This window comes from Methylobacterium sp. Leaf100, from assembly GCF_001422845.1.
Taxonomy (GTDB): Bacteria; Pseudomonadota; Alphaproteobacteria; order Rhizobiales; family Beijerinckiaceae; genus Methylobacterium.
In genome coordinates this window covers 55,389-110,166 of record NZ_LMMW01000062.1, presented here as the reverse complement: position 1 = coordinate 110,166, position 54,778 = coordinate 55,389, and the positions used below count along the sequence as shown (strand labels likewise).

Below are 54,778 nucleotides of genomic sequence, written 5' to 3'. Positions count from 1 at the left end.
ACCGTGGCGCTCACCGAGTACCAGCAGGCCAAGACCGGCGCCCTGTTCGCCGCCGCCACCGTGACGGGCGCAGCGGCGGCCGGTGCACCGGCCCTGCCGTGGCGTCTGCTGGGGGAATGCCTCGGCGAGGCCTATCAGGTCGCCGACGACCTGCGCGACGTCGCCTGCCGCCAGGAGGAGGTCGGCAAGCCGGTGGGCCGCGACGCGACGCTGGGCCGGCCCAACGCCGCCGCCCTGCTGGGCATGGGCGGCGCCCTCGCCCGCCTCAAGCGCCTCGCCCGCGAGGCCGTCGAGGTGATCCCGGCCTGCCCGGGTGCCGATGCTCTCCGGGCCGAGATCGAAGCGCAGACCCGGCTGTTCCTGCCGGCCCATCTCGTGCGGGAACTGGCCTGACGGCGGGCGGCCACCATGGCCACCCCACCGGTGACGGCGTCGGCGGCGGGCATGGACAAGCTCCCCGGCGGTAGCGCGCCGCCGAAAGACTCTTGGCGGGCGCGGTGGCGCGCCTTCCGCACCCGCACGATCGCCAAGCCGGGCTTCCAGCGCTGGGCCGCCGGCTTTCCCCTCACGCGCAACATCGCCCGGGCGAACACGAAGGCCCTGTTCGATCTCTGCGCCGGCTTCGTCTACGCGCAGACCCTGTTCGCCTGCGTGCGCCTCGACCTGTTCCGCATCCTGTTCGACGGCCCCCTGGCGCCGGACGTCGTGGCGGCGCGCGTCGGCCTCGCACCGGACCGGGCCGAACGCCTCCTCAAGGCCGCGGCCGCCCTCGATCTCCTCGCCCGCCTGCCCGACGGCCGCTTCGCCCTCGCCGACCTCGGCGCGGCGCTCATCGGAAACCCCTCGGTTGCGGCGATGATCGAGCATCACGCGCTTCTCTACGCGGACCTCGCCGACCCCGTCGCCCTCCTGCGCGGGGAAGCCGGCCCCACCCACCTGTCGCGCTACTGGGCCTATGCGGACGCCGCCCGCGGCGATCCCGCGAGCGCTGAATCGGTCGCGGCCTACAGCACCCTGATGGGCGCGTCCCAGTCCCTGATCGCGCAAGACATCGTCGAGGCCTATCCACTCCGCGACCATCGGCGCATCCTCGATGTCGGCGGTGGCGAGGGCGCTTTCCTGCGGGAGGCCGCCCGCCACGCCCCCGGCCTCGGCCTGATGCTGTTCGACCTGCCGGCCGTGACGGCCCGGGCGGAGAGGGCCTTCGCCGAAGCGGGCCTGAGCGCGCGCGCAAAAACCTTCGGGGGCGCCTTCCCGGACGATCCCCTGCCGAGCGGGGCCGATCTCGTCTCGCTGGTACGGGTGGTCCACGACCACGACGACGGCAAGGTCCGCGCCCTCCTGCGTGCGGCTCACGCGGCTTTGCCCCCGGGCGGCACGCTTCTCATCGCCGAACCCATGGCGGGCACGCCCGGAGCCGAGGCGATGGCCGACGCCTATTTCGGCTTCTACCTCCTCGCCATGGGCACCGGCCGCTGCCGCACGGCCGCCGAGCTGACGCAGCTGCTCGCCGAGGCCGGTTTCGGTGGAGTCCGCGAGGTTCCGACCCGCCGCCCCCTCCTGACCCGACTGCTCGTGTCCAACCGATTAGACAGCACCAATCGTAAGTAATGCTTGACGAATAGAAGTGTCTATCTAGGATGACACATACGGGCCGCACGTCGATGGCCCCACGGACAAGGGGAGGGCCGGAACCATGCAAGCGCGTGCCATCGTCCTCCACGAACCGGAACGGATCGCCCTCGACACCCTCACGCTCGATACCCCCGGCCAGGCCGACGCCTTGGTCGCGGTCGCCTGGAGCGGCATCAGCACCGGCACGGAGCGTCTGCTCTGGTCCGGCCGGATGCCGGCGTTTCCCGGGATGGGCTACCCCCTGGTGCCCGGCTACGAATCCGTCGGCACCGTGATCGAAGCCGGCGCGGAATCCGGCATCGCGGTCGGGCAGACCGTGTTCGTACCGGGGGCACGCTGTTTCGGCCCGGTGCGCGGCCTGTTCGGTGGCGCCGCCTCCCATCTCGTCAGCGCCGGCGCACGCCTCGTCCCCCTCGACCCGTCCTTGGGCGAGCGCGGCATACTCTTCGCCCTGGCGGCCACCGCCCAGCACGCTCTGGGCGCGGCCCCGTCCGGTCCTTCGCTCATCGTCGGGCACGGCGTGCTCGGGCGCCTGCTGGCCCGCCTCACCGTGGCCGCCGGCGGCACGCCGGTGGTGTGGGAGACCAATCCCATCCGCGCCGAGGGGGCCGACGGCTACGCCGTGCTCCACCCCGATGCCGACGCCCGGCGCGACTACGCCACGATCACGGATGCCAGCGGCGATGCCGGCCTCCTCGACACCCTGATCGGACGCCTGGGGGCCGGCGGCGAGATCGTGCTGGCGGGGTTCTACGAGGCGCCGCTCGCCTTCACCTTCCCACCCGCCTTCCTGCGCGAGGCCCGCATCCGGGTCGCGGCGCAGTGGAAGCCGGAGGATCTCGCCACCGTCACGGCGCTGGTCGCGTCGGGGCACCTGTCGCTCGACGGTCTCGTCACCCATCGCCAGCCGGCCGCCAACGCGGCGCAAGCCTACCGCACGGCCTTCGGCGAGCCCGCCTGCCTCAAGATGATCCTCGATTGGAGTGCCGCATGAACATGCAGCTGAACGGCGCCGCCCTGAAGGCATCGGAAGCGCTTCGCGCCGAGGCCGGCATCGAGCCCGATCCCGTGCCGGTGAAGGCCACCAAGGAGACGCAGATCATCGCGATCTACGGCAAGGGCGGCATCGGCAAGTCGTTCACCCTGGCCAACCTCAGCTACATGATGGCCCAGCAGGGCAAGAAGGTCCTGCTCATCGGCTGCGACCCCAAGAGCGACACCACCTCGCTGCTGTTCGGCGGCCGCGCCTGCCCGACCATCATCGAGACGTCCACCAAGAAGAAACTCGCGGGCGAACAGGTCGCCATCGGCGACGTCTGCTTCAAGCGCGACGGCGTCTACGCCATGGAGCTCGGCGGGCCGGAGGTCGGGCGCGGCTGCGGCGGGCGCGGCATCATCCACGGCTTCGAACTCCTGGAGAAGCTCGGCTTCCACGAATGGGGCTTCGACTACGTGCTCCTCGACTTCCTCGGCGACGTGGTCTGCGGCGGCTTCGGCCTGCCGATCGCCCGTGACATGTGCCAGAAGGTCATCGTCGTCGGCTCGAACGACCTGCAGTCGCTCTACGTCGCCAACAACGTCTGCTCGGCGGTGGAATACTTCCGCAAGCTCGGCGGCAACGTCGGCGTCGGCGGCCTCGTCATCAACAAGGACGACGGCACCGGCGAGGCCCAGGCCTTCGCCGCCGCCGTCGGCATCCCGGTCCTGGCCTCGATCCCGGCCGACGACGACATCCGCAAGAAGAGCGCGAACTACGAGATCATCGGCCGGCCCGAGAGCCCGTGGGGCTCGCTGTTCGCCGATCTCGCCCAGAACGTCCACGACGCGGCGCCCAACCACCCGACGCCGCTCTCCCAGGACGGGCTGCTCGGCCTGTTCAAGGGCGAGGCGGTCGGCAGGGGCGTCACGCTCGTACCCGCCACCTTCGAGGACATGTGCGGCACGGCCCACGTGGTGAAGCCGTCCCTCGAAGTCGTCTACGACGAGGTCTGACGCGCATGGCCGTCACCCTCGACATCGCCGATCTGCGCGCCCGTAAGGAGCGCCCCGCTTCGAGCCTCGCGGCCCCGGCCGTCCCGGCCGAGGTGGTACTCGCCGCCACGAAGGACGACGGCCTCGGCTGCCATTCGGGCAAGGCGACGATGCGAGCGGCGGCCGAGGCCGCCGGGATGTCCGACACGCTGGAGCAACTCCGAAAGGATTATCCGCAGGGGCCGCACGACCAGCCCCAGAGCATGTGCCCGGCCTTCGGGAGCTTGCGCGTCGGCCTGCGCATGCGGCGCACGGCGACGATCCTCTCGGGCTCGGCCTGCTGCGTCTACGGGCTGACCTTCACGTCGCATTTCTACGGGGCGAAGCGGAGCGTGGGCTACGTGCCGTTCAACTCCGAGACCCTGGTCACCGGCAAGCTGTTCGAGGACATCCGCGAGGCGGTGTTCGACGTGGCGAAACCCGCCGATTACGACGCCGTGGTGGTGATCAACCTGTGCGTGCCGACCGCCTCGGGCGTGCCCCTGCGGCTGCTGCCGAAGCAGATCGACGGCGTCCGCATCATCGGCATCGACGTTCCGGGCTTCGGGGTGCCGACCCATGCCGAGGCCAAGGACGTTCTGGCCGGCGCCATGCTGAAATTCGCCCGCACCGAAGCCGAGCAGGGTCCGGTCCAGGCCCCGCGGGCGGGGCGGGCCGAGCGCCCGACCGTGGCGCTGCTCGGCGAGATGTTCCCCGCCGACCCGGTGGTGATCGGCGCTCTCCTCGAACCCCTGGGCCTCGCCGCCGGCCCCGTCGTGCCGACACGGGAATGGCGCGAACTCTACGCGGCGCTGGATTGCACGGCGGTGGCGGCGATCCACCCGTTCTATACCGCCTCCATCCGCGAGTTCCAGACCGCGGGCCGCCCCATCGTCGGCTCCGCTCCCGTGGGCCATGACGGCACCGCCGACTGGCTCGACCGGATCGGCGAGGCCTGCGCGGTGCCCCGTGCCACCGTGGACGCCGCCAAGAACCGGTTCCTGCCGATGATCAGGGGGGCGCTCGCCGCCAACCCGATCAAGGGCCGGATCACGCTCTCAGGGTACGAGGGCTCCGAACTCCTCGTCGGGCGCCTGCTCGTCGAGAGCGGCGCGGACCTGCGCTATGTGGGCACCGCCTGCCCGCGCACCCCCTATTCGGAAGCCGATCAGGCCTGGCTCGAGGCCCGCGGCGTCACAGTGCGCTACCGGGCGTCCCTCGAGCACGACCTCGCCGCCATGATGGATTTTCGGCCCGATCTCGCCATCGGGACCACGCCGGTGGTGCAGAAGGCGAAGGCGCACGGCATTCCCGCCCTCTACTTCACCAACCTCATCTCGGCCCGCCCGCTGATGGGCGTCGCGGGTGCCGGGTCGCTGGCGAAGGTGATCAACGCGGCCATCGGCAACCAGCACCGCTTCGACACCATGCGGGACTTCTTCGCCGGCGTTGGCGAGGGCCAAAGTGCCGGCATCTGGGAGGACGTGCCCAAGCTCCGCCAGAACGTCGCCGCCGCGCCCCGGGGTAAGGCCGCGCACGATCCGATCGGGGAGATGGCCTGATGCTCGTCCTCGATCACGACCGGGCCGGCGGCTACTGGGGTGCCGTCTACGTCTTCACCGCCATCAAGGGCCTGCAGGTCGTCATCGACGGGCCCGTGGGCTGCGAGAATCTCCCCGTCACCTCGGTGCTGCACTACACCGACGCCCTGCCGCCACATGAGTTGCCCATCGTGGTCACGGGGCTCGCCGAGGAGGAGCTCGGCCGCCACGGCACCGAAGCCGCGATGAAGCGGGCGCACGCCACCCTCGATCCGGGCCAGCCCAGCGTGGTCGTCACCGGTTCCATCGCCGAGATGATCGGCGGCGGCGTCACCCCGGAGGGCACCAACCTCCAGCGCTTCCTGCCGCGCACCATCGACGAGGACCAGTGGCAGACCGCCGACCGGGCCTTGTCCTGGCTCTGGCAGGAATACGGCGCACGGAAATTCGCCAAGAAGGGCATCCCGGTCCGGCCCGAGCGCAAGGCCGGCGAGCGCCCCCGCGTCAACCTCATCGGTCCGGCCTACGGCACCTTCAACATGCCCTCGGATCTCGCCGAGATCCGCCGGCTCGTCGAGGGCATCGGCGCCGAGGTGAACCTGGCGTTTCCCCTCGGCTCGCACCTCGCCGACGTTCCGAAGCTCGTCAACGCGGATGCCAACATCTGCCTCTACCGCGAGTTCGGGCGCCTGCTCTGCGAGGCCCTGGAGCGGCCCTACCTCCAGGCCCCCATCGGCATCCACTCGACCACCCAGTTCCTGCGCTCGCTCGGCGAGATCCTCGGCCTCGACCCCGAGCCGTTCATCGAGCGGGAGAAGCACACCACCATCAAGCCGGTCTGGGACCTGTGGCGCTCGGTGACCCAGGACTTCTTCGGCACGGCGAGCTTCGGCATCGTGGCGTCCGACACCTACGCGCGGGGCGTCCGGCACTTCCTCGAAGACGAGATGGGCCTGCCCTGCCACTTCGCTGTGTCCCGCAAGGCCGGCGCCAAGACCGACAACGCCACGATCCGCGACCTCATCGCGAAAAATCCGCCCCTGGTGCTGTTCGGGTCGTTCAACGAGCGGATGTACGCGGCGGAAGCCGGCGCCCGGGCGATCTTCGTCCCGGCCTCGTTTCCCGGCGCCATCATCCGGCGCCACACCGGCACGCCGTTCATGGGGTTCTCGGGCGCGACCTACCTCGTGCAGGAGGTCTGCAACGCCCTGTTCGACATGCTCTTCCACATCCTGCCGCTCGCCCGCGACATAGATGCCGTCGAGGCGACGCCGGCGCGGTTCCACCGCGAGCTGCCGTGGGACGAGGCGGCCCGCGCCGACCTCGACGCCCTCGTCGAATCCCATCCCGTCCTGGTGCGGATCTCGGCGGCGAAACGCTTGCGCGACGCCGCCGAGCGGGCCGCGCGCCGCGAGGATGCGCCCCGCGTCACCCCCGATCACGTGGCGCGCGCGCGCGCCGACACCGCCCTCGGAGCGGCCGCATGAGCGCGCGCACCCCATCCCTTTCCGGCTGGAGCGGCGCGGCGCCGTCCGGCCGGCCCCTGCCGAGCCTAAGCGCCGCAACGATCCGCCCACAGGAGACGTGCCCCATGCAACGCTCGCTGAACCCGGTCTCCCGCCTGCATCAGGACGCGGTCCAGTTCCGCCTCATCCTGGCGGCGACCTACCCGTTCTTCCTCGCCGCCGCCTGCGCCCAGCGCCTGATGCCGACGCATCCGGTCGGGATCGTGCCGCAGCGGCGCTCGGTCTTCGCCGAGGCGCGCAGCATGGCCGTCTCGGCCATCCCCTTCGTGTTCATGGGATGATTTGCCTCTCCGGGCGCGGCCCCTCGAGCCCGCCCGCCACCGACCTCCCATCCGCACTGGAGGGAAGGACCGCCGGAGTCCGTCGAGGCCCCGGTGACAGCCGCCGCGCTCCCGCGCGGCCAGACCCACGGAGGTTCAACCGATGGCCAACGGCATAGTCGAGAAACCCAGCAGCCTGTCCGGGCTGACGGAACCCGAAGCCAAGGAGTTCCACGCGATCTTCCTGACGAGCTTCATCATCTTCACGGCCATCGCCGTGGTCGCCCACATCCTCGTGTGGATGTGGCGCCCGTGGCTGCCGGGACCCAAGGGCTACGCGGCCCTGGAGACGGCGGCCCAGACCGTCGCCTCGCTCATCTCCTGAGGAGGACGCACCATGCACAAGGTCTGGCTTCTGTTCGATCCGCGCCGCACCCTGGTGGCGCTGTTCACCTTCCTGTTCATCCTGGCCCTGCTGATCCACTTCATTCTACTCAGCACCGACCGGTTCAACTGGCTGGAAGGCCCCAAGGCCCCGCGCGCCGCCGATGCGCAGAGCCTCGTCCTGCCGACGATGCCCGCCTGACGGGCACACCCGAGCCAAGGTCAGCGGGCGGGTGGCCGATCCCCGGCCCCCGCCCGCACCACCCATAAGAACCCGACACGAACCGTGACGCTGGCGCCGGGAGGGTTTCGCGATGGCGATGCTGAGTTTTGAACGAAAATATCGCGTCCGCGGCGGCACGCTGGTGGGCGGAGACCTGTTCGATTTCTGGGTGGGGCCGTTCTACGTCGGCTTCTTCGGCGTGACGACGCTGTTCTTCTCCGTGCTCGGCACGGCGCTGATCATCTACGGCGCCGCCCTCGGTCCGACCTGGAACATCTGGCAGATCAACATCGCGCCGCCGGACCTGAAATACGGCCTGGCGCTCGCCCCCCTCAAGGAGGGCGGCCTCTGGCAGATCATCACCTTCTGCGCCGTCGGGGCGTTCTCGTCCTGGGCGCTGCGCGAAGTCGAGATCTGCCGCAAGCTCGGCATCGGCTACCACGTGCCCTTCGCCTTCTCGGTGGCGATCCTGGCCTACGTGTCCCTGGTGGTGGTCCGTCCGTTCCTCATGGGCGCCTGGGGCCACGGCTTCCCCTACGGCATCCTCTCCCACCTCGATTGGGTGTCGAACACCGGCTACCAGTATCTGCACTTCCACTACAATCCGGCGCACATGCTCGCGGTGTCGTTCTTCTTCACGACGACGCTGGCGCTTTCGCTCCACGGCGCGCTGATCCTGTCCTCGACCAATCCGGGCAAGGGCGAAGTGGTGAAGACGCCCGAGCACGAGGACACCTTCTTCCGCGACACCATCGGGTATTCCATCGGAACGCTCGGCATCCACCGCCTCGGCCTGTTCCTCGCCCTGTCGGCGGGCTTCTGGAGCGCCGTCTGCATCGTCATCAGCGGCCCGTTCTGGACCCGTGGCTGGCCGGAATGGTGGGGCTGGTGGCTCAATCTCCCGGTCTGGCGCTGAGAGGGGGGACCGAACAATGGCCTACTATCAGAACATCTTCACGGAAGTGCAGGTCCGGCCCGTCATTCCGGAACTCGGAATCCCCGTCGATTCCGACAAGCGCTGGGGCAAGCCGTTCAACTCCTACCTGTTCGGTCTCATCGGCAATTCGCAGGTCGGCCCGATCTACATCGGGTACCTCGGCGCCCTGTCCTTCGCCTGCGGGCTCATCGCCTTCGAGATCATCGGCCTCAACATGTGGGCGAGCGTGAACTGGGACCCGGTCCAGTTCGTGCGCCAGCTGCCCTGGCTCGCCCTGGAGCCGCCGCGCCCGCAATACGGCCTCAAGGTCCTGCCGCCGCTGGCCGAGGGCGGCTGGTGGCTCATCGCCGGCTTCTTCCTCACGGCCTCGGTGCTGCTGTGGTGGCTGCGCCTGTTCCGCCGGGCCAAGGCCCTGGGGCTCGGCTACCACGTGCCCTGGGCGTTCGCCTCCGCCATCTGGCTGTTCCTCGTGCTGGGCTTCATCCGCCCGGTGATGATGGGTTCGTGGAGCGAGGCGGTGCCGTTCGGCATCTTCCCGCACCTCGATTGGACCGCCGCCTTCTCGCTCCGCTACGGCAACCTGTTCTACAACCCGTTCCACATGCTCTCGATCGTGTTCCTGTACGGATCGACGCTGCTGTTCGCCATGCATGGCGGCACCATCCTGGCGGTCAGCCGCTTCGGCGGCGAGCGTGAGATCGACCAGATCGTCGATCGCGGCACGGCGACGGAACGCGCCGCCCTGTTCTGGCGCTGGACCATGGGCTTCAACGCCACGATGGAATCCGTGCACCGCTGGGCCTGGTGGTTCGCCGTGCTCACCACGCTGACGGGCGGCATCGGCATCCTGCTCACCGGCACCGTGGTCGACAACTGGTACCTCTGGGCGGTCAAGCACGGCGTCGCCCCGGCCTACCCGCAGGTCTATGCGCCCATCGTCGATCCCCTGAGCCAGCCCGGAGGGACCCCATGAAGACCTTCTTCGTCGTCCTCGGGGCCTCCATCGCCTTCTTCCTCACGGTGGCGATGTTCGGAACCTCCGGCTGGGAGCGGCCGCCGCTCACCACCACCCAGAACGGCTTTCGCGGCACGGGCATGGACCAAGTCCATACCCGCGCGGAGGTCGCCGAGAAGAAGGACGCCAACGTGGCGCCCGCGCCGGCCGATCCGGCGGAGGAGGGGGGCGAGCTCGCCGGCCAGACCTACGAGAACGTCAAGGTTCTCAGCGGCCTCACGACCAACGAATTCAACCGCCTCATGGTCTCGATGACGGAGTGGGTCTCGCCCGAACAGGGCTGCACCTACTGCCACAACACCGAGAACATGGCCGACGACAGCCTCTATCAGAAGCGCGTCGCCCGCCGGATGCTGCAGATGACCCAGCACATCAACAGCGACTGGAAGGCGAACCACGTCGGGGGGGCCGGCGTCACCTGCTACACCTGCCACCGCGGCCAGCCCGTGCCGGCCAACATCTGGTTCACCAACCCCGGCCCGAACCGTCCGGGCGGGTTCGTCTCCCGCAACAACGGGCAGAACATGGCCGCCCCCTCCGTCGGCCTCGCCTCGCTGCCCTACGACACCCTGACCGAGTATCTCGCCGACAAGTCCATCGACAACAACGCCATCCGGGTGAACGCCACCACGGCGCTGCCGACCACCAAGGGCAAGCCGATCCAGGATGCGGAGAAGACCTACGGCCTGATGATCCACATGTCGGAAGGGCTCGGGGTCAACTGCACCTTCTGCCACAACACCCGGGCCATCTCGAACTGGCAGCAGAGCACGCCCCAGCGCACCACCGCCTGGCACGGCATCCGCATGGTGCGGGACCTCAACGGAAACTTCATGGAGCCCCTGACCTCCACCTTCCCGAGGAACCGCCTCGGGGTGCTCGGCGACGTGCCCAAGGTGAATTGCACCACCTGCCACAACGGCCAGAGCAAGCCGCTCAACGGCGCCCACGTGGTCGACGCCTATCCGGAACTGACCAAGGTGACCGTGGCCGATGTGGTCAAGACGCCGGCCCCGGCCCCCGACGCCCCCCCGGCGGAAACGCCGGCCGTGCCCGCGACGCCGCCCACGGCCCCGGCCGCGCCCCAACCCTGAGACGAGAGCGGGGCCGCCGCCCCGCTGTCCGTACCGAGCCACGGCCGCCGGCACCCGCCCGGCGGCCGTTCCGTTTCAAGGGCGGCGGCCCAAGCAGGCTCGCGTTGGCACGCCAACGCTTCACTCTGCTTGGGTCCTTGGTCTGTCGCAGGTCTTCGACGCAAAACCGGAGACCACTTTTGCGAAACCTGCTTGGCGATCCGTGCTATGGACCACGGTCGCCCGCTGCGGCCACCAACCACCACGCGGTGGGATTCGCGTCGCGTACGCCTTGCCTTGGCGTCACGAATCCTGATAAGGCAACCGCCTTTCCGCGATGCGTCCACACACATCGCCGAGGCCGCCGTTCGGGGTGCCTCGTTCCCGAGACCCTATGGACAGGCGGCGGACTTAGATGTCCGGCCGACGTGAGACCGATGAAGATTCGCAACTCCCTCAAGTCCCTCCGTGGCCGTCACCGCGACAACCAGATCGTGCGTCGCAAGGGCCGCGTCTACATCATCAACAAGACCCAGAAGCGCTTCAAGGCGCGCCAGGGCTGAGGCCCGTTCGCCCGCTCCTCTCGGGGCGCGGCAAGCCGGCGGGTTGACGGCATCGGGCGGGGCGAGGAAGCTCACCTCATGCCGTGCCAGATTCCACCCCAGATCCAGCCTCGGACGTCTCTCAAAGCCGCGCTCGTCGCGGCTTTTTGCGTGGGCTTTGTCCCCGTCGCCCACGCGCTGCCGCCTTCCAAGGCAACCAACAGCAAAGCGACCGAGAAGCCGGTCGACAAGCCCCGGACCGCCGTCAGCCTCGACGACCTCTATGCCCGCCTCAAGGCGGCGGAGGACGATGCCGAGGCCAAGGGCGTGGCCCGCCTCATCGAGCAGCGCCTCGGGCGCTCGGGCAGCGCCACGGCCGACCTTCTGACGGAGCGCGCCCGCCAGGCCATGAGCGGCCAGGATTTCCCCCTAGCCGTCGAGCTGCTCGACCGGGCCACCGCCCTGGAGCCGGGTTGGTCCGAGGGCTGGAACCGCCGGGCCACGGTGTTCTGGCTGCTCAAGGATCAGGACGGCGCCATCACCGACCTCAAGCGCACCCTGGTGATCGAGCCCCGGCACTACGAGGCCTGGGCGGCTCTGGGGCGGATCTACCTCTCCATGGACGAGAAAGTCCGGGCGCTGGAAGCCTTCCGCCGGGCCGCCGCCCTGTATCCGCGCATGGACAAGCTGCAGGGCGCCATCGACCGCCTCGCCCCCGACGTCGACGGGCGGGACCTATAAGACTCCATGCTGCTTCTGAAGGTCTTCGCGGGGCTGCTCGGCCTCGTCGCGATGGTCTTGGGTGCCGGTGCCCTGGCGACCCTCGTCATCACCTGGCGGGTCGAGGCACGGCACCCGCCGCAGGGGCCTTTCGTGCCGGTACCGGGCGGGCGCCTCGCCAGCATCGAAGCAGGCCCGAACCCGTCGACGCGCGGAACCGTAGTCCTTCTGCACGGTGCTTCCGCCAACGCCTCCGACCCCATGGAGGGCATCGGCCGGCGCCTCGCGGCGGACGGGTTTCGGGTGATCGCCTTCGACCGGCCGGGCTCGGGCTGGAGCGACCGGCTGGGGGGCGCCGACATGGCCGAACCGGCCGCGCAGGCGCACGCCATCGCGGCGGCCCTGGCCCGTCTCGGGATCGGCCCGGCCATCGTGCTCGGCCATTCCTGGTCGGGGGCGCTGGCCACGGCACTCGCCCTCGACCACCCCGAGCGGGTGGCGGGCCTCGTCCTCGCGGCACCCGTGGCGATGCCGTATCCGCGCATGGGAACGGTGCCGTGGTATTACCGCCTCGCCCTGTGGCCACCGGTGACCTGGCTCCTCGGCCATACCGTGGCGACGCCCGTGGCGCTGTATTACCTGCCGCGCGCCGGCGGCGCCGTGTTCCGCCCCCAGGAGGCGCCCCCGGGTTATCTCGACCGCAGCCGTGCGACACTCGTCGTACGGCCCGGATCGATCGTGGCCAACCTCCAGGACCTCGCCGGCCTGCCGGCAGCCCTGGAGGCCCAGGCACCGCGCTACGCCGGCCTCACCGTCCCGACGCTGGTGATCTCGGGCGACGCCGATGCGGCCGTACCCGTGGACAGGCAGGCGGTGCCCCTCGCGGCCGCGATCCGAGACGCCCGCCTCGTGCTCCTGCCCGGCATCGGCCACATGCTCCAGTACGTCGCCGTGGACGCCCTGGTGCATGAGGTGGAGCGCTTTGCCGACGGAATCACCGCGCGCGAGCCGGTCGCGCCGTAGGCCTCCGGACCGGACGCCGACGCGGGCCGCCCGTCCACCGGACCCCACGGATCCCAACCACAGGCTGGAAATCCGTGGGAGCGGGCGTCACGCCTTGGCGGCGTGCTCGCGGGTGACGAAGGCGATGCGCACGAGGTTCGTGGCGCCCGGCGTCCCGAACGGCACGCCGGCCACCACGATCACCCGGTCGCCGATATCGGCGAAGCGCTCGCGCACGGCGAACTTCGCCGCCCGGAACGCCATGTCGTCGACGTCGCTGGCATCGTTGGTGACGATGGGGTGCGTGCCCCAGCACAGGGCCAGGCGCCGCGCCGTCTCGCGCTTCGGGGTCAGCGCGATGATCGTGGCGTTGGGCCGCGAACGGGCGAGCCGCAGGGCCGTGGAGCCCGAATGGGTCCATGCCATGATCGCCGTGAGGTTCAGGGCGTCCACCATCTGGTGGGCGGCCGCCGCGATGGCATCGGAGGCGGTGGCGTCGGGCTCGGAGCGCTGGGCCGTCAGGATGGTCCAGTACAGGGCATCGCGCTCCACCTGCTCGGCGATGCGGCTCATCATGGTGATGGCCTCGATGGGGAAGGCACCCGACGCACTCTCGGCCGAGAGCATCACGGCATCCGCCCCCTCGTAGACGGCGGTGGCGACGTCCGAGACCTCGGCGCGGGTCGGCACCGGGGCGGTGATCATCGATTCGAGCATCTGGGTCGCCACCACGACGGGCTTGCCCATGCGGCGCGAAGAGCGGGTGATGCGCTTCTGCACGCCCGGCACCTGCTCCAGGGGCATCTCGACGCCGAGATCGCCGCGCGCCACCATGATGCCGTCGGAGATCTCGATGATCTCGTCGAGGCGGGTCAGGGCCTGCGGCTTCTCGATCTTGGCCATGACCAGGGCGCGGCCGGCCGCGACCTTCTTCACCTCGGCGACATCCTCGGGCCGCTGCACGAAGGAGACGGCGATCCAGTCGGCGCCGGCGTTGAGGCCGGCTTCGAGGTCGCCCCGGTCCTTCTCCGTCATGGCGGCGACGGGGATCACCGTGTCGGGGAGCGAGACGCCCTTGCGGTTGGAGATGCGGCCGCCGATGACCACCCGGGTCACCGCGCGCCCCTCGGACACCTCCGTCACGACGAGGCGCAGCTTGCCGTCGTCGACGATGACGACGTGGCCGGGCTCGAGGGCCGAGAGGATCTCGGGATGGGGCAGGAACACGCGGGTGACGTCGCCCGGCGTCGGGTCGCTGTCGAGGACGAACGACGCACCGTTCTCCAGCATCGCGGCACCCTCGGCGAAGGCGGCGACCCGGAGCTTCGGCCCCTGGAGATCGACCAGCACGGCGATGGGCCGGCGCAGCTCGCGCTCGATGGTGCGGATCACCTCGATCTTCTCGGGCAGCTTTTCGCGGGGAAGGTGGCTCATGTTGAGCCGGAAGACGTCGGCGCCGGCGCGAAACAGCTTCTCGATCATCTCCGGCGTGTCGGAGGCCGGGCCCAACGTGGCGATGATCTTCGTGCGGCGTGAACGTTTCAAAGCAGTCTCCTCCGAGAGCGGCCCCGCCGGTTTCGAACGACCGGGCGTTGAGCGAACGGCCACAAGCACCCATGGGGCCAGCGCGTCAAGAACACGGTGTGCAGACGACGTTCCGTCCGCGGCGGTGCGATGCGGCCAAGACATGGGCCCGAGCACGGACCCGCGCGCGGGCGAACGACTCGGCGCCCGTTCCAACGCGGGGAATCCTCGGTGATGCAGGACGCAACGAGATGGCGTCTCGCCCTCGACCCGGTCCCTCTCCAGGCTTTCGCCTTCGCGGTACCCGTGAGCCGGCGCGGGCCGCCCGCAATGCCTTTGCGCGGGCGTCCTCCACCTCCAGCGTCCCGTTTCCACCGCAAGGGCACGCAGCGGAACAGACTTCTGATGAGAATCATTCGCATTCAGGTTGTTATTTTCGCGAAACTTCAGTGAGTCTTAACCGGAATGCCGCGATTGTGATCACCGGTCGGACAAGCAACCGTGAGTACGTTCATTGTCTTCGCTATCGAACGCCGCGGGCATGCATCGAAAACAAGTATAGCTCTGAAGGCAGGACGACGCATGATCTTCGAGAAGTTTCACCGCGGCAGGTCCGAGACGTCCGCGAAGATGTCGGCCCTCGATCGATCCCAGGGCATCATAGAGTTCGCCCTCGACGGAACCGTGCTGCGCGCCAACGAGAACTTTCTCGCCGTCGTCGGCTATCGCCTGGACGAGATCGTGGGCAAGCCGCACAGCCTCTTCGTCGAACCCGCCATGCGGGAGAGCCCGGCCTACGCGGACTTCTGGGCGGCCCTTCGGAGCGGCACGTTCCAGGCGGCGCAGTTCAAGCGCATCGGCAAGGACGGCCGCGAGATCTGGATCGAGGCTTCCTACAATCCCGTCTTCGACCGGAGCGGCAAGCCCTACGGGATCGTCAAGTTCGCGACCGACATCACGCGCCAGAAAGCCCAGGACGCGGATCGCCAGGGTCAGATCGATGCGATCCACAAGTCCCAGGCCGTCATCGCCTTCGGTCTCGACGGCACCATCCTCGACGCCAATGCGAACTTCCTCGCCGTCGTCGGCTACACGCTGCCCGAGCTCGTCGGACAGCATCACCGCCTCCTCGTCGAACCGGCCCTGCGCGACACGCCCGCCTACGCCGCGTTCTGGAGCGCGTTGCGGCAAGGCGCGTACCAGAAGGGTCAGTTCAAGCGCATCGGCAAGGGCGGTCGCGGGATCTGGATCGAGGCTTCCTACAACCCGATCCTCGATGCCGCCGGCCGGCCCTACAAGGTGGTGAAGTTCGCAACCGACGTCACCGCGCAGGTGGCCCTGCTGGGTGATCTGAATCGTCTCATCGATCGGAATTTCGGGGAGATCGAGGGCGCCGTCCTGCGCTCGTCGGAAGCCTCGAACGCCGCGACCCGGTCGGCGGGCAGCACCGCCCACAACGTGCAGACCATGGCGGCCGCCGCCGAGGAACTCGCCGCCTCCGTGAACGAGATCGCCCACGGCATGTCGAAGGCCCGTACGGCGACGGATGCCGCGCACGGGCAGGTGGAGGCGGCCGGCGCGGTCACCCGCAAGCTCACGGGTACCGCCACCGCCATGACGGGCATCGTGGCGCTGATCCAGAACATCGCGAGCCAGATCAACCTGCTCGCCCTCAACGCGACCATCGAGGCCGCAAGGGCCGGGGAGGCGGGCCGGGGCTTCGCCGTCGTCGCCCAGGAGGTGAAGAACCTCGCCGCCCAGGCGGCCCACGCCACGAACCAGATCGCGAGCGAGATCGACAGCGTCCAGAACGCGTCCGAACAGGTCGCGGGCTCCCTCGATACGATCCAGGTCTCCGTCGGGACCATGCGCGACTACGTGGTCAGCACGGCCGCCGCCATCGAGGAACAGAGCGTGGTGACGCGCGAGATGTCGTCGAGCATGCAGGAGGCGGCCGAGGCCGTGCAGGCCATCGCCCAGAACGCCCTCGCAATCACCGGATCCATCGACGCGGTCTCCCGGGCCGTCGACACGACGAAAGATGCGGCCCGCGTCCTGGCGCGCTGACGACGGTCGACCATCGATCTCGTGGCCTTGCCCGACGGGCGAGCGGCCGCGTCTGTAGGATGGGAATCCCTGCCTCATGGAGCCGGCGAACGATGCGATCCACAAACTCTCGGACGTGGCGCGGATCCGGCAGAGTCTCCGGGCGAGCGTTGCGAAACTCATGGATGCTGCCGAGCACCTGGCGCAGCAGATCGCGGCCCTGGATGCGGCGGAGCGGCAGGTGAGGGCCCTGGCCCTGCGCGAGACGAGCCGGGTGCTCGATGGACATCCCGACCCGGACGAGCGCGGCCGCCTCGGTACGCTTCAGGGGGAAACGAACGCGAACTTCCGGCAGATGCGGGCGGCCTATGCCGAACTGAGTTCCCGGATCGACGCCCTGCTGGGGCAGCACCAGGAACTCTACGACGCCACCTTCACCCCGGACACGACCGACCGATCCTGACGACACCCGTCCCTGCGGTGGACGTCGTGTCCCGGACACGTCAAACCGACCCGGGGGACCGCGGATCGAACCCGGTCCGGTTCCGGTTCGATCGACGCGACGGGATGAGCCTCAGACAATGCCGACCCTGACCCTGGCCGCCGCCCACGACCTCGCCGTGCGCACGCTCCTGCGCTGTGGTGCCGGCCACGACCAGGCCGAGAGCACCGCCGTCGCCCTGGTCGGCGCCGAGGCCGACGGCCTCGCGACCCATGGGCTCATGCGCCTGCTGGCCTACGGGGCGCAGGTTCGCGCCGGCAAGGTCGTGGGCGATGCGACCCTGGCCGTGACGCGGCCCCGGCCCGGGCTGCTCGCCATCGACGCCGGCCACGGCTTCGCCTATCCGGCCCTCGACCGGGCGGTCGCCGAACTCCCGGAGATCGCCCGGAGCCAGGGTGTGGCGGCCGCGGCCATCCGGCGCTCGCACCATTGCGGTGCCGCCGGGCGGCCGGCCGAAGCCCTGGCGGCGCAGGGGCTGGTGGCTCTGCTGTTCGCCAATGCGCCGGCCGCCATGGCGCCCTGGGGTGGCAACCGGGCGGTGTTCGGCACCAACCCCATCGCCTTCGCCTGCCCGTTGCCGGGGCGGCCCCCCATCGTGGTCGATCTTTCGCTCTCGAAGGTGGCGCGGGGCAACATCATCGCCGCCAAGCAGCGTGGAGAGACGATCCCCGAGGGCTGGGCGGTGGATGCGGACGGCCACCCCACCACCGACGCGGCGGCGGCTCTCGCCGGCACCATGATCCCGCTGGGCGACGCCAAGGGCACGGCTCTGGCCCTCATGGTCGAGCTGCTCGCGGCCGGCCTCGTCGGCGCACGCTTTGCCGGCGAGGCGACCTCGTTCCTCGACGCCGTGGGCGGCCCGCCCGGCACCGGCCAGCTCATTCTCGTCCTCGACGCCACCGCCTTCGCGGCGGATGCGTGCGAGCGCTTCGCCGTGCTGGCAGAAATGATCGAGGATCAGGACGGTGCCCGGCTGCCCGGCACCAAACGGCTCGCCGCCCGCGCCCGCGCGGCGCAGGCGGGCATCAGCCTCTCCGACGCGCTGCTCGCCGAGATCGAGGCGCTCTGAGGCCCGCTCAGGGCGCGGGATTCGCCGGCTGGTTCGGATCGGTGAGCTGGATCGTCCAGCTCTTCTGTTCGCCGGTGTCGACCTCGTAGAAGCCGTTGCGATCGTAGCCGCGCGCCAGGCAGTCCTCGACGCCCCGGATGGTGAATTCGCGGTCCCGGGTGCACATGAGCGAACGCCCGCTCCACTCGCCGCCCCGCGTGTAGTCCACGGCGTAGACGTAGTAGAACCGGGCCGCCAGGGTCCCCTTGAGCAGGGTCTCGCAGCCCTTGGGCGCCACGTCCCACCACCCCTCCGTCACCCAGCCCTGCGTGTCGCGGTAGCCCAGCGCGATGCCGACCTTGCTGGTCGTGAGGTTGCACATGCGCAGGTCGGCCCGGGCCGGGGCGGCGGTCATGAGGAGAGCGGCGAGCACGCCCGCCCGGACGCTCCACCCCTTGCGGGAAGGAAGGGTCGGGTGACGGCGCCGGCCCATGCCCTGACGGCTCATCCCCTGTCGACCCATGCCCTGTCGACCCATGCCCTTACCCGACAAGGATGACCCGGCAATCGTTGACGTTGGTGCGGGTGGGACCCGGCTGGACGAGGTCGCCGATGGTGTCGAAGAACCGGGTCGAATCGTTGTCCGCCAGCATGGCGGCGGGGTCGAGGCCGGCGGCGCGGGCACGCGCCAGGGTGGTGGGGTCGACGAGGCCGCCGGCCGGGTCGGTCGCCTCGCCGCGTCCGCCGTCGGTGCCGTCGGTGTCGGCGGCGATGCCGAGGATGCCGGGTGCGCCGTCGAGCGCGATGGCCAGCGCCAGGGCGTATTCCTGGTTCGGGCCGCCATGGCCTTCGCCCACGATGGTGACGGTGAGTTCGCCCCCTGAGATGATCGCGACCTTGGCGCCGCGAGCGTGGTGGTCGAGGGCGAGCCGGGCGTGCTCGGCCGCGACCTCACGGGCCTCGCCCTCGACATCGGGGCCGAGCATCACCGGCTCGTAGCCGGCGCGGCGCGCGGCCTCGGCCGCCGCCTCCAGGGCGTCGATGGGCCGGGCGATGATGCGGTACTCGGCCCGGGCGAAGGACGGGTCGCCCGCCTTCGGGGTCTCGTTGACGGGATCGTTCAGCAGCGCTTTCGCCGTCTCCGGCAGGGGGATGCCGCGCCGCTCGCAGATGGCACGGGCCTCCGCCAGGGTCGAGGGGTCCGGGACGGTCGGGCCCGAAGCGATCACCGCCGGGTCGTCGAAGGGCACGTCGGAGATCGCGAGGGTCAGGATCGAGCGGGCGTTGCGGGCCATCATGGCGAGGCGCCCGCCCTTGATCCGCGACAGGTGCTTGCGCACGCAGTTGATCTCGTTGATGGGCGCGCCCGAGCGCAGGAGCGCCTTGGTGATGGCCTGCTTCTCGGTGAGGGTCAGGTCGCCGGCCGGCGCGATCCAATTGGCCGAACCGCCGCCCGAGAGCAGCACCAGCACGTCGTCGTCCGGCCCGGCATCGGCGGCGATCTTGAGGGCGTCGACGGTCGCGTCGATACCGGCCTGGTCGGGCACCGGGTGCCCGGCCTCGACCATGCGGATCATCGGCGCCTCCTCGCCGTAGCCGTGGCGGGCGACCGCGAGGCCGACGATGCGGCTCGCGTCGACGCCGTGCTGCTCCCGGTAGAACCGGCTCGCCACCGCCGCCATGGAGCCGCCGGCCTTGCCCGCGCCCAGGATGATGAGCCGGCCGGGGCCGGGGGCGGGGAGGTGCGGCACGAGGCAGCGCGCGGGATGAGCGGCGGCGATGGCCTCGTCGAGGATGCCGAGGAGGAGGGTGCGGGCGGCGGCGTGGTCGGCGGGGGAGGGCGCGGTCATGGCGTGTCCGTGTATCGCGGAAAGACGGTCGTGGAAGGCCGCCCGGCGTTGCGTCGCCGGATCGTGATTGTTTCGCGGGACGAATTCCCTCGGGCCGGATTGTTGCCGTGCCCGCGCTTGTCCGCGATACGTGCTGTGCCCGACACCCGCCGCCGCGGCAAGGTCGCGGCAAGCATGCGATGACGCGGGACACCCCGCGATGGCGCGGCCGGATGCTTGCACGGCTCCGTCCGCGTTCCGCCCGCCCAAGCCCCGAACGGATCCACGGACCCCGCCGCCCATGCAGCCTCCACATCCCGTCGAGACCATCCCGGGCGATCCGGCCCGGGGCCTGCTGATCCTCTGCGATCACGCCTCCAACCATGTGCCCGACGACCTCGACCGGCTCGGGGTACCGGACCACGAATACGCACGCCACATCGCCTACGACATCGGCGCGGCCGCCGTGACCCGGCACCTCGCCGTGCAATTGGGCGCGCCCGCGATCCTGACCCGGTTCTCACGCCTCATCATCGACCCCAACCGGGGCCGGGCCGACCCGACCCTGGTGATGCGCCTGTCCGACGGCGCCATCGTGCCGGGCAACGCCCGCATCGACGAGGCCGGCAAGGCCGAGCGCATCCGCCGGTTCTACGAGCCCTTCGACGCGGCCATCGACGCCCACGTGGCGGCGGCCGAGGCGACGGGCGTGCCGCCGGCGATCCTCACCATGCACAGCTTCACGCCGTACTGGCGCACCGTACCGCGTCCCTGGCACGTCGGCATCCTGTGGGACCGGGACGACCGCCTGAGCGCGCCCCTCATCGCGGGTCTGCGCGCCGACCCGGCCGATCTCACGGTCGGCGACAACGAACCCTACGGGGGAGGGCTTCCCGGAGACACCATCGACCGGCACGCCCTCGCGCGCGGCCTGCGCAACGCCCTGGTGGAGATCCGCCAGGACCTCATCGCCGAAGAACCCGGCCAGATCGAATGGGCGACGCGGTTCGCCAAGCTTCTGCGTCCGCTGCTGCCCTGATTGGCCTGCGGCGCGCACACGAAAACGGCGGGGCTCTCGCCCCGCCGTCCAATTCATCCCGAGATCGGGCTTACCGGGTGCCGCCCGAGGTCCGACCGTACTGCCAGACCGGGAAGCTGTTCTGCTCGGCGTTGCCTTCCTTCGCGGAGGCGTCGTCCCGGCGCGGGGCGATGGAACCGGTGGTGAGTTCATCGTCGAGGGCGCGGCCGGCGGTGTAGCCGGGCGCCGCATGGGCCGAGACACCGGCGGGTGCCGTGTAGCTCTGCGCGAGAACCGGCGAAGCAACGGCACTCAGGCTCAAGACGACGGCGGCGGCGACAGAAGCAAGACGGATGTTCATGACGTTGGACCTTTCAGTATCGCGGTCTCCGTCGAAAAGGCGGTGGGCCGTGAGTTCTTGTGTAGCGCTGATGTAGGCCCGCCTCGAACCGAACGTCGTGCGGTTTGGCACCAGACTGGAAGCGGCGGCGCCGAATCCGAATCGGCCGTCCGTCCTTGACGGCGCGGGCCTGGACACGACCTTTCCTGAACGAGCAGCCCGTCACACCGAGGACATCCCATGACCGAGACCAGCACGCCCGGGACCAGCACGACCGGGATCGACGCCGCCACCCGGACGGAGCTCGAAGCCGCCGTGTTCCGGCGCCTCGTCGCCCACCTGCAGGGACGCACGGACGTGCAGAACATCGACCTGATGAACATGGCCGGATTCTGCCGCAACTGCCTGTCGAACTGGCTCAAGGACGCCGCCGACGAAAAGGGCGTGCCGCTGACCAAGGACGCGAGCCGCGAGGCCGTCTACGGCATGCCCTACGATGCCTGGAAGCGCCTGCACCAAGCCGAGGCGACGCCGGAGCAGCAGGCGGCCTTCACCGGGGCGGCGGCTGAACCGCACTGAAGCCGGCCCCGACGATTCGGCGAAAGCGCGTTCAGGAACAAAAGCTTACGCGACCACGACGGTCTGCGGTCCGGGGCCGTAAGGTCCCGGTAAGCTTGAACGCTTAGTGAAGCGGTTCCGGCGCATTCTCGTGAACGATGCGCCTCGCCAGTCAGGGATTGAGACGAAAATGGCCGCTTCCGCCGCACCCGCCGTCGATGCTTCGTCCGTCGCCGCCGACCAGCTCAAGAGCTTCATCGAGCGCATCGAGCGCCTCGAGGAGGAGAAGGCCGGTCTCGCCTCGGACATCAAGGACGTCTACGCGGAGGCCAAGGGCACCGGCTTCGACGTGAAGGCCCTGCGCAAGATCATCTCCCTGCGCAAGAAGGATCACGCCGAGCGCCAGGAGGAGGAGGCCATCCTCGAACTCTACATGCAGGCGCTGGGCATGGTGTAAGGCGGACGCCGGCCCATGGCACACAACGACGAGGGCCGCGGCATTCCTGCCGCGGCCCTCGTCGTTTCGGGGATCGCCCGAGCGGGGATCAGCGCGCGCCCGGCACCGGGCGGGTGGCAGAACCCGAGAAACGTCCTGCATTGAGGTCATCGCCGGGCGCGCGCGCCGAGAAGCGGGTGGCGACGGCCGCCGGCTGGGTCAGGCTGCCGGCGGGTGCGCCGTCGAGCTTGGTCCGGGTCACGGCGAGGCGCACGGGCGCGGCGCGGCTCGCCGGCTCGGAGGCGCCCTGCGCGGCGGCGGCGAACAGGGCGCGCAACTGCAGCTTCGGGTCGGCGGTGGCGGCAACGAGGCGGGCAGGCGAGGGCGCCTGCGTGGATATCTGGGCTTGGGCGGGGGCGAGGTTGGCCATGCCGGCGGTCCCGAGGCCCGCGACCTGAACCGGCGGACGCTGCGGAGGCAGGGGCATCGTGAGCGCGGCGGCCACGGCGGCGAACTCGGCCGGGCGACGCGGCGGGAGCGGAACCTCGGCCGTCGCTCTGGCCGCATCGCCGGTGTTGCCGTCGGGCGCCCTGGTCTCCGTGGACTTCTCGGCGGTCAGGAGGGTCTGGGCATCGCGCCCATCGCGGCGCAGGAGGGCCGACTTGAGGGTGTCGTCGGCGGCGGGCGCCGCGTAGGCCAGGGCCGCGCGGGTGCCGGTCTGGTCGTCCGGGTCGGCGCTCGCCACGACCACGCTCGGCTTGGCGCGGGCCCGCGTCGCGGGGGCGGGGGCCGGTGCGGGCGGCTCGCTGCTCGATCCGCCGCCGAACAGACTCGCGAAGAAGCCCCGGATGCTCGGGCCGTCCTCCTCGTCGACCTGCTGGGCCACCTGGGTGATGCCCAGCACGGTACCGCCGCGGGCCAGGACCTCGGCGCGGGCGAGTTCGTAGCCGGGCAGGGGGCGGTTGTCGGCGGGGAGATGGACGGTCTTGCCGTCGGGGAACAGGCGGCTGAGCTGGTCGTGGGTCATGCGCGGCCAGGAGCGCACGGAGCCGACATCGAGATGGACGAAGGGCGAACCCGCGCGCGGGTACCAGCCGACGCCGCCGCGCTGCATCCGCATGCCCACGGCGCGGATCTGGTCGATGGAGACGTCGGGCAGGTAGAAATCCATCGCCTTGCCGAGCATGTGCTGGCTGTACTCGGCGACGGCGCGGGACCGGCGACGCAGCATGGCGTTGGTGCCGGGCGAGCGGTAGGCCGACACCACCGTGATGGGCTCCTGCGAACCGACGGAGCGGTAGGCCTCCCACACGGTGTCGAACAGGCGCGGGTCCATCTTGATGGATTCTTCGGCGCGCCAGTCGCGCAGGAGCCAGTTCAACTGCTCGAGGGCGGCCCGGTCGTAGCGCCCGTCGCGCTTGAACGTGACGGTGAGGCTTTCCTTGGTGTGGCTGTGAAAGATCGAGAGGGCGCGGGTGTCGCCGTTGGCCACCGCGTCCTGGGTGCCGCGCGTGCCGGCCACGAGGGCCAGGGCGATACCCGAGGCGGCGATGGCGGCACGGCGCAGGCGCGCGGGGCGCGGGCCGGACCGGGGGCCGTGTCGCAGGAACTGACGCACGTTCGTCCTCACCTCTGCCGGATCCCGCGCGCCGGGCGGATCATGGTGAACGCAAGGTTGCCGAAAACCATGAACGCGCGGTTATCGGATCCTCGACTGTCCGCCGGTCGATGCCGTTTATGGCTAAGATCCAACCGTGGCGAAATCGTGCTCCGACGTGCGGCGGCACACGTCGGACGGCTGTCCCGGGGTTTTCCGGTTCGCGGCCGCGCCGCGCCGGGCCGAAACCCTGCCTACCACCAGCCGGAGGACGGCCGCGACGGGGTCGGGGTCCACAGGCCGGGCTCGCCGAAATCCGCCGGCGGTCGCGCGGCGGTGCGGGCGGGCTGCACCGCCCGGACCTCGCGCACGGGCTTGCGCCGCACCTCCGGCGACGGCGCAGCGTTCGACGCCGGCGCGGGGGATCTGGATCCCGCGAGCTTCGGCGTCGCCTTGCCGGCCGGGGCCTTGGCCACGAGCAGACTGCCGGGGGCAAGACCCAGCGCGATCTTCATGCGGGAATCGTAGCCGTAGAGATCCGGCAGGGTCCGGTAGCCGCCGAGATCGTCGACGTAAGCGGTGAAGTAGGCGAGGTGCACGGGCAGCTTCTCGGCGAGGCGGATGGTGCGCTCGCCCTTGCCGATGAACTTCTTCAGACGCTCCCCCGACCAGGCCGCGGGCAGCACCGAATCGGCGAAGCGGAAGGGATCCTCCACCCGCACGCAGCCGTGGCTCAGCGCCCGGCGCGAGCCGGAGAACAGGGACCGGTTCGGCGTGTCGTGCAGGTAGACCGCATGGTTGTTGGGGAACATGAACTTGATGAAGCCCAGCGCGTTGCGCTCGCCCGGCGGCTGGCGGACCGAGACGTTGCCGTTGCGGTAGACCACCTCGTAGCCGCGCCGCGCCGCGTAGTTCGGGTCGCGGGCGAGGCCGGGCAGGAACTCGTTCTTCAGGATCGAGGGCGGCACGTTCCAGGATGGATTGACGACGGCGTATTCCATGAGGCCGGAGAAGATCGGCGTCGGGCTCTCGGTCTTGCCGACGATGACCCGGGCCTCGTCGCGCTTGACGCCGTCCTTGAACACCCGGACCTGGAACTCGGGAATGTTGACCATCACGTAGTCGCGCCCGAGGTCGGCCGGCAGCCAGCGCCAGCGCTCCATGTTGACGAGGAGCGCGGCCTCGTTGTCGTCGGACACGGGCGCGGCGTCGGGACGCCCCAGGGCCGCCACGGTCTGCTGGGTCAGGGTGCCGGTGACGGGCAGCCCCCGGCGGCGCTGGAACCCGGCGACGGCGGCCGAAACGGCGGAATCGTACGCATCGGATTCGCCCGGTGCCGTGTCGAGGGTCCCCGCCGTGCGGGTCGCGAGGGCGAAGCGGGTGCGCAGGGCCGGCACCCGCGGATCGCGCATGCCGAGCTTCAGGACGGGGCCGGTGGGCAGATGCACGGTGGGCTCGCCCGCCGGGGCCTGCCCGCCCCGGGCGGCGGCGAGGCGGCCTTTCAGGGCGAGATAGCCCTGCTGGCTCGGGTTGTAGGCCTGGAGGAGGACGCCGGCCTGGACGCCGGCCGGGGCGATCCGGCCCAGAACCGCGTCGGCGGCGGGCAGGTCGAGGGTCGGCGTGATGAGGCGCGACACGCTCGACAGGTGAACGCGTCCGCCGCGTGCGTCGCGGGCGTAGAGGGCGACGGCCGCCGAGAGCTTCAGCTCGGCGTCGGCCACCTGGGCCTCGGTGAGCGGCTGGGTGCCGAGCACCGGCACCGGGTAGGCGGCGGCCTTAAGGCCGTCCTCGCCGGCGGCGGCGAGACGCGCGGCGGCGGCCTTGGCGGCGGCCGTGTAGGCGCCGTCGACGATCCACACGGGCTTGAAAGCGCCGAGCGCGTAGAACGCCTGGATCGCCTCGCGGTCCTTCGTGGTCAGGCGCGGCAGCAGAGGGGCGGGGTCGGCGAGACGCGCCGCCACGGCGGCGCCCAGGGGATCGCTCGGCACCGGCGGGGGCGCCTCGGCGACGGGCGCGGGGGACGCGTCGGCCGGCGGAGCGGCGGCTTCAGGGGAGGCGGGTACGGCCACGGGGCTCGCCGTCTCCGGGAGCGCCGGATCGACGGAGGCCTTCTGCACGACGGGGGTGTCCGGCCGGTCCGGCGCGGCGACCTCGGCGTGGGCGCCGTAGCCGAGGCAGCCCGCGACGAGGGCCGACAGGGCGACGGAGGCGGAGCGCGTGACGCCCATGGGTGCAACTCCTGCGGACCGGACGGCCGGTCGCTTCAGTTAAAGATATCGACCGGCGCGTACGGGTGCGCAACGGCACGCTCTCACGAGAGGGCGCACCTGTGCCATTTTGGTTCAGGCGGCCTCTTCGGCCTTGTCGTCACCGTCGAGCCCGAGGTCCTTGAGCTTGCGGTAGAGAGTGGATCGGCCGATTCCGAGGCGGCGCGAGACCTCCGACATCCGGCCGCGGTAGAATTGCAGGGCGAAGCGGATGATCTCGGCCTCAAGGCCGTCCATGGTCTTCATCTCGCCGGTCTCTTCGGCCACCAGGCTCATGGCATGGGGATCGCGGACCTCGACCCGGACGATCTCGCGCACGGGCTCGGGCGCCCCGGCCTGGACCATGGGCTGCACGGGGGCGGCCGGGATGCGCACGTCGAAGCCCTCGACCTGGGCGGCGATCTGCGGAAACTCCGCCACGGTGAGTTCATCGCCATCAGCCAGCACCACGGCGCGGAACAGGGCGTTCTCGAGCTGGCGCACGTTGCCGGGCCAGCCGTAGCGGGTCAGCAGCGCCATGGCCTCGGGGGTGACGGCGCGAACCTTCTTGCCCTCTTCCGCCGCGAACCGGGCGCAGAACGAGCGCACGAGATCGGGGATGTCCTCGCGGCGCGCCCGGAGGGGCGGCAGGGTCATGGGGAAGACGTTGAGGCGGTAGTACAGGTCCTCGCGGAAGCGGCCCTGCTTGACCAGATCGAGGAGGGAGCGGTTCGTCGCCGAGATGAGGCGGATATCCACCCGCACGCTGCGCTTGGCGCCCACGGGATCGACCTCGCCCTCCTGCAGGGCGCGCAGGAGCTTCACCTGGGCGTCGAGGGGCAGCTCGCCGATCTCGTCGAGGAACAGGGTGCCGCCGGACGCCTCGACGAACTTGCCCATGTGGCGCTCGGTGGCGCCGGTGAACGCCCCCTTCTCGTGGCCGAACAGGGTCGATTCCACGAGGTTGTCGGGGATCGCGCCGCAATTGACCGTGACGAAGGCCTTGCCGCGCCGGTCGCCCGAGCCCTGGATGGCGCGGGCGAGGACCTCCTTGCCGACCCCCGATTCGCCCTCGATGAGCACGGGAATGTTGGATTTGGCCGACCGCTCGGCGAGCCGCGTGACCCGCTCCATGTCGGGACTCTTCGAGGTGAGATCCTTGAACGAGAGGGAACCGGAGGCGCGCCGGCGCATGCGGCGGACCTCCTCCTCGAGCTGATCGACCTTCAGGGCGTTCTTGATGGAGACCTGCAGACGCTCGGCGCCGGCGGGCTTCACCACGAAATCGACGGCCCCGGCCCGCATGGCGGTGACGACGGCATCGATGGAGCCGTTGGAGGTCTGGACGATGACCGGCACGTCGAGGCCGGATTTGCGCATCTCGGCCATCACGCCGAGGCCGTCGAGACCGCCGGGCATCACGAGATCCAGGAGAACCACGTCGATGGGCTCGCCCGAGCGCAGGGCGGCGAGCCCGTCGGCGCCGGTCTCTGCGACCTTCGCGTCGAAGCCGAGCCGGCGCACCATCGCCTCGGCGAGGCGGCGCTGCACGGGATCGTCGTCGACGATGAGGACCGTTGTCGACATGGGGGGCGCCTTGGTCTCGCGGGGAGGTGGCCGCACCGCGAGACGGGCTCGGTGATGCGGCGCCGGACTGTTTCGTTTCGATCCGCAGGGTGCCCCAAGAGCGTAAAGCCGCGCTTAACGACGATCCGACTTTTCCGGGGATTGTCGGTCGGCGACGCCGCACCCCTGCTTTTCCCGCGCCGGGACGTCGGCTTTCGCCCACAAGGCGGTTGATCGCGGGGCCGGCCCGCTCGATATCACCGGGCAGCGGCGCTTCAGTGCCCAGCCCCAGGAAGCCTCCCATCATGCCGAGTCGAGCCGTCGCCCAAGCCAGCCGCGCGGGCATCGTCGCCATTGCCGAAGGGGCCAGCGCCGCACGGGCGGCCGCACTCGCCGCCGACCTCGGCGCCTTGCCCGAATGGGACCTCGGCGACCTCTATTCCGGCATCGACGCCCCCGATTTCCGCGCCGACCTCGCCCGCGCCGAGACGGCCTGCCGCGAGGTCTCCGAGCGTTATGCCGGCCGGCTGGCGGACCTCGCCGCCGGCCCGGACGCCTCCGCACGCCTCGCCGAGGCGGTCCGGGCCTACGAGGCCATCGAGGATCTGCTCGGCCGCCTGATGTCGTTCGCCGGCCTCGTCTACTCGGGCGACACCACCGACGAGACGCGCGAAAAATTCTACGGCGACACCCAGGAGCGCCTGACGACGGCGTCCAGCCACCTTCTGTTCTTCGCCCTCGAGCTCAACCGCATCGACGACGACGCCATGGACGCGGCCATGGCGGACGGGCCGCTTTCCACCTACGCCCCCTGGATCGAGGATCTTCGTCGCGAGAAGCCGTTCCAGCTCGACGACCGCACGGAGAAGCTGTTCCTGGAGAAGTCGGTCACCGGCCGCTCGGCGTGGAACCGCCTGTTCGACGGCACCATCGCGTCCCTGCGGTTTCCCGTGCAGGGCGAGCAGCTCACCCTGGAGCCGACCCTCAACCGCCTGCAGGACCCGGACGGGGCCGTGCGCAAGGAGGCGGCCGGTGCGCTCAGCGAGGTGTTCCGGGCGAACCTGCGCACGTTCACGCTGATCACCAACACCCTCGCCAAGGACAAGGAGATCAATGACCGCTGGCGCGGGTTCACGGACGTGGCCGAATCCCGCCACCTGTCGAACCGCGTCGAGCCCGAAGTGGTGGATGCCCTGGTCGAGGCCGTGCAGGCGGCCTATCCGCGCCTGTCGCACCGCTACTACGCCCTGAAGGCGAAGTGGTTCGGGGTCGAGGCCCTGCCGTACTGGGACCGCAACGCGCCGCTGCCGAAGGTCGAGCAGCGCACGATTCCCTGGGCGGAGGCCCGCGACACGGTGCTCGACGCCTACGGTGCGTTCTCGCCGCGCATGGCGAGCATCGCGAAGACGTTCTTCGACCGAAACTGGATCGACGCGCCGACCCGGCCCGGCAAGGCGCCCGGCGCCTTCGCCCACCCGACCGTGCCCTCGGCCCACCCCTACGTGCTGGTGAATTACCAGGGCAAGCCGCGCGACGTGATGACCCTGGCGCACGAGCTCGGCCACGGGGTGCATCAGGTGCTCGCCGGCCCCAACGGCGCCCTGATGGCCCCCACCCCCCTGACGCTCGCCGAAACCGCGAGCGTGTTCGGCGAGATGCTGACCTTCCGCCGGCTGCTGGCCGCCACCACCAACGCGACCCAGCGCCGGGCCATGCTCGCCGCCAAGGTCGAGGACATGATCAACACCGTGGTCCGGCAAGTCGCGTTCTACGCTTTCGAGCGCAAGGTGCACCTCGCCCGTGCCGAGGGCGAGCTCACGGCGGAAGCGATCAACGCCCTGTGGATGTCGGTGCAGCGCGACAGCCTCGGTCCGGCCATCACCCTGGATACGGGCTACGAGCCGTTCTGGGCCTACATCCCGCACTTCATCCACTCGCCGTTCTACGTCTACGCCTACGCCTTCGGCGATTGCCTCGTGAACTCCCTCTACGGGGTCTACGCCAAGGCCGAGGACGGGTTCGTGGAGCGCTATTTCGCCCTGCTCTCGGCCGGCGGCGCCAAGCCCTACGGCGAACTCCTGGCTCCCTTCGGCCTCGACGCCCGCGACCCGGGCTTCTGGCAGATCGGGCTCACCATGATCGAGGGGATGATCGCGGAGTTGGAGGCGATGGAGGGCTGAGCGCCGCTTGGTATGCCCCGCCTTTCGTTGTACATTCCGTACAACGAAAGGCGAAGCGTCATGAAACTCGAAGTCAAGAAAATCGGCAATTCCACCGGGCTGATCCTGCCCAAGGAACTCCTGAGCCGGCTCAACCTCGCGCAGGGCGACTGGCTCTCGTTGACGGAGGGCGGCGACGGTTCCGTTCGGCTGTCGCCCCTCGACCCGACCTTCGAGAAGGGCATGGAAATCGCCGAGAAGGCGATGAAGACCTACCGCAACGCCCTGTCCGAGCTGGCCAAATGACGACGTTTGTCTGGCTGACGAGCGACCTCGTCCAGGCCATCCACGCCCGCCAGCTCAAGTTGTTCGGCGGCCCCAGCGGCTTGCGCGACGAGGGTGCCCTCGAATCGGCCCTCGGCCGCCCGGTGAACCGGGTCGCCTATGGCGAGGCCGATCTCGCCGAGCTCGCAGCCGCCTACGCGTTCGGGATCGCGAAAAACCATCCGTTCATCGATGGAAACAAGCGCGCGGCCCTGCTCGCCCTCGTCGTCTTTCTCGGCCTCAACGATATCGACTTCGTCACCGACGAGGCCGAGGCGGTGGTCATGATCCGTGGCCTAGCCGCTGGCGAGATCACCGAAGCGGGCCTCGCCCGCTGGATCCGCGACAGCTGGCCGGCCGCCTGACCCCTCTCCCGCGCCGCAACGGCGCAGCGCCCTGGCGCGGGACGCCGGCGGACTTATCTCAAGGGAGTGGCCGGATTGCCGGACGCGTCCTTATCCGAGATCCGAAGAACCCGATGGCCGATCACGACAGCGAAGCCAACCGCTTCTCCGCGCGCGCCAGCCGCTACGCCCGCGTCGGTGCCAATGTCGGCGGGGTCGCCGCCCGCATGGCCGGCGCCCGCCTGTTCGGCGGCAAGGAGGCGCCCAGCAACGCCGCCGCCCTGGCCCAGGCGCTGGGCGGCCTCAAGGGGCCGATCATGAAGGTCGCCCAGTTGCTGGCCACGGTGCCCGACCTTCTGCCACCCGAATACGCGACGGAACTGCAGAAGCTCCAGGCCGACGCGCCGCCCATGGGCGCAGCCTTCGTCAAGCGCCGGATGATGGCCGAACTCGGCGCCGACTGGCAGAAGCGGTTCACGAACTTCGACCTCAAGCCGGCGGCGGCCGCGTCCCTCGGACAGGTCCACCGGGCGACCGGCCTCGACGGCACGGCGCTCGCCTGCAAGCTCCAGTATCCCGACATGCAATCGGCCGTGGAGGCCGATCTGAAGCAGCTGGAGGTCGCCTTCGCCCTGCACCGGCGCATGAGCTCCTGGCTCGATACCCGTGAGATCGCGAAGGAAATCGGCGCCCGGGTGCGCGAGGAACTCGACTACGCGCGCGAGGCCAAGCACGCCGTGCTCTATGGCAACGTCCTGCGCGACGTGCCCGAGGTCCGCGTGCCGGCCATTCACACCGATCTCTCCACGAAGCGCCTCCTAACCCTCGGCTGGCTCGAGGGCGAGGGCATCCTGAACTTCTCTCAAAGTCCCATCGAGATCCGCAACCGCCTCGCCCGGGCGATGTTCAAGGCGTGGTGGCACCCGTTCAGCCGCGCCGCCGTCATCCACGGCGACCCGCATCTCGGCAACTACACGGTGTTTTCCGAGGGTGGCGAGGCGCAGGGCATCAACCTCCTCGATTACGGCTGCGTGCGCATCTTCCATCCGCGCTTCGTCGGCGGCGTGGTCGATCTCTATCGGGGGCTCCTGGAGAACGACGGCGCGCGCATCGTCCACGCCTACGAGGTCTGGGGCTTCAAGAACCTCAACAAGGAGCTCATCGAGATCCTCAACATCTGGGCGCGCTTCATCTACGGGCCGATCCTGGAGGACCGCACCCGCACGGTGGCCGACGGGGTCAAGCCCGGCGAGTACGGCCGGCGCCAGGCCTTCGAGGTGCATCAGGCCCTGAAAGCCCGGGGACCCGTGACCGTGCCGCAGGAATTCGTGTTCATGGACCGCGCCGCCGTCGGCCTCGGCGCCGTGTTCCTGCACCTGCGCTCGGAACTGAACTACCACCGGTTGTTCGAGGCCGAGATCGAGCGCTTCTCGCTCTCCGAACTCGAGACCCGGCAGGGCGAGGCTCTCACGCGGGCGGGACTCGCCCTGCCGGCGTGACCCTATCGGTGTGGCGTCACGCGGCTGGCCCTGCGAAACTTGGCCGGCGCGACAAAAACCGGTTCGTGGCCATTGCGTGGCATGCATGCTGATTGCGAGCCGCCGAGGCTTGCGCTAAATCCCCTTGGAACAAATCAAGACAGATCCATGGGGACGACCACACGATGGCCGATATGAAGACCGTGTCCGGCGTGCATTACAGCCCCGCCATGGACGAGAAGACCCACGAGCAGACCTATCGCGGCTTCGTTCGTTTCGTCGAAATCGGCACCTCCGTGGTGATCTGTTGGGTGCTGGCCCTCGCCATCGGCGGCATTCATGAAGCGTGGCTGACCGCGATCCTCGCCGTCGTGGTGTCCGGCGCCGCCGGTGCCGTGGGCGCCCTCGCGCCGGCCGTGGGCTGGAAGGCCCCCGTCGTGGTCGCGGTCTTGCTTCTGCTCTACCTCTTCTTCGCGTGACGTAGCCCGGGCGCACTGGTATACCAGTCGTCGGGCTCTATATTCCTGCCGAGTTACGGTGGTCCGGACGGATCGCCGAGGGGGCTTCCTGAATGCGCATCGCTGTCCTGACAGAGTCTGATCCCGCGGAGCCGCGGGTCGCGGCGGTGCCCGAAACGGTCAAGAAATTCATCGCCCTCGGGGCCGACGTGACCGTCCAGTCCGGTGCCGGCCTGACCGCCGGTGTCCCGGATGCCGATTACGAGGCGGCGGGTGCCACCGTCGCCTCCTCGGCCCAGGACGCGGCCAACGAGGCCGACCTCGTCCTCAAGGTCCGCCGCCCCAACGGCGACGAGATCGGGCTGCTGAAGCGTGGCGCCACCGTGGTGGCGATCATGGATCCCTACGGCAACGAAGCCGCCCTGGGTGAAATGGCGCAAGCCGGCCTCGACACCTTCGCCATGGAACTGATGCCCCGCATCACCCGCGCGCAGGTGATGGACGTGCTGTCCTCGCAGGCCAACCTCGCCGGATACCGCGCGGTGGTCGACGGTGCCTCCGAGTATGGCCGCGCCATGCCGATGATGATGACGGCGGCCGGCACCGTGCCCGCCGCCCGCGTCTTCGTGATGGGCGTCGGCGTCGCCGGGCTCCAGGCCATCGCCACCGCCCGCCGCATGGGCGCGGTGGTCACCGCCACGGACGTGCGGCCCGCCACCAAGGAGCAGGTCGAGTCCCTGGGCGCCAAGTTCGTCGCCGTCGAGGACGACGAGTTCAAGCAGGCCGAAACCTCGGGCGGCTACGCCAAGGAGATGTCGGCGGAGTACAAGAAGAAGCAGGCCGACCTCGTGGCGACCCACATCGCCAAGCAGGACATCGTCATCACCACCGCCCTGATTCCGGGCCGGCCGGCCCCGCAGCTCGTCTCCGCCGCCATGGTCTCCACCATGAAGCCCGGCTCCGTGCTCATCGATCTCGCGGTCGAGCGTGGCGGCAACGTCGAGGGCGCCAAGGCCGGCGAGATCGTCACCACGGATCACGGCGTGAAGATCGTCGGCCACCTCAACGTGCCCGGCCGCCTCGCCGCCACGGCGTCGAGCCTCTATGCGCGCAACCTCTACGCCTTCGTCGAGACCCTCATCGACAAGGAGGCGAAGTCCCTGGCGGTGAAGCGGGACGACGAACTCGTCCGGGCGACGAACCTGACCCATGACGGTCAGGTCGTGCATCCCGCCTTCCAGACCAAATCCTGATCCCGCCGGAGGATACGATGGCCACGCTCCCCCCCGATCAGGCCGCCGAGCAGGCGCGCGCCGCTGCCACCGCAGCCCGAACCGCTGCGGATATCGCGCAGCAGCACGCCGCCAAGGCGCAGAGTTACGCCGATGGCATCGGTCACGGCCTCAGCGCCGTGACGCATGGTGCCGTCGACCCGACGGTGTTCCAGCTCGCGATCTTCGTTCTGGCGATCTTCGTCGGCTACTACGTGGTCTGGTCGGTGACGCCGGCCCTCCACACGCCCCTCATGTCGGTGACCAACGCCATCTCCTCGGTGATCATCGTCGGCGCCATCCTGGCGGCCGGCGTGCCGCTCCTCGAGCACGGCACCGGCTGGGCCCGCTTCTTCGGCTTCCTCGGCATCGTTCTCGCCAGCGTGAACATCTTCGGCGGCTTCCTCGTCACCCAGCGCATGCTCGGCATGTACAAGAAGAAGGCCTGAGACGATGTCCCAGAACGTCTCGGCACTCCTCTACATCGTTTCCGGCGTCCTGTTCATCATGGCGCTGCGGGGGCTCTCGCACCCGACCACCTCCCGGCAGGGCAACCTGTACGGCATGGTCGGCATGGGGCTCGCCGTCCTCACCACCCTCGTCGGCCATCCGCCAGCGGGATTCGGCGCCTGGATCCTCGTGCTCCTGGGCCTCGGCATCGGCGGCGGCGCCGGTGCCGTCATTGCCAAGCGCGTGCCAATGACGGCCATGCCGCAACTCGTGGCGGCCTTCCACTCCCTCGTCGGCCTCGCGGCCGTGGCGGGTGCGGCCGGCACCCTCTACGCACCGCAGGCGGTGGGCATCCTCGAGAACGGCCACATCCACAAGGAGTCGCTGTTCGAGATGGCGCTCGGTGTCGCCATCGGCGCCATCACCTTCACGGGCTCCGTCATCGCCTTCGCCAAGCTCGACGGGCGCATGTCCGGCAAGCCGATCATGCTGCCCCAGCGCCATGCCCTCAACATCGCCCTGGCCATCGCCCTCGTCGGCCTCATCGCGGTGTTCATCGGCACCGAGAGCAAGCTGGTGTTCTGGGTCATCGTGCTGCTGTCGTTCGCTCTCGGCGGCCTGCTGATCATCCCCATCGGCGGCGCCGACATGCCCGTCGTCGTGTCGATGCTGAACTCCTACTCGGGCTGGGCGGCGGCCGGCATCGGCTTCACCCTGGGCAACCTCGCGCTCATCATGACCGGCGCCCTCGTCGGCTCCTCGGGCGCGATCCTGTCCTACATCATGTGCAAGGCGATGAACCGGTCGTTCATCTCCGTGATCCTCGGCGGCTTCGGCGGTGATGCCGCGGCAGGCGCGGCCGGAGGAGCCGTGGAGACCCGTCCGGTCAAGCAGGGCTCGGCGGACGACGCGGCCTACATCCTGAAGAACGCCGAGCGCGTCATCATCGTGCCGGGCTACGGCATGGCGGTGGCCCAGGCCCAGCATTCGCTCCGCGAGATGGTCGACATGCTCAAGAAGGAGGGCGTCGACGTGAAGTACGCCATCCACCCCGTCGCCGGCCGCATGCCGGGCCACATGAACGTGCTGCTCGCCGAAGCCAACGTGCCCTATGACGAGGTCCACGAGCTCGAGGACATCAACGGCGACTTCCCGCAGGCCGACGTCGCCTTCGTCATCGGCGCCAACGACGTCACCAACCCGGCGGCGAAGACGGACAAGGCCTCGCCGATCTACGGCATGCCGATCCTCGACGTCGAGAAAGCCAAGACCGTGTTGTTCATCAAGCGCGGCATGGGCTCCGGTTACGCCGGCGTCGAGAACGAGGTGTTCTTCCGCGACAACACCATGATGCTGTTCGGCGACGCCAAGAAGGTCGTCGACTCCATCGTCAAGAACCTCTGAACCCCTGGCGCGGGCCTCGCCCGCGCCGCCAGGACAGCGTACGGGGTCGGCGTCCATCGCCGGCCCCGTCGTCGTTTTCGTGCAGTTCGGGCCGGCCGGGCTGGAGTAGGGTCGCCCCGTGTCAGCCGAGATCCCCCGCGCCTTCCTCGACGTCACCCGCTCAGTCCTCGGACGGCCGTGGCACGACCGCTGCGCCGATCCGGTGCTCCAGGCCTACGCCGCCACCATGACCCAGGCCCACGGCCTGCCGGACCTCCTCGCCCGGGTGCTGTCGGGGCGCGGCATCCGCCCGGCGGAGTCGGACGCGCATCTCAACCCGCGCCTGCGCGACCTGATGCCGGATCCGGACTGCCTCGTGGACATGGCGGCCGCGACGGACCGCCTCGCCCAAGCCGTCTCGACCCGCGAGACCGTGGCGATCTTCGGCGATTACGACGTCGATGGCGCCGCCAGCGCCGCGCTCCTGGCCGCCTATCTGCGCGGCTTCGGCCTCGAGGTCCGCATCCACATCCCCGACCGCATCACCGAGGGCTACGGGCCGAACGCCGCCGCCGTCACCGCCCTGTGGGAGGCCGGCGCCACCCTCCTCGTCTGCGTCGATTGCGGCACCAGCGGCCACGCCCCCCTGGAGGCGGCCGAAGCCCTCGGCCTCGACGTCATCGTCCTCGACCATCACGGCGCCCCCGAGACCCTGCCGCCCGCCCGCGCCGTGGTGAACCCCAACCGCCTCGACGACCTGTCGGGTCTCGGCCACCTCTGCGCGGCGGGCGTGGTGTTCCTCGCCCTGGTGGCCCTGAACCGGCGCCTGCGCCGGGACGGCGTGGCGGACCTCCCCGACCTCGCCGCCGCCCTCGATCTCGTGGCGCTGGCCACGGTCGCCGACGTGGTGCCCCTGACGGGCCTCAACCGCGCCTTCGTGGTGCAGGGCTTGAAGGTGATGCGCGGACGCGGACGCATCGGCCTCGCCGCCCTTCTGGACGCCGCCGCGTTGAGCGAAGCGCCGGAAGCCTGGCACCTCGGCTACCTTGTCGGTCCGCGCATCAACGCCGGCGGCCGCATTGGAGATGCGGGCCTCGGCGCCCGCCTGCTCACCACCCACGACGCGGCGGAAGCCGCCGGTATCGCCGCCGAACTCGACCGTCTCAACCGCGAGCGCCAGGCCATCGAGGCCCAGGCCGTGGCGGCGGCCGAAGCCGACATGGACCACGCGCTCACGGGCGACCCTGAGCGCCCGGTCCTGGTGGCGGCCTCGGCAGAATGGCATCCGGGCGTCGTCGGCCTCATCGCCGCACGCCTCAAGGAACGCTTCGGCCGCCCGGCCTTCGCCTTCGCGCTCCGGCCCGACGGCACCGCCACGGGCTCGGGCCGCTCCATCCCCGGTGCCGACCTCGGCCGGGCCGTGCGCGCGGCGGTGGATGCGGGCCTCGCCCTCAAGGGCGGCGGCCATGCCATGGCGGCCGGCGTCACCCTGGCGGGGCCGGACACGGCGGCGTTCGCGGCCTACCTCGGGTCGGATCTGGCGCAAGCCGTCGGCGCGGCCCGTGCCGTCGAGGCGCTCCTCCTCGATGGCACCGTGAGCGCGGGCGGAGCCACGGCCGAAATGGTCCGCCTGCTCCAGCGCGCCGGCCCGTTCGGTTCGGGCGCACCCGAACCGATCTTCGCCCTGCCGCGCCACCGCATCGTCGACGCCGGCATCGTCGGCAACGGCCACGTCCGGGCGCGCCTGCGCAGCCGCGACGGTCAGGCCGTGGGCGCCATCTGCTTCCGCGCGGCACAGGGCCCCCTCGGTCAGGCCATCCTCGCCGGTATCGGTCGTGAATTCCACGTCGCCGGAACCCTGGCGGTGGACACCTGGCGTGGGGCCGACCGTGCCCAGGTCCGGATTTGCGACCTCGCGCCGATCGATTGAGCGATCCCCGTTGACACCCGCGCGGGGCCTCATCATAAGGACCCGCGCGCTGCCCACGGGCAGCGGTTTGGGGGAATGTCCCGAGCGGCAAAGGGGGCGGACTGTAAATCCGCTGCGTAAGCTTCGTAGGTTCGAGTCCTACTTCCCCCACCAAACGTCTGACGAGATCGCGAGCGACGTTTCCGGCTCCCTGTCTCGACCTTCGGTGATCGTGTCGGACGATCGTCGATGCGGGTGTAGCTCAATGGTAGAGCAGCAGCCTTCCAAGCTGAATACCCGGGTTCGATTCCCGGTACCCGCTCCACTCCCCCCTTCCCGAAAAGACTAGCAACCTCAGCCCGATAGGGCAGGGGCGCGGTATCCAGTGGCTGTTTGCCTGGGCGGTGGATACCGCATGGATACCGCAGACGAATCGGTATCGGGCGCAAGTTTCCTTGTCGAACTCGGACCCGCTCGCACGAATGATGGTGATCGAAAGAGATCGCCATGCCCCGCTGCACCCACACCCCGGCCCGCCTCTACGACCGCCACCCTGATCCGGTTCACGACCTCATCGCCGTTGGCAGCCTTTCCCGGTTCGTGCGCTGCACGGATTGTGGTGCCAGGGGCATCGTCCGGCGCGGCCGCGTGGGATGGACGCCCCGTAGCGCCGGTGATCCGGTCCGCCCGGAGGTCGAGCGGTGGAACGCCCTGGTGGCCGAGGCTCGTGCAGCGCTCCTGCCTTGATCGAAGAACCCGGGCCCTTTCGCTTTGGGCCGCCCCGAACGTGTAAAACGATTCCACAAACGCGATTTGGGAATCGTTTTACACGTTCGGGGCGGGCCATCAGTTCAGGGTCCCGATCTCGCCGTCGTACCCATCAAGCACCCGGACCTCGCCCCCGGCCGGGTGGAGCGAGACGGCATCGCATCGCGGGCAGTGCAGGCCGCCCGCCGCCATCCGGACCTCCCCCCACCGGAACTTCGCGGAGCACGTGAGGCAGCACCAGGTCTGCTGCATGACTTCGTCAGACTCGGTCATCCCAGCCTCCGCGAATAGCTGCCATCGGGATGGAAGGTGACCTCCTCGGTGTAGGTGGTCACCTCCACGTCATGGCTGCCAGAGATGGAAACTTTCGCGACTGGCTCGCCAAGGTTCACGCCCCAGTCGTCATCGAGGTCCATCTCCTCGCCCAGGGTGAGGTGAACCCTGATGCCGCCGGCGAGCGTGAAGGTGCCTCCCTCGCGGATGGCGCGCTGCCAGTCCTCCTCGGTCGCGAAGTGCTTGCGGGTGAGGGTGATGGTCGGGTTCATCATGCGCTCGATCATGCCCTGTCTCCTTCCGGCGGCCGCCCGTGCCGAGTGGTGCCGTCCGGCCAGTCCCAGCGATGTTCGCAATCAGGTTCGAACTCGATACCGACGATGGTGGCCTTGAGGCGGTAGAGTTTGTCCCGGAGTTCGTTGACGCCGTTCCGTTCCAGACCGATGCACCCGGCCAGGTGGCCGGTGATGGCGTAGATCTGGCGCGCCGCCTCCTTCAGACGGTCGGCCTCGGACATGGTCGTCGGGTCCGGCTCGGGCGAGTGGACCTCCTCAAGCTTCGCCAGCCGGACTATCAGGGCGCTCATGGCGAACCCGACCGATCCCTCCTTGCCCGTGACCTTCCAGTGCCCGGCGGTCTCCCGACCGGCATCTTCCCCAACGCCCTCGGTATAGATCGTGATGACGTCGCCGACGGCGTGGCGGTCGAAAGGTGCCCTGATCAGGACGACGGTCCCCTGTCCGGGCATGCGGCGCCAGTCGGTTGCCTTGACCCGGTAGCTCTGCATGCCCCGACCGTTCACTGCGGCCTCCTCAGGCAATCGGGGCGCCCGTCCGGTCCCACGAGCGGCTGCATGCCAGTCTCGGCTTGGGTGTACCGGCACCCGGTCGCCGGGTCCGTCCAGACCCGGACGCCGCCTTGGTTGGACCACGCGGGATCCGCTGCCTGCGAGAGGGCCTGCAGGATCGTGAGCAGGACGGCCGCGGCGATGGCGATGCCGATGAACAGGAACCAGAGGTCGAACCCGTCGCGAGGCGAGGAGGTCCTGATCATGAGGACCTCCTCGAAACACGGCGCCGGTCATTCCTGACCTCGCGGAGGACGGCGTGCCTGATCCAGTCCGCGAACATGACCTGCACCTTGGCCTGCCGCTGGGGGGCCCCGCCGGGGTGCTCCTCTGCGATGATCCGCTCGACCCCACGAGCAGCCCCGAGGGCGATCTCGTCGATTGTGGACCGCCTCATGACTGGGCCCCCCGAAATGGAGCGGGGTTCGGGGTGCAGCCCGAGTGGTCCTCGCCGGTCAGGAAATCGAGGACCCGATACAGGTCATGGCGGATCCCGGGGACGCCGTAGAGATGATGCCCTGCGGTCGCGAGATCGAACTCCTTGATGACGGTCTTCACACGCGAGACGGCCTCGTGGAGATCTCGCCGGCGGATGAACCCGGCATACTGCAGGACCTGCAGGGCGGGCGCCGGGTCGAAGTCGGCGTCGCTGTAAGCGTTGACGGTCTGCTCGACGACGTCGGCATCGCTCATTGCCCGGAGGGCGTCACGGCGCTCCTGTGCCGCGACCGCTCGCTGCGCAATCTCCTCGGCCATCTCCAGCCGGTACTTGGCGACCCACGTTTCATGGGCCGCCACTTGCTCGGGTGTCATGCCGGCATACAGCCGGGCGAACTCTCGGATCTCGATCTCTGTGGGCATGCTGGTCCGGGTCCCTGTCTCGCGTTCGCGAGATCGCTTCAGAGACGATCGAAGCAGCTCCCGCAGATTCGCCTAGAGGGAAACCGGACGGGCCGTCCGGATGGCCCATCGAGAACGCCATCGCGGTTTACGACGCGCGACACGGCCTCATCGGGCGTAAAGAATTCTCTCGTGGAGGCCTTGCGACTACCGCAAATTGCGGTACATTTAGATCACCGGCGCAAGCCGAGGCCTCCCGGGGCGATCCGGGCCGATGATGGAGCCACCCGATGACCACCACCAAAATCGACCGTTCCGCCCTCCTGAGGAATGCTTGGCGGATCGCCCGCGAAGCCGCGGCCTCCGCCGGCACCGCCGTCCGTGCCGCGCTCGGCGCCGCGTTCCGGCAGGCTTGGGCCGAGGCCCGCATGGTCGCCCAGCCCGTCCAGCAGCAGCAGGCCCAGGCCGTCGCGCCGGCCGACCTCACCACCACCGAGGGCCTCGCCAAGGCCCTCGTCGGCAAGACCGCCTCCCTTGCGCTTGCGGGTGGTGAGGCCCTCTACACCATCGTCTCCGTCGAGCGCTGGACCTCGCCCGACGGCGCGCAGGTCCGCGACTACATCAAGATGGAGACGAGCGGCATGTGGTCTGACGACCGCAAGGGTCCAATCAAACTCTTCATCCTGCGCAAGGGAACCGGACACGGCACGTACACCGAGACGGATGCCGGCGAGGCCTTCTGGGCGTACGGCGGGTTCTGCAACAGCGGCAACAAGCGCTGCAACGCCAACGACATGGTCAAAGACATCCTGGAGAGTATCCGCTCATGACCTGGATGGTCCGACTACGCGCACACGATGGCGGCGAGCTTCTGGAGAGGGCGAGCTACGGCTCGCCCGACGCAGCCATTGACGCCTATCGCCTCCTGCTCGGGCGCGAGGACCTCATCGGGCAACCGGTCGCCGCGGTGTTCAAGCCTCCCCGGGATGCGACCGGCGACGGGAACGCCGCGACGTGGTTCTCGCGGTTCGACAAGCCTCTCGGGGCGGGCCGCATCGGTCCCGACGACCCCCGGCTTGACCCTTGGGCTAACGCATACGATGCGAAAAGCGCAGTGTACTCCCCCGCGCCGGCGTCCAAGCCCAAGGCCGCACCGGACTGGGAAAAGGACGCCCGCCCCCTGTCGGAGTGTCTAAAGGCATGGGCCAAGACACGCGGCGGGCGCGACGCCGCGGCCGACGCCCTGCAGGTCTCACGGTCTACCTTCGACGGCTGGTGCGACGGCCGTGGCGCGGCCCAGGACAGGATGATCCGCAGACTCATGACGCTCACCGACACTACTAGCCGTTGACGACGCGCTACCCTTGAAGAGTAATGATTGTCAGTATAGATAGGACAATACCAGAAGCGGCTTGCCCACAAGCTGCCCGGTACAGCAGGGAACCCCACATGTTGATTATCGACCGAATGGTGGCGATGGTGCGCGCCGGCCCCGGCCCCTCGCCGGAGGAACGGGCTGCGGCCGCTGCCCAGTACCAGGCTGAGGAGAAAGCCAGGCAGGTCCGCCAGGCCGAGGAGCGCCAGGCATTCCTCACGGCCGCCCCCCGGTATGTCCTCCCCGACGGCTCCGCGTGGCGCTCGGCACAGATGCTCGGACGCCTGAGCAACGGCGGTGAGCGCGACCGCGGCCGCCTGTACCATATCGTCTCCGAGGACGGCTGCGGCCCGATGGGCGGGGCCGGGAGCGCGCTGTGCGGTGCCACGCCGGGCCGGCGTTCCGTCGGATGGGGCGACGTCGAAGGCGTCCCTGCGACCTGCCCGCGTTGCCTGAAGCGGGTGGCGTCATGAGGGGCACCACCATCATCATCAGGGGGTACACATGGGGGCAGCGCCTTGGCATGTGGCCCGTCGCGAATGACCATCCCGGCCGGTTCTGCGTTGACGTGATCTACCTGGCCGGCCCCACCCAGGACCTTCTCCCGTGCGCATAACGCTCTACCCCGTCCCGGCTGGGACCCCCGCCGTTGGGCACGCCGTCGGGTACGTCTCGGGCTCGCCGCTCTCCAACCTCGCGGGGGCCGCCCCCCCGGCGGGGCCTTTGCTGTCCTACGATGGCCGGCAGGCCCTGATCGATGGCCAGCCGGTGGATCATGCGGAGATCTCGGAGGCCCTCCACGCCGAGATCGAGCGAGTGGCCAAAAGGGTCTTCGGACCTGATTTCGTGGGGCCCCTGAGCCTGGCCTCGGGCCTAAACGTGCGCTCCCTGGCACGCGGCCGCCTCATCTCCCATGGTCTCCCGGCGCCCCTCCTGGACATGCTCGGCCGGGCGGCCGCAACCGCACACCCGAGGGCCACCGGGTATATGCTCCAAGCAGTCGCGTACCTTTGGGACGAGCACGTCATCTCCCATGGAATGGGCGAGACCGGCCCAGGGCCGCTCTCCGCCCAGGGTCGCGAGGCCCTCGGGCAGCGCTGTGAGGAGATCCTCGACCGTGCGCTCGGGATGGTCGCCACGATGCAGGGGGAGACGGCCGCGGCCCGGGCCCGGACGGCCGCGCTCAAGGCAACGCTCCGTTAACGATTCGTGTGTATGGCTGGCACCCTGAAGCCCTGTCTCTGACAGGGCGTCTGGAGAAACCCGGCCATGACGAAGACCCCCCCTCGGGGTGCGCGCCCCCGTGCGCCTGCCAGCGATCCGTTCGCACCCAATCATCCCCCGTCCGTAGACTGGCTCGATCAGGGCCTGGATTTCCTCGACTGCGACCCGCTCGCGGATACGATCCACTGGTCGACCGGCATCCTGCTCGACCTGCCGGACCTGCCCCCCCCCGTGCGTGCCGCGCTTGAGAAGCTGTCGTCGTGCCGCGTGTCGCTCTCGTCGCTCTCGCATGCTGAGAGCGTGTGCGACGATGCCTCGGAGGACCTCAAGCTGGGGCAGAACGACCGCGACACGTATGCCGATTGGTCGACGAGGTGCGTCTATTACCAAGCTTTTTTGGGCGACCACGTCTGTGCCCTGCGGTGTGCCGTCAGGGTCTGGCAGATCGCCATGGCGGGCGGGCATACCGACCTACGACTGGGAAATCTCCTCCGAACGCATGCCGAGATGATGAGCATCGCCGCGTACTGCGATGGAGAGCAGTGGGCACCCAGGCGCGAGCCCCGGTCGGCCCGCCGCCAGGGGGACGGTTTGACCGCCTTACAGATCATTGCCCGGTCGGTCGTGAAGGTAGAGTGGCCCAACAACGTCAAGCGCGGCCCCGTCCGGGACGACACCGGCTTCGATCCCCGCGATCAAGACGAGGACGATCTGCCGGAGGCAGCGGGCGCCGGGCTCCTCGTCGTGCGCAGCGTCGAGCACCTGCCGGGGTCCGCGAAGGACGGCGCACGTAGCAGCGGCGGGACCACGCCCCGCGCGGAGTGGGCGCCTATCGCGGGGGTGACTCTCCCGCGCCGGCCGGTGCCCGATCTCGCGGCCGCGCGTCGGGATCTCGTCGATCAGTACCCGCACGCGGCATCGCTCATCGAGCGCATCCTGAACCAACTCGTCGGTAGGTCATTCGCCCGGCTTCCACCCATCCTGCTCGTCGGGCCCCCGGGCTCCGGCAAGACGCGACTGGCCACCAGCCTGGCCACCGCGCTGGGCCTCCCAAGCACGGTCTACTCGTGCTCGGGTGTGGCGGACGCCTCGTTCATCGGGACCTCCCGGCAGTGGTCATCCGGCAGGGCCTCGGTGCCGCTTCAGACGATCCGGCAAGAGAGCCTCGCGACGGTGGCGGTGGTCCTCGACGAGATCGAGAAGGCCGGCACCAGCATGACGAACGGCAATCTCCTCGACGGGCTCCTGCCCATGCTGGATCATGCCGAGGACTACAGGGACCCCTACCTGGAGTGCGCGACCGATCTCTCGGGCATCACGTTCCTGGCGACGGCTAACGGGACTAGGGGCATGCCCCGGCCCCTGCTGGACCGCTTCCGAGTTTTCCAGATGCCCGAGCCCACGCTTGCCGACCTACCTGCCCTCGCACGGGGGATCGTGGGGGACGCCCGGCGCGAGAGGGGGACGGATGCGTCGTGGCTCCCGGACCTCGACGGCGACGAGCTCGGGCTCATCGCGGAGCACTGGAGTGGGGGTAGCGTCCGACGTCTCCAGCGTCTCGTCGACACCGTCCTCGCCGGTCGCGAGACCCTCGCGGCCCGGCATTGAAGAGGGTGACGATGACCACGCACGCCCCCGTCTGGGACTACCTCCGCTCGTCCATCCGAGCCCATCGCCTCGCCGGCACGGTCGATCACCGCGTCGGGGTCGTGCTTGATGAGTACGTCGGACATATGGCCCGCTGTGTCGCGACACGCCAGGTCACCTTGTCTGAGGGCCTCGCCGCCGCCAACGCGGCCGTCGTGGCATGCGGCCGCCTCATCCCGATCCCTGAGGATCGCCTTGAAGCGCGATGACAGACGTCTACCGGAATCTGACCCGCGGCTGCTGGTCCGTCCGTGAACGCGGCCGCGTCGTCGCCCACGCCCAAACCGTAACCCTGGCCGACGCCGTGATGGTCGTCCGGCCAGGGTCGCGGGCCCGGGTTATCCCCACCGGCAATCGCGAGGTTCACGCGTGGATCAAGGGCACCCTCGTCCCGCATGCAGGCGTCCCCGCGAGGGCCGTCAGATTCTATTACCGGCCGTTCCTTGCCGGTCATTTCACTGACGAATGCGGTCGGCCCGTCGTGGCGGCCGCCTCAATTTTCTTCGACGAGGACGGCAGGGCATGGCACAGCGAAACCGGTACCCAGGCAGCCGCTTCGACCTGACTGAGCTCGGCGACCGTCCCCTGTTTCACGACTGGATCATACAGCCCGACAACCGGTCCGCGGATGGCACCGTGCTCACCGGGACGGTCTACGGGCATGACAAGTTCCCCGACGGGACGGGCCTAACGACGTCGACCGTCCAGGCTTTCGATGCGGCGGCGGGATGGGCGTACTGCTACTCGACTGGGCTGGTCCGCCTCGGCCGGTGCCAGGACCCGGAGGGATGCGCGAACGTGGACCTTATGTAGCCCAAGCGTTAACGGCCCGGCCGGGGCGGTGGTGGCAAAACGCCTGTCGGGAGGCGGGCGGGCGGCAAAACGCCTGGGCGGACGGCAAATTACCTATTCCGAGGGTCGCTGGCGGCAAAATGCCTGGGCGCCCCCGGGTCGACAGGCCGTTTGGGTCACCTTGATACAGCCCCCCCCGCGCCTCCCGGTTAACGCAAGGCCCGTATCCCGTTCGGGAATTTTTTAGGTCCGGAATGCCGTGACCTGACCGTTATTTTGGACCGAGCCGACTGAGAGGCTACTGTGGCCTGTCCTGGGATCCGTCGAGGGGGCTGGTCAAGGAATGTAATGGGCGACCTCAACAACGAGCCCATGTCTGAACCTGGTTCGCTCATCTGAATGCCCCCTTGCGTTGCAGACCACCCGCGTCCGGCCCACCCGGTAATCGGAGGCATAATGGACATGACCGTGGACCCAGACGTCCGGTCCTTGGTCCAGGATGACGTCAGTCAGGTCGGAAGCATCGCACCACCGTAGGTCCGCGTCGCTCCGTGGAAGGCTCGCCGGGTGCGGGGCGTGATGGGTCACCACCACCGTGGGACCGGGGTGGCTGACGGCCAGGGTGTTCTCGATAAAGCCACGGGTGACCCGGTGCATCGCAAGCACCTCCTCGGGCTTGATGCGATTGCGCGACCTCGGACCCGTGCGGATCCGGCGGTAATCGACCATCCCACCACGCCCCTGGGCGGTCCGGATACCGTGGTTCAGGTTGAACGACCCCAGGCGGAAGTCCGTCCATAGGGTACCGCCGGCGAACCGAACGCCGTCGATGATGACCGCGTCGTCGAGCAGGAGATGGATGCCGAGCGCGTCCGCCCGCTCACGCCCCCGGGTCAACTGGTCGTGAATCGTGTAGCGTTCCTCACCCCGGTCCCACCAAAAATCGTGATTGCCTGGCACGTAGACCACCGGCACGCCGGACAAGTGGTCGCCGAGCCAGTCCAGCGCCCGAACCAGGGGCATGTGCACGTCACCGGCCACGACGGCCACGTCGAAACCACCCGCCGGCGCATGCGCGGCAGGGTCCCAAGCATTCTCCTTCCAGTCCTGATGCAGGTCCGAGAACACCCATAGGCGAAGGCCAGGGGCAGTCATGACCCCGCTCCGTTCGTCGCCAAGCGCGCCAGGATCCGGTCCAACGTCACCGGGGCCCAGTCCCAGCAATCCACGCCGACATCGGCACGCGTCGCCGTGCCCGGGACCGAACCATGGGAATGCCCATGCAGGTGAAGGCCACCCCGGTGGGAGCGAGGGTAGCTCACATGAGGGTAATGGCTCAGCCATATGGAGCGCATCACGCCCGCCGGGTCCGGCAGGGCGATCATCGCCACGTCCCGGACGGGCTCGGCCCAGGGGAGGCGTTCACCGATCCGCTCGTGGTTGCCACGGATCAGGAGCTTGCGACCGTTAAGGCGTAGGAAAATCGCGAGCGCATAAGTCTCGGTGCACCGGTATGCGAAGTCGCCCAGGTGCCAGACCGTGTCATCCGGGTGGACGACGGCGTTCCAACGTTCGACCAGGGTCTCGTCGTGCTCGTGAAGCGAAGCGAACGGTCGCTGGGTCTGCATCCTCGGGCTGAGGATGAGAGCTTGATGGCCAACGTGGCTGTCGGCCGTAAAATGTACCTTTGGCATTTTAGCCTCTCGCAATTGCGGAGGCTTCGCGCGCGGCATCGCTCTCCGGGATTAGTCGGTCGGGGGCGGCGCCATGCGTTTCATCGTTACTATCCTTGAAGCTTCCGCGTGATCGCCTGGCCGGTCCCCGAACGCAAGGGGCGTGAGAAGCTTGTCAGGCCGCGGCGACTATCGGAATCTCGTCGAGGCGGGTCGTGTAACGGGGCGACCGCATCTTGAACTTGGTCGACCATTCGCGGTTCGGGGCGAACCCGGCGGCGCCCGGGACGACGGCGCCTCGTCCGAAGCGGCGATTGCAGGCGTCGAGCGCCTCCATCAGGGCGGCTCCCATCTCGCGGTCGAGTTGGCCCAAGCCCGGCATCGCACGCTGCGATGCGGCCAGCGGCATCAGGTCGGTGGTGACCACCCCGGCCTTGGAATAGCGGAACCCGTCCCGCCTGGTCTTCCGGACGCCGTGGGTGGCGGCCTTCACCAGGGCGAGAGTGTCGCTGGTCGCCTCGGGGAGCGTCACGACGGTCGAGACCGAGCGTTGAGGCCGGTCGCGGTCATGCTCCGAGGTGTGGAAGAAGACCGTCACGTGGTTGGTCGCCAACCCCTCGCGGCGGAGCTTCTCGCCGAGTCTGGAGGCATGGGTGGCGACGGCCTGCTCCATGGTGGCGCGATCCTCGACGCGCTCGGAGAACGACCGGGTGACGGCGCATCCCTTACGGGTGGCGGCTACCGTCTCCAGGTCTAGGCAGGCCATACCCCGCAGCTCGTGGACGAGGCGCTCGCCCACGACTGTCATGGCCTTGCGGGCGACGCGTGGGTCGAAGTCGCGGACATCGGCGGCGCTGTCGCATCCCAGGGCTTCCAGGCGCCGGGCGTTTGCCGGCCCCACACCCCAGATGTCGCCCACCGGGATGCGGATGATCCAGTGGTCGTACTGCTCCGGGTCGGTCAGGTCGCAGACCCCTTCGAGCTCGGGTACCTTCTTGGCGATGTGGTTGGCGAGCTTGGCCAACGTCTTGGTCGACCCGATGCCGACGCAGGTGGGGATGCCCGTCCAGGCCCGTACGGTCGCCCGCATGTCCCTGCATAAGGACGCCCGGTCCTGGTTGCGCACGTCGGAGATGTCGAGAAAACTCTCGTCGATGGAGTAAATCTCGATGCGGGGCGAGAAGTCCCGGTAGACCGCGTTCACCCGGGCCGACATGTCTCCATAAAGGGCGTAGTTCGAGGAGTAGACTTGGACACCCTGCTGCCGGCACATGTCCCGGATCTTGAACCAGGGCTCGCCCATCCGGATGCCGAGCGCCTTGGCCTCGTTGGTCCGGGCAATCGCGCAGCCATCGTTGTTGGACAGCACGATCACCGGCACCTTCGCCAGCCGAGCATCGAAGACCCGCTCGCACGAGCAGTAGAACGAGTTGCCGTCGGAGAGCGCGTAGGCCCGGGCGCTCATTCGCAGCGGCGCTTCGCACAGACGGACCCGGAGACGACGCCCCAGACCTCAATGACAGCGTCGGGGGAGAGTTGGAACTCGGGGAAGCGAGGGTTGGCGAAGTGCAGCGAGATGCGCGGCCCTTGGCGCTTCCAGACCTTGAAGGATCGCTCGCCGTCGATGTCGACAACGACGATGTCGCCGTTGCGCGGGGTGAGCGAGCGGTCGACGACGGCGAGGTCGCCGTCGAACAGGCGGGCTAGGATCATGCTGTCGCCGGCGACCCGGACCAGGAAGGTGGCCGGGCGGTTGACGATCAGTAGGCGCTGGAGGTCGATCTCTTCCTCGATGAAGTCGTCGGCCGGACTCGGGAAGCCGGCCTGGACAGGCTTGGCGAGAAGGGACACCGGCATGGAAAAGCCGATGTTTATGCCAGTGATCTGCATGGTGCTCCTCCAAGAGTCCAGGAACAAAAGCAGAACACGTTTGGCCGGTTCCGTATAGCGGCTACGCTTGGGTGCGAAGCCACAATTCGATGAGGTCCCGCCGATGGTGGAGTGGGGAAAACCCGTCTCCCGCGATAGAGGCGGTTCATGCACCCGCCGTCCGCGAAGGGATGCCACGGACGGTAGGGGTGGACTACGTAGGCAGGGCGCCGTTGATCGCCCGGATCACCTTCTCCGCATTGTCCAGGGTGGCCTCGATGGCGGGGGTCTTTTCGTCCAGAACGGCGGGATTGCGAATAAGCCAGTCCGCCGGCGTGAAGTGATCGAACTCTGGCGTGTCGGGAGGCAGCAGCTTGAAGGCCGCCTCCACCCGCTTGACCAGTCGCACAATACCCCCCGCCTCCTTGTCGAGCTTGGCGGTCGTCAGCACACCGCGGCCCTTCAGGCCGTAGGCTCCGTTGACAATGGCGAGGTAGACTTCCGGGTCGAAGATGTCCTCGACATCCCCCTCTGGCAGGCCGAGCACGTCGGGGTAGTTCATGATGCGGTTCTCGGGGATCGCACCTGCGGCCCGGAGTTGCTCCAGCTTGCGCTTGTCGCCCTGAGCCCTGTCGGACATCACCGCGATGTGCAGCTTCGCGCCCTTGAACAGCGAGACGAACGACTGGATCTTGTCGAGGCCGCCGGCCGGGCAGATCGTCCAGCGCGGATCGAGCGCGATACGCTTGCGGCGCTTCAACTGGGCCGAGAGCGCATTGAGGAAGACGAGGTCGCCGGGCCCCTCGACCAGCAAGGTGTGCTTGCCGATAAACAGGGCCTGGGTCACGTCGTAGCCCAGCGCCGCCTGGAGCGGGAACAGCGTGTCCGGATCGGTCGCCAGGACGTCATCGCGCACCTTGGTGCCCTTCGTCGTCGGGAAGCCGTTCGGCCGCTGTTCGATCTGGTCCTCGACGATGCGCGAGAGCGTCAGGTCGTCGGGTGGAACCATGAACGGCGAATGGGTCGAGAACACCACCTGGTGGTGGGGCACCAGCTTGTCGCCGAAGTACCTCAACAGGTCGGCCTGGGCCTTTCCGTGAAGGGTCAGCCCTGGCTCGTCGAGCAGGAGCACCAGGCTGCCGCCCTGCTTGCTGACCTGGGCGAACTTCACCAGGAACGAGAAGAACCAGATGAAACCGGCGCTCCGCTCCGAGAAGGGGACCGAGACGCGATGCAGGATGTTTTTGACGCGGGCGCGCGCGATCACGCCCTCGTCAAACGGCGCGGGGTCGTTCGGCTCCGCCTTTGTGACCCTGACCTCGATCTCCAGGAACGGGTTCTGGGTCCAGTATTCCCGCAGTTGGTCGGTGATCGCGTTCGACGCGGATTCGCATTTCGCGTTCAGCGACTCGTAGGTCTTCGACTCGCGGATCTCCTCGACCGAGGTCCCGGCGAACTCCAGGAAATCGAGGAAAACCAGCTCGGGGACTTCGAGAGGCTCGCTCGACCTATGCGGGCGGCGACCAAATCGATGGACGCCGCCATCCTCGTCCCTCTCGATGTCGTCGACGCGGATCTGGCCGGCCATGCGGTCGTAGTGCGAGAAGTACATGAAGCTTGGGCAGGCCGAGCGAACGTGGCTCGCAATAGCGTTGAGCACCGATTTGCCTGGCAAGGCTTCCAGGGCATCCAGTAGCGCCTGTTGGGCTGCGGATATTTCCTCCAGGCCCTCCAGGGCCTTCCGGACCGCTGCCGCCGAACCGGAGGCCGCAAAGGCGCGTCGCTCATCCTCGGTTAGCCCATGCCTGTCGGTGAGGAAGGCCATGCAGGCGGCCTCGTCGAGGTGCACGGTCACTCCGATCCCGCCACCGTAGCGCCGGCTGAGGGTCACCTGGGACGACGCGAGGCAGCCGGGCCCGAAAGATGCGGCGAGGTCGTTCATCTCGGCGTCGGACAAGGTCCACCGGGTCGCGATGACCATGGCGTCGTCGTCCGCGTGACGCCTCTCGTATTCGTTCAGGTAACGCCGCGGGTAGTCCCGCTCACGGTCGAACGTGATAGGCGTCGACGCATGAGGTTTCAGGCCGGCGAGCGCGTGAAGCAGTGCCGTCTTGCCTGCCTCGTTCTTGCCGACGAGGCAGGCCATGTCGCCGAGGGTGATCTCGCCGGAATCCTCGACGCTGCGAAAATTCGTGACCCTGAAACTGTCGAGCTTCATCCGAGACCTCGTTGTCCGGTCGGCCTCGGCGGAGGCCTGCATGTGAAAGGATGATGGTTAGGGCGTGCCCGGAGCCGAAGCCTGCGCGGGTGCAGGGGCGGCCGGAGATCCGTCGTTGAAATCCCCGTGGGTGGCCAGCGCCTCCGGTCGGTAGGGGCCCCTGCCGGTGCATTGCGTCACCTCGGCCAACCGGAAGCGCCGGTAGACGGTCTCATGGACAGGCGCCCCGGGCGGCACGTAGCGTGGCTTCACCGCCCAGCCCAGCCTGCCGGCCAATGGCAGGAGCCAGCCGGGGACGATGCCCGCGATGGTGTCGCGCATCCCGGCGACCTCGCAGTGCTGCATGCCGTCGAAGGCCGGGTGCAGGTGCAATCGCCCGGTACCCGTCTTGCCCGGTTCCATCCCGTCGACCAGGAGCGGATACGGAATGGTCGTGGCCTCCTCGACCATCCAGTCCAGCGCGATGTCGGAGAGCCGGCTTTCGACCTCGGGATAACTCCCGCCCACGTCGGAATGGTTGCCTGCGAACCACATCTGGATCAGCGGATCGGGCTCGTCGCCGACCCTTTGGCGAATGGCGTCCTTCTTCGCCCATTCGACACGGGGGAAGTCGGCGCGGGTCTCGTCGATTGCCAGGGCGTGCCGACCGTAGCCGACGTGGCCGCTGAGGAACCTGTCGTAGTTCCCGGACCGCCATTGCGCGAGGTTGAAGCGCGTCTTGCCGTTGACGGGGGAGTTCACGATGAACTTGATGGTGGTAGGAAGCCAGCGCCACAGGACGAAAGCCGCGCCGAGGATCGCGACGACCGCGAACGGCTTCCAGAACCCCGTATGGAATGCAAGGTCGAGCACGACCGACGGCCCGGCGGCGAGCACGGCGGCCAGCGCGAACAGCCCTGCCGCGAGGCCCCAACGCCGTACGCCGACCGATCCGAGGGATGCGACGGTGTCGAACACGCCTACGAAATGAGGAGCCACGTTCGACCTCAGGTCGTCGCCTGACCCGTATCGGTGCCGGAACCGACGCGCCAGCTCCTGGCGCTCCCGGTCGTAGTCGCCCCGAGGGGACCCGGCGCCATACTCGTAGACTCCCATCACCGCCTCGTTGGCGATGTCGCGGGTCGTCTTCCGAAACCGTGGAAGGTAACTGCCGGGGGGTAGTGCCTCGGCCGGCGGCGGGAGCGCGTGCTTCCGGCCTGGAAGCTTCTCCTTCATCCATTGGCCAACCGCCGCCCAAAGGCTTGGGGCCTTGCACTCGCCCCCGGGCGCAATCGTCGGGACGCCACACAGGAAGAGCACGTTTGCCACGCAACGGGCCGTGTAGGCTCCTCGGCTGAAGCCCACGAGGAAGATACGGTCGCCCGGCTCGTAGTGGTCGATGATGAAGGCGTAGCAGTCGGCGATGTTCTTCGTGATGCCGAGGCCCGTCACCGAGGACAGGAGCTTCTGCAGCCTTCGGTAGGCGCTCAGCAACCCGGTGGCTGAGCCGTCGGTCCCCAACCCGGGGTCGTAGAACGCCACCTGATCCTTCGGGTCGATGCCGCTGTCCGGGCCAACCCGGCAGACGCGATAGAGTTTGTAGACGTTGCTGAGGCGCTGCTCCTCGCGCAGCCCGCCCTCCTGGCCGGTCCCGTCCGAAAAGACGACAATGTTCTTCGGCATGCCCATTCCGACCCCACGGGCCGCCCCCCGAATTATATGGTTCAACCGGAAACCCGACTTCGCGTCGGCGGACCGTCCTTGGTCCGCTTCGGGCCCGTGGCCCCCTTCATCCGTCGAGCGCCGGCGGTCTTGGCGTTCCCTGTGGATGCCTTGCTCCTGGCCGCCCTGGCAGGCCTCGCTTTGGCATCCTCGGCCAGCGAGGCGCGCACCGTCCTGACCGCCCCGCGGATGCCCTGGGTCACGTCGTGAAAAGCCTCGTCCGCGGTTCGCCAGTTGCTCACCACCCGGCCGTCTCGCGGCAACACCTTTAGCGCCGAAGCGCCGGTATCCTTCCAGTCGCAATGGCGGAGCACGACGACCACCACACGCATTGCGCCCCTGGCCCGGCGGCCCATCGCACGGCGGTACTCCAGTTGGCACCAGTGGCTGTGGATGTACTCGGGGCTCATCAACGCCACGAAGACGTGGGCCTCCCGAAGCTTACGGGAGATCTTGCTGTTCAGTGCGTCACCGGCTTCCATGTCGCCATCGAACCAGGTCTCGACCTCGTCGCGCTTCAGTTGCGCCAGGTGGACCTGCAGCTTTGCCTGCTGTGCTGAGTTCGCGTGGCTGTAGGACACGAAGATCCGAACCGTTGGCTTCTTCGTCTTCGCCTTTGGTGCGCTCGGCTTTGGCGGACTGGAGGCGCACGCGACCGCCGCCCCTTTCGTCTTGGGTGGTGTAGCCTTCCTGGCCCCTGGCCCGGATTTCGTGCGCAATGAGCCCCCCAGGCGGCGGCCAAGTTCAGGAATAATGTCGTCTGAACACGTTTTGTTCCAGTCGTCCTGCGCTCATCCTGCGCTGTGGATCTCTCCCGCTCCGAGCTTGCGGGATTTGGGCCCGCGATGCGATCACCGCCGCCTCAAGAAGCGCTCACACGATGAAAATCAGGGACCGCCACCCTCGACTCTGACCCCTGGAGCGCCGCGAAAAGCGATATCGAACGCATACTCGTCGAAACCCACCAGGAGTTCGGTACCCGCCAACTCGAAGCTAACGTGGGCTACATAGACCGGGCGATTGGCATGGTCGCCGACGCATCAGATACACCTTCGTCGAAAGCCAGGCCCAACCTCGGTCCCGAAACGCGTTCCCTCCACGTTGCACTCGCGACCGGACGGAAGGGAGGGCCGTCCCATGTCCTGTACTATCGGGTGCAGGGGGACGGGCATGGGCACGCTGAGGTCGTCATCCTCCGAGTGCTGCCCGACAGAATGGAGCCGCGTCTCAGGCTGGCCGTCGATCTCGACCTGACCGATGATGAGGACGACACACCCCAACCGGGGATGTGACGGCCGGAGGCAGCGAGATCATCCGCCGATCTTGCCTTCGGATGCCATCCTGAACCGAATATCGCTGTGACGTCGAAGGGCTGTCTAACGCAACTCGCGGCCACTCGGCTTTGATCCAACACCCCACGGGCAGTGGTTCAGCGCTTGACGAACCCGATGTCGACGGCGACGGCCTTGAGGCGCTCAGGCTCTCGCTCTTTCCGTTCGGAGTAGCGGTCAACGAGATAGGAGGAGCGCTCGCGGGTCAGGAGCGTGAACCTGACCAATTCCTCGCAGACGTCGACCACCCGATCGTAGAGCGGCCCAGGCCTCATCCGGCCGGCCTCGTCAAATTCCTTATAGGCCATCGGGACCGAAGACTGGTTCGGGATGGTGATCATCCGCATCCAGCGCCCGAGCACACGCAGGCCGTTGACCGCGTTGAAGGACTGCGAGCCGCCCGAGACCTGCATCACGGCCAGGGTCCGGCCCTGCGTCGGGCGCACCGACCCTTCCGACAGGGGGAGCCAGTCGATCTGGCTCTTGATCACCCCGGTCATGGCGCCGTGGCGCTCGGGGCTGACCCAGACGTGGCCCTCGGACCAGATCGAGAGGTTCCGGAGTTCCTCGACCTTGGGGTGATCGGCCGTGGCGTCGTCGGGCAGCGGCAGGCCGTGCGCGTCGTAGATCCGCACCTCGCCTCCCATCGCCTCCAGGAGACGCGCGGCCTCGTAGGCCAGGAAGCGGCTGAAGGAACGCTCCCGGAGCGAGCCGTACAGGATCAGGAAGCGTGGGGCGTGGGTGAACGGTGCCTGCACCTGAAGGTCGGTCGCCGCCGGGACCACGAAGTGCTCCTCGCTGAGGTTGGGCAATCCATCGGCGAAAGGCTGTTGGGGCTTGTCCAAGACGCTTCGTTCCTTTACGTT

58 protein-coding genes and 2 tRNA genes (1 of these 60 running past the window's edge) are annotated in these 54,778 nt (G+C 69.0%); 40 read left to right on the top strand and 20 right to left on the bottom strand.

Features of this window, described 5'->3' with window-relative positions; all coding sequences use genetic code 11:
- The 15 genes from ASF25_RS20590 to ASF25_RS20520 all read left to right on the top strand — a co-directional run.
- Positions 1 to 393: the end of a polyprenyl synthetase family protein gene (locus tag ASF25_RS20590; protein WP_056267276.1), read on the top strand. Its footprint begins 477 nt before the window's first position; 393 of the gene's 870 nt are visible here — the last part of the coding sequence; the start codon falls outside the window, past its left edge; its stop codon occupies positions 391 to 393.
- Positions 394 to 444: 51 nt separating this feature from the next.
- Positions 445 to 1,611 carry a methyltransferase gene (locus tag ASF25_RS20585; RefSeq protein ID WP_056306643.1) on the top strand — a complete coding sequence of 389 codons (1,167 nt, stop codon included), beginning with the start codon at positions 445 to 447 and terminating at the stop codon, positions 1,609 to 1,611.
- An 85-nt stretch (positions 1,612 to 1,696) separates the two neighbouring features.
- The gene (bchC, locus tag ASF25_RS20580) at positions 1,697 to 2,629 is read left to right on the top strand and encodes a chlorophyll synthesis pathway protein BchC (protein WP_056306612.1); all 933 of its coding nucleotides are present in this window, start codon (positions 1,697 to 1,699) and stop codon (positions 2,627 to 2,629) included.
- Positions 2,626 to 3,627, top strand: a complete 1,002-nt coding sequence (locus ASF25_RS20575) for a chlorophyllide a reductase iron protein subunit X (protein WP_056168743.1) — start codon at positions 2,626 to 2,628, stop codon at positions 3,625 to 3,627. Before bchC ends, ASF25_RS20575 begins: the two co-directional genes overlap by 4 nt.
- A 5-nt stretch (positions 3,628 to 3,632) precedes the next feature.
- Positions 3,633 to 5,207: a chlorophyllide a reductase subunit Y gene (gene bchY / locus ASF25_RS20570; protein WP_056306611.1), complete on the top strand. Its 1,575-nt coding sequence runs from the start codon at positions 3,633 to 3,635 to the stop codon at positions 5,205 to 5,207.
- Complete coding sequence (gene bchZ, locus ASF25_RS20565) at positions 5,207 to 6,673, top strand: chlorophyllide a reductase subunit Z (RefSeq protein ID WP_056306610.1); 1,467 nt, start codon at positions 5,207 to 5,209, stop codon at positions 6,671 to 6,673. Before bchY ends, bchZ begins: the two co-directional genes overlap by 1 nt.
- Before the next feature lie 104 nt (positions 6,674 to 6,777).
- The gene (locus ASF25_RS20560; RefSeq protein WP_056168735.1) at positions 6,778 to 6,993 is read left to right on the top strand and encodes a hypothetical protein; all 216 of its coding nucleotides are present in this window, start codon (positions 6,778 to 6,780) and stop codon (positions 6,991 to 6,993) included.
- 142 nt (positions 6,994 to 7,135) lie between these two features.
- Positions 7,136 to 7,357, top strand: coding sequence for a light-harvesting antenna LH1, beta subunit (pufB, locus tag ASF25_RS20555; RefSeq protein WP_056096638.1), 222 nt, complete (start codon positions 7,136 to 7,138; stop codon positions 7,355 to 7,357).
- 12 nt (positions 7,358 to 7,369) lie between these two features.
- Positions 7,370 to 7,558, top strand: coding sequence for a light-harvesting antenna LH1, alpha subunit (pufA, locus tag ASF25_RS20550; protein ID WP_056168732.1), 189 nt, complete (start codon positions 7,370 to 7,372; stop codon positions 7,556 to 7,558).
- 112 nt (positions 7,559 to 7,670) lie between these two features.
- Positions 7,671 to 8,495: a photosynthetic reaction center subunit L gene (gene pufL, locus ASF25_RS20545; RefSeq protein ID WP_056168729.1), complete on the top strand. Its 825-nt coding sequence runs from the start codon at positions 7,671 to 7,673 to the stop codon at positions 8,493 to 8,495.
- A 16-nt stretch (positions 8,496 to 8,511) separates the two neighbouring features.
- The gene (gene pufM, locus ASF25_RS20540; protein WP_056168726.1) at positions 8,512 to 9,489 is read left to right on the top strand and encodes a photosynthetic reaction center subunit M; all 978 of its coding nucleotides are present in this window, start codon (positions 8,512 to 8,514) and stop codon (positions 9,487 to 9,489) included.
- A complete protein-coding gene (gene pufC / locus ASF25_RS20535) occupies positions 9,486 to 10,625 on the top strand; it encodes a photosynthetic reaction center cytochrome PufC (RefSeq protein ID WP_056267268.1) in 1,140 nt (379 codons plus the stop codon). The genes pufM and pufC overlap by 4 nt, the downstream gene beginning before the upstream one ends.
- 416 nt (positions 10,626 to 11,041) lie before the next feature.
- Entirely contained in the window at positions 11,042 to 11,167 is a 126-nt protein-coding gene (ykgO, locus tag ASF25_RS20530; protein WP_055886195.1) for a type B 50S ribosomal protein L36, read from the top strand.
- Positions 11,168 to 11,317: 150 nt separating this feature from the next.
- Positions 11,318 to 11,887, top strand: coding sequence for a tetratricopeptide repeat protein (locus ASF25_RS20525; RefSeq protein ID WP_244473118.1), 570 nt, complete (start codon positions 11,318 to 11,320; stop codon positions 11,885 to 11,887).
- Between the two features lie 6 nt (positions 11,888 to 11,893).
- Positions 11,894 to 12,889, top strand: a complete 996-nt coding sequence (locus ASF25_RS20520) for an alpha/beta hydrolase (RefSeq protein ID WP_056306608.1) — start codon at positions 11,894 to 11,896, stop codon at positions 12,887 to 12,889.
- Between the two features lie 87 nt (positions 12,890 to 12,976).
- Here ASF25_RS20520 and pyk read toward each other — a convergent pair whose 3' ends face one another.
- Positions 12,977 to 14,413: a pyruvate kinase gene (gene pyk / locus ASF25_RS20515; protein WP_056168714.1), complete on the bottom strand. Its 1,437-nt coding sequence runs from the start codon at positions 14,411 to 14,413 to the stop codon at positions 12,977 to 12,979.
- A gap of 609 nt (positions 14,414 to 15,022) precedes the next feature.
- On the opposite strand from pyk, the gene ASF25_RS20510 reads away from it, so the two are divergent.
- From ASF25_RS20510 to ASF25_RS20500, 3 genes are all read left to right on the top strand, one after another.
- On the top strand, positions 15,023 to 16,459 hold the full coding sequence (locus ASF25_RS20510; RefSeq protein WP_348271341.1) for a PAS domain-containing methyl-accepting chemotaxis protein: 1,437 nt from the start codon (positions 15,023 to 15,025) through the stop codon (positions 16,457 to 16,459).
- Between the two features lie 76 nt (positions 16,460 to 16,535).
- Positions 16,536 to 16,901 carry a hypothetical protein gene (locus ASF25_RS20505; protein WP_056168710.1) on the top strand — a complete coding sequence of 122 codons (366 nt, stop codon included), beginning with the start codon at positions 16,536 to 16,538 and terminating at the stop codon, positions 16,899 to 16,901.
- 118 nt (positions 16,902 to 17,019) lie between these two features.
- The gene (locus ASF25_RS20500) at positions 17,020 to 18,009 is read left to right on the top strand and encodes an Ldh family oxidoreductase (RefSeq protein WP_056306606.1); all 990 of its coding nucleotides are present in this window, start codon (positions 17,020 to 17,022) and stop codon (positions 18,007 to 18,009) included.
- Between the two features lie 7 nt (positions 18,010 to 18,016).
- Here the strand turns inward: ASF25_RS20500 and ASF25_RS20495 are convergent, their stop codons facing one another.
- The gene (locus ASF25_RS20495) at positions 18,017 to 18,403 is read right to left on the bottom strand and encodes a DUF1036 domain-containing protein (protein WP_082515202.1); all 387 of its coding nucleotides are present in this window, start codon (positions 18,401 to 18,403) and stop codon (positions 18,017 to 18,019) included.
- 127 nt (positions 18,404 to 18,530) lie between these two features.
- Entirely contained in the window at positions 18,531 to 19,838 is a 1,308-nt protein-coding gene (locus tag ASF25_RS20490) for a glycerate kinase (RefSeq protein ID WP_056168701.1), read from the bottom strand.
- 280 nt (positions 19,839 to 20,118) lie between these two features.
- On the opposite strand from ASF25_RS20490, the gene ASF25_RS20485 reads away from it, so the two are divergent.
- The gene (locus tag ASF25_RS20485) at positions 20,119 to 20,856 is read left to right on the top strand and encodes an N-formylglutamate amidohydrolase (protein ID WP_056168698.1); all 738 of its coding nucleotides are present in this window, start codon (positions 20,119 to 20,121) and stop codon (positions 20,854 to 20,856) included.
- A 70-nt stretch (positions 20,857 to 20,926) separates the two neighbouring features.
- On the opposite strand, the gene ASF25_RS20480 is transcribed toward ASF25_RS20485, so the two are convergent.
- A complete protein-coding gene (locus tag ASF25_RS20480; RefSeq protein ID WP_056168695.1) occupies positions 20,927 to 21,196 on the bottom strand; it encodes a hypothetical protein in 270 nt (89 codons plus the stop codon).
- Positions 21,197 to 21,415: 219 nt separating this feature from the next.
- Between ASF25_RS20480 and ASF25_RS20475 the strand changes: the two genes are divergently transcribed.
- Both ASF25_RS20475 and ASF25_RS20470 read left to right on the top strand, forming a co-directional pair.
- Positions 21,416 to 21,754, top strand: coding sequence for a DUF1244 domain-containing protein (locus ASF25_RS20475; RefSeq protein ID WP_056306605.1), 339 nt, complete (start codon positions 21,416 to 21,418; stop codon positions 21,752 to 21,754).
- Positions 21,755 to 21,923: 169 nt separating this feature from the next.
- Complete coding sequence (locus ASF25_RS20470) at positions 21,924 to 22,190, top strand: DUF2312 domain-containing protein (RefSeq protein WP_056096607.1); 267 nt, start codon at positions 21,924 to 21,926, stop codon at positions 22,188 to 22,190.
- Positions 22,191 to 22,278: 88 nt separating this feature from the next.
- Here the strand turns inward: ASF25_RS20470 and ASF25_RS20465 are convergent, their stop codons facing one another.
- The 3 genes from ASF25_RS20465 to ASF25_RS20455 form a co-directional block, all read right to left on the bottom strand.
- Positions 22,279 to 23,787, bottom strand: coding sequence for a DUF882 domain-containing protein (locus ASF25_RS20465; protein ID WP_056306642.1), 1,509 nt, complete (start codon positions 23,785 to 23,787; stop codon positions 22,279 to 22,281).
- Between the two features lie 233 nt (positions 23,788 to 24,020).
- A complete protein-coding gene (locus tag ASF25_RS20460; RefSeq protein WP_056306604.1) occupies positions 24,021 to 25,994 on the bottom strand; it encodes a L,D-transpeptidase family protein in 1,974 nt (657 codons plus the stop codon).
- A gap of 114 nt (positions 25,995 to 26,108) precedes the next feature.
- Positions 26,109 to 27,599, bottom strand: a complete 1,491-nt coding sequence (locus ASF25_RS20455; protein WP_056168686.1) for a sigma-54 dependent transcriptional regulator — start codon at positions 27,597 to 27,599, stop codon at positions 26,109 to 26,111.
- Between the two features lie 284 nt (positions 27,600 to 27,883).
- Between ASF25_RS20455 and ASF25_RS20450 the strand changes: the two genes are divergently transcribed.
- From ASF25_RS20450 to ASF25_RS20395, 12 genes are all read left to right on the top strand, one after another.
- On the top strand, positions 27,884 to 29,758 hold the full coding sequence (locus tag ASF25_RS20450; protein ID WP_056306603.1) for a M3 family oligoendopeptidase: 1,875 nt from the start codon (positions 27,884 to 27,886) through the stop codon (positions 29,756 to 29,758).
- Between the two features lie 60 nt (positions 29,759 to 29,818).
- Positions 29,819 to 30,043, top strand: coding sequence for an AbrB/MazE/SpoVT family DNA-binding domain-containing protein (locus tag ASF25_RS20445; protein ID WP_056168680.1), 225 nt, complete (start codon positions 29,819 to 29,821; stop codon positions 30,041 to 30,043).
- Positions 30,040 to 30,426, top strand: a complete 387-nt coding sequence (locus ASF25_RS20440) for a type II toxin-antitoxin system death-on-curing family toxin (RefSeq protein ID WP_056306602.1) — start codon at positions 30,040 to 30,042, stop codon at positions 30,424 to 30,426. The genes ASF25_RS20445 and ASF25_RS20440 overlap by 4 nt, the downstream gene beginning before the upstream one ends.
- 113 nt (positions 30,427 to 30,539) lie before the next feature.
- Positions 30,540 to 31,904, top strand: coding sequence for an AarF/ABC1/UbiB kinase family protein (locus ASF25_RS20435; protein ID WP_056306601.1), 1,365 nt, complete (start codon positions 30,540 to 30,542; stop codon positions 31,902 to 31,904).
- Between the two features lie 164 nt (positions 31,905 to 32,068).
- Positions 32,069 to 32,362: an aa3-type cytochrome c oxidase subunit IV gene (locus tag ASF25_RS20430; protein ID WP_056168668.1), complete on the top strand. Its 294-nt coding sequence runs from the start codon at positions 32,069 to 32,071 to the stop codon at positions 32,360 to 32,362.
- A 92-nt stretch (positions 32,363 to 32,454) separates the two neighbouring features.
- Positions 32,455 to 33,594: a Re/Si-specific NAD(P)(+) transhydrogenase subunit alpha gene (locus ASF25_RS20425; protein ID WP_056168661.1), complete on the top strand. Its 1,140-nt coding sequence runs from the start codon at positions 32,455 to 32,457 to the stop codon at positions 33,592 to 33,594.
- Between the two features lie 17 nt (positions 33,595 to 33,611).
- The gene (locus ASF25_RS20420; protein WP_056168659.1) at positions 33,612 to 34,061 is read left to right on the top strand and encodes an NAD(P) transhydrogenase subunit alpha; all 450 of its coding nucleotides are present in this window, start codon (positions 33,612 to 33,614) and stop codon (positions 34,059 to 34,061) included.
- A gap of 4 nt (positions 34,062 to 34,065) precedes the next feature.
- On the top strand, positions 34,066 to 35,466 hold the full coding sequence (locus tag ASF25_RS20415; RefSeq protein ID WP_056168656.1) for an NAD(P)(+) transhydrogenase (Re/Si-specific) subunit beta: 1,401 nt from the start codon (positions 34,066 to 34,068) through the stop codon (positions 35,464 to 35,466).
- A 226-nt stretch (positions 35,467 to 35,692) separates the two neighbouring features.
- Positions 35,693 to 37,375 (top strand): single-stranded-DNA-specific exonuclease RecJ, encoded by a 1,683-nt coding sequence (gene recJ / locus ASF25_RS20410; RefSeq protein ID WP_244473122.1) that lies wholly within the window; start codon positions 35,693 to 35,695, stop codon positions 37,373 to 37,375.
- Between the two features lie 69 nt (positions 37,376 to 37,444).
- Positions 37,445 to 37,528 (top strand) — tRNA-Tyr (locus tag ASF25_RS20405).
- A gap of 77 nt (positions 37,529 to 37,605) precedes the next feature.
- Positions 37,606 to 37,679 (top strand) — tRNA-Gly (locus tag ASF25_RS20400).
- 182 nt (positions 37,680 to 37,861) lie between these two features.
- Entirely contained in the window at positions 37,862 to 38,101 is a 240-nt protein-coding gene (locus tag ASF25_RS20395; RefSeq protein WP_018044339.1) for a hypothetical protein, read from the top strand.
- A gap of 99 nt (positions 38,102 to 38,200) precedes the next feature.
- Here the strand turns inward: ASF25_RS20395 and ASF25_RS20390 are convergent, their stop codons facing one another.
- The 5 genes from ASF25_RS20390 to ASF25_RS20365 all read right to left on the bottom strand — a co-directional run bounded on the left by ASF25_RS20390 (position 38,201) and on the right by ASF25_RS20365 (position 40,103).
- A complete protein-coding gene (locus tag ASF25_RS20390; RefSeq protein ID WP_018044338.1) occupies positions 38,201 to 38,395 on the bottom strand; it encodes a hypothetical protein in 195 nt (64 codons plus the stop codon).
- Complete coding sequence (locus ASF25_RS20385; RefSeq protein ID WP_018044337.1) at positions 38,392 to 38,682, bottom strand: hypothetical protein; 291 nt, start codon at positions 38,680 to 38,682, stop codon at positions 38,392 to 38,394. Before ASF25_RS20385 ends, ASF25_RS20390 begins: the two co-directional genes overlap by 4 nt.
- The gene (locus tag ASF25_RS20380; protein WP_238206015.1) at positions 38,679 to 39,197 is read right to left on the bottom strand and encodes a hypothetical protein; all 519 of its coding nucleotides are present in this window, start codon (positions 39,195 to 39,197) and stop codon (positions 38,679 to 38,681) included. Before ASF25_RS20380 ends, ASF25_RS20385 begins: the two co-directional genes overlap by 4 nt.
- A complete protein-coding gene (locus ASF25_RS20375) occupies positions 39,194 to 39,448 on the bottom strand; it encodes a hypothetical protein (RefSeq protein WP_018044335.1) in 255 nt (84 codons plus the stop codon). Before ASF25_RS20375 ends, ASF25_RS20380 begins: the two co-directional genes overlap by 4 nt.
- 187 nt (positions 39,449 to 39,635) lie before the next feature.
- Positions 39,636 to 40,103: a hypothetical protein gene (locus ASF25_RS20365; protein WP_018044333.1), complete on the bottom strand. Its 468-nt coding sequence runs from the start codon at positions 40,101 to 40,103 to the stop codon at positions 39,636 to 39,638.
- Between the two features lie 269 nt (positions 40,104 to 40,372).
- On the opposite strand from ASF25_RS20365, the gene ASF25_RS20360 reads away from it, so the two are divergent.
- The 7 genes from ASF25_RS20360 to ASF25_RS22355 all read left to right on the top strand — a co-directional run bounded on the left by ASF25_RS20360 (position 40,373) and on the right by ASF25_RS22355 (position 44,893).
- Positions 40,373 to 40,912, top strand: a complete 540-nt coding sequence (locus tag ASF25_RS20360; protein ID WP_018044332.1) for a hypothetical protein — start codon at positions 40,373 to 40,375, stop codon at positions 40,910 to 40,912.
- The gene (locus tag ASF25_RS20355; RefSeq protein ID WP_018044331.1) at positions 40,909 to 41,433 is read left to right on the top strand and encodes a hypothetical protein; all 525 of its coding nucleotides are present in this window, start codon (positions 40,909 to 40,911) and stop codon (positions 41,431 to 41,433) included. Before ASF25_RS20360 ends, ASF25_RS20355 begins: the two co-directional genes overlap by 4 nt.
- A gap of 98 nt (positions 41,434 to 41,531) precedes the next feature.
- Entirely contained in the window at positions 41,532 to 41,930 is a 399-nt protein-coding gene (locus ASF25_RS20350) for a hypothetical protein (protein WP_018044330.1), read from the top strand.
- A 133-nt stretch (positions 41,931 to 42,063) separates the two neighbouring features.
- Positions 42,064 to 42,660, top strand: coding sequence for a hypothetical protein (locus tag ASF25_RS20345; protein WP_018044328.1), 597 nt, complete (start codon positions 42,064 to 42,066; stop codon positions 42,658 to 42,660).
- A 66-nt stretch (positions 42,661 to 42,726) separates the two neighbouring features.
- Positions 42,727 to 44,289, top strand: a complete 1,563-nt coding sequence (locus tag ASF25_RS20340; protein WP_019904521.1) for an AAA family ATPase — start codon at positions 42,727 to 42,729, stop codon at positions 44,287 to 44,289.
- Between the two features lie 11 nt (positions 44,290 to 44,300).
- Entirely contained in the window at positions 44,301 to 44,537 is a 237-nt protein-coding gene (locus ASF25_RS20335; protein ID WP_238206018.1) for a hypothetical protein, read from the top strand.
- Positions 44,534 to 44,893 (top strand): hypothetical protein, encoded by a 360-nt coding sequence (locus tag ASF25_RS22355; protein ID WP_051439878.1) that lies wholly within the window; start codon positions 44,534 to 44,536, stop codon positions 44,891 to 44,893. Before ASF25_RS20335 ends, ASF25_RS22355 begins: the two co-directional genes overlap by 4 nt.
- A 563-nt stretch (positions 44,894 to 45,456) precedes the next feature.
- On the opposite strand, the gene ASF25_RS20325 is transcribed toward ASF25_RS22355, so the two are convergent.
- The 8 genes from ASF25_RS20325 to arsH all read right to left on the bottom strand — a co-directional run bounded on the left by ASF25_RS20325 (position 45,457) and on the right by arsH (position 54,757).
- Complete coding sequence (locus ASF25_RS20325) at positions 45,457 to 46,275, bottom strand: metallophosphoesterase (RefSeq protein ID WP_018044324.1); 819 nt, start codon at positions 46,273 to 46,275, stop codon at positions 45,457 to 45,459.
- Positions 46,272 to 46,814, bottom strand: a complete 543-nt coding sequence (locus tag ASF25_RS20320; RefSeq protein WP_018044323.1) for a metallophosphoesterase — start codon at positions 46,812 to 46,814, stop codon at positions 46,272 to 46,274. Before ASF25_RS20320 ends, ASF25_RS20325 begins: the two co-directional genes overlap by 4 nt.
- A 154-nt stretch (positions 46,815 to 46,968) precedes the next feature.
- Positions 46,969 to 48,258 carry a Y-family DNA polymerase gene (locus ASF25_RS20315; RefSeq protein ID WP_018044322.1) on the bottom strand — a complete coding sequence of 430 codons (1,290 nt, stop codon included), beginning with the start codon at positions 48,256 to 48,258 and terminating at the stop codon, positions 46,969 to 46,971.
- Complete coding sequence (locus tag ASF25_RS20310; RefSeq protein WP_018044321.1) at positions 48,255 to 48,683, bottom strand: S24 family peptidase; 429 nt, start codon at positions 48,681 to 48,683, stop codon at positions 48,255 to 48,257. Before ASF25_RS20310 ends, ASF25_RS20315 begins: the two co-directional genes overlap by 4 nt.
- A 193-nt stretch (positions 48,684 to 48,876) precedes the next feature.
- On the bottom strand, positions 48,877 to 50,880 hold the full coding sequence (locus ASF25_RS20305) for an AAA family ATPase (protein WP_018044320.1): 2,004 nt from the start codon (positions 50,878 to 50,880) through the stop codon (positions 48,877 to 48,879).
- 57 nt (positions 50,881 to 50,937) lie between these two features.
- The gene (locus ASF25_RS20300; RefSeq protein WP_026176012.1) at positions 50,938 to 52,542 is read right to left on the bottom strand and encodes a DUF2235 domain-containing protein; all 1,605 of its coding nucleotides are present in this window, start codon (positions 52,540 to 52,542) and stop codon (positions 50,938 to 50,940) included.
- A gap of 41 nt (positions 52,543 to 52,583) precedes the next feature.
- Positions 52,584 to 53,162 (bottom strand): toll/interleukin-1 receptor domain-containing protein, encoded by a 579-nt coding sequence (locus ASF25_RS20295; protein WP_018044318.1) that lies wholly within the window; start codon positions 53,160 to 53,162, stop codon positions 52,584 to 52,586.
- Positions 53,163 to 54,010: 848 nt separating this feature from the next.
- A complete protein-coding gene (arsH, locus tag ASF25_RS20290) occupies positions 54,011 to 54,757 on the bottom strand; it encodes an arsenical resistance protein ArsH (RefSeq protein WP_018044316.1) in 747 nt (248 codons plus the stop codon).
- Between the last annotated feature and the right edge of the window lie 21 nt (positions 54,758 to 54,778).

Excerpts from the sequence above, each read along its gene's own strand:
- ASF25_RS20475 (WP_056306605.1), top strand. The coding sequence starts at position 21,416 with ATGACCGAGACCAGCACGCCCGGGACCAGCACGACCGGGATCGACGCC.
- ASF25_RS20470 (WP_056096607.1), top strand. The coding sequence starts at position 21,924 with ATGGCCGCTTCCGCCGCACCCGCCGTCGATGCTTCGTCCGTCGCCGCC.
- ASF25_RS20335 (WP_238206018.1), top strand. The coding sequence starts at position 44,301 with ATGACCACGCACGCCCCCGTCTGGGACTACCTCCGCTCGTCCATCCGA.
- ASF25_RS20460 (WP_056306604.1), bottom strand. The coding sequence starts at position 25,994 with ATGGGCGTCACGCGCTCCGCCTCCGTCGCCCTGTCGGCCCTCGTCGCG.
- ASF25_RS20520 (WP_056306608.1), top strand. The coding sequence starts at position 11,894 with ATGCTGCTTCTGAAGGTCTTCGCGGGGCTGCTCGGCCTCGTCGCGATG.
- pufA (WP_056168732.1), top strand. The coding sequence starts at position 7,370 with ATGCACAAGGTCTGGCTTCTGTTCGATCCGCGCCGCACCCTGGTGGCG.
- ASF25_RS20310 (WP_018044321.1), bottom strand. The coding sequence starts at position 48,683 with ATGCAGATCACTGGCATAAACATCGGCTTTTCCATGCCGGTGTCCCTT.
- ASF25_RS20510 (WP_348271341.1), top strand. The coding sequence starts at position 15,023 with ATGTCGGCCCTCGATCGATCCCAGGGCATCATAGAGTTCGCCCTCGAC.
- ASF25_RS20425 (WP_056168661.1), top strand. The coding sequence starts at position 32,455 with ATGCGCATCGCTGTCCTGACAGAGTCTGATCCCGCGGAGCCGCGGGTC.
- recJ (WP_244473122.1), top strand. The coding sequence starts at position 35,693 with ATGACCCAGGCCCACGGCCTGCCGGACCTCCTCGCCCGGGTGCTGTCG.
- ASF25_RS20480 (WP_056168695.1), bottom strand. The coding sequence starts at position 21,196 with ATGAACATCCGTCTTGCTTCTGTCGCCGCCGCCGTCGTCTTGAGCCTG.
- ASF25_RS20495 (WP_082515202.1), bottom strand. The coding sequence starts at position 18,403 with ATGACCGCCGCCCCGGCCCGGGCCGACCTGCGCATGTGCAACCTCACG.
- ykgO (WP_055886195.1), top strand. The coding sequence starts at position 11,042 with ATGAAGATTCGCAACTCCCTCAAGTCCCTCCGTGGCCGTCACCGCGAC.
- ASF25_RS20305 (WP_018044320.1), bottom strand. The coding sequence starts at position 50,880 with ATGAAGCTCGACAGTTTCAGGGTCACGAATTTTCGCAGCGTCGAGGAT.
- ASF25_RS20375 (WP_018044335.1), bottom strand. The coding sequence starts at position 39,448 with ATGATCAGGACCTCCTCGCCTCGCGACGGGTTCGACCTCTGGTTCCTG.
- ASF25_RS20445 (WP_056168680.1), top strand. The coding sequence starts at position 29,819 with ATGAAACTCGAAGTCAAGAAAATCGGCAATTCCACCGGGCTGATCCTG.
- ASF25_RS20450 (WP_056306603.1), top strand. The coding sequence starts at position 27,884 with ATGCCGAGTCGAGCCGTCGCCCAAGCCAGCCGCGCGGGCATCGTCGCC.
- ASF25_RS20340 (WP_019904521.1), top strand. The coding sequence starts at position 42,727 with ATGACGAAGACCCCCCCTCGGGGTGCGCGCCCCCGTGCGCCTGCCAGC.
- ASF25_RS20320 (WP_018044323.1), bottom strand. The coding sequence starts at position 46,814 with ATGCCAAAGGTACATTTTACGGCCGACAGCCACGTTGGCCATCAAGCT.
- ASF25_RS20505 (WP_056168710.1), top strand. The coding sequence starts at position 16,536 with ATGGAGCCGGCGAACGATGCGATCCACAAACTCTCGGACGTGGCGCGG.
- ASF25_RS20355 (WP_018044331.1), top strand. The coding sequence starts at position 40,909 with ATGACCTGGATGGTCCGACTACGCGCACACGATGGCGGCGAGCTTCTG.
- ASF25_RS20315 (WP_018044322.1), bottom strand. The coding sequence starts at position 48,258 with ATGAGCGCCCGGGCCTACGCGCTCTCCGACGGCAACTCGTTCTACTGC.
- ASF25_RS20415 (WP_056168656.1), top strand. The coding sequence starts at position 34,066 with ATGTCCCAGAACGTCTCGGCACTCCTCTACATCGTTTCCGGCGTCCTG.
- pufC (WP_056267268.1), top strand. The coding sequence starts at position 9,486 with ATGAAGACCTTCTTCGTCGTCCTCGGGGCCTCCATCGCCTTCTTCCTC.
- ASF25_RS20430 (WP_056168668.1), top strand. The coding sequence starts at position 32,069 with ATGGCCGATATGAAGACCGTGTCCGGCGTGCATTACAGCCCCGCCATG.
- ASF25_RS20575 (WP_056168743.1), top strand. The coding sequence starts at position 2,626 with ATGAACATGCAGCTGAACGGCGCCGCCCTGAAGGCATCGGAAGCGCTT.
- ASF25_RS20395 (WP_018044339.1), top strand. The coding sequence starts at position 37,862 with ATGCCCCGCTGCACCCACACCCCGGCCCGCCTCTACGACCGCCACCCT.
- ASF25_RS22355 (WP_051439878.1), top strand. The coding sequence starts at position 44,534 with ATGACAGACGTCTACCGGAATCTGACCCGCGGCTGCTGGTCCGTCCGT.
- bchZ (WP_056306610.1), top strand. The coding sequence starts at position 5,207 with ATGCTCGTCCTCGATCACGACCGGGCCGGCGGCTACTGGGGTGCCGTC.
- ASF25_RS20365 (WP_018044333.1), bottom strand. The coding sequence starts at position 40,103 with ATGCCCACAGAGATCGAGATCCGAGAGTTCGCCCGGCTGTATGCCGGC.
- pufL (WP_056168729.1), top strand. The coding sequence starts at position 7,671 with ATGGCGATGCTGAGTTTTGAACGAAAATATCGCGTCCGCGGCGGCACG.
- pufB (WP_056096638.1), top strand. The coding sequence starts at position 7,136 with ATGGCCAACGGCATAGTCGAGAAACCCAGCAGCCTGTCCGGGCTGACG.
- ASF25_RS20360 (WP_018044332.1), top strand. The coding sequence starts at position 40,373 with ATGACCACCACCAAAATCGACCGTTCCGCCCTCCTGAGGAATGCTTGG.
- bchY (WP_056306611.1), top strand. The coding sequence starts at position 3,633 with ATGGCCGTCACCCTCGACATCGCCGATCTGCGCGCCCGTAAGGAGCGC.
- ASF25_RS20440 (WP_056306602.1), top strand. The coding sequence starts at position 30,040 with ATGACGACGTTTGTCTGGCTGACGAGCGACCTCGTCCAGGCCATCCAC.
- ASF25_RS20325 (WP_018044324.1), bottom strand. The coding sequence starts at position 46,275 with ATGACTGCCCCTGGCCTTCGCCTATGGGTGTTCTCGGACCTGCATCAG.
- bchC (WP_056306612.1), top strand. The coding sequence starts at position 1,697 with ATGCAAGCGCGTGCCATCGTCCTCCACGAACCGGAACGGATCGCCCTC.
- ASF25_RS20350 (WP_018044330.1), top strand. The coding sequence starts at position 41,532 with ATGTTGATTATCGACCGAATGGTGGCGATGGTGCGCGCCGGCCCCGGC.
- ASF25_RS20300 (WP_026176012.1), bottom strand. The coding sequence starts at position 52,542 with ATGCCGAAGAACATTGTCGTCTTTTCGGACGGGACCGGCCAGGAGGGC.
- ASF25_RS20420 (WP_056168659.1), top strand. The coding sequence starts at position 33,612 with ATGGCCACGCTCCCCCCCGATCAGGCCGCCGAGCAGGCGCGCGCCGCT.
- ASF25_RS20455 (WP_056168686.1), bottom strand. The coding sequence starts at position 27,599 with ATGTCGACAACGGTCCTCATCGTCGACGACGATCCCGTGCAGCGCCGC.
- ASF25_RS20485 (WP_056168698.1), top strand. The coding sequence starts at position 20,119 with ATGCAGCCTCCACATCCCGTCGAGACCATCCCGGGCGATCCGGCCCGG.
- ASF25_RS20390 (WP_018044338.1), bottom strand. The coding sequence starts at position 38,395 with ATGACCGAGTCTGACGAAGTCATGCAGCAGACCTGGTGCTGCCTCACG.
- ASF25_RS20500 (WP_056306606.1), top strand. The coding sequence starts at position 17,020 with ATGCCGACCCTGACCCTGGCCGCCGCCCACGACCTCGCCGTGCGCACG.
- ASF25_RS20585 (WP_056306643.1), top strand. The coding sequence starts at position 445 with ATGGACAAGCTCCCCGGCGGTAGCGCGCCGCCGAAAGACTCTTGGCGG.
- ASF25_RS20435 (WP_056306601.1), top strand. The coding sequence starts at position 30,540 with ATGGCCGATCACGACAGCGAAGCCAACCGCTTCTCCGCGCGCGCCAGC.
- pufM (WP_056168726.1), top strand. The coding sequence starts at position 8,512 with ATGGCCTACTATCAGAACATCTTCACGGAAGTGCAGGTCCGGCCCGTC.
- ASF25_RS20490 (WP_056168701.1), bottom strand. The coding sequence starts at position 19,838 with ATGACCGCGCCCTCCCCCGCCGACCACGCCGCCGCCCGCACCCTCCTC.
- ASF25_RS20385 (WP_018044337.1), bottom strand. The coding sequence starts at position 38,682 with ATGATCGAGCGCATGATGAACCCGACCATCACCCTCACCCGCAAGCAC.
- ASF25_RS20560 (WP_056168735.1), top strand. The coding sequence starts at position 6,778 with ATGCAACGCTCGCTGAACCCGGTCTCCCGCCTGCATCAGGACGCGGTC.